This window comes from Shimia sp. (genome assembly GCF_965227725.1).
Lineage (GTDB): Bacteria > Pseudomonadota > Alphaproteobacteria > Rhodobacterales > Rhodobacteraceae > Shimia.
This window is the reverse complement of the sequence record NZ_CBDDGH010000003.1, coordinates 5,001-61,805: the sequence shown is the minus strand read 5'-3', so window position 1 is coordinate 61,805 and position 56,805 is coordinate 5,001. Positions and strand designations below refer to the sequence as shown.

Below are 56,805 nucleotides of genomic sequence, written 5' to 3'. Positions count from 1 at the left end.
TCAAGGACGGTCAGGTCATCGCCCGCGGCGAGAAGCTGTTTGAATGGGATCCATACACCCTCCCGATCCTCGCGGAGAAAGATGGTAAGGCGAAGTTCGTTGACCTCATCACCGGCCTGTCGGTGCGTGACGAAACCGATGACGCAACCGGTATGACCCAGAAGATCGTGTCTGACTGGCGCGCCGCACCGAAGGGCAACGAGCTCAAGCCGGAAGTGATCCTTGTGGACGCGGATGGTGAGCCTGTGCGCAACGATGCTGGCAACCCGGTACACTACCCGATGTCCGTGGACGCCATCCTGTCTGTCGAAGACGGTCAGGACGTTCAGGCCGGTGACGTTGTCGCGCGTATCCCGCGTGAAGGCGCCAAGACCAAGGACATCACCGGTGGTCTGCCTCGTGTGGCCGAACTCTTTGAAGCGCGTCGTCCGAAAGACCACGCAATCATCGCGGAAATCGATGGTTACGTGCGCTTTGGCCGCGACTACAAGAACAAGCGCCGCATCGCGATCGAGCCCTCTGATGAAGGCCAGGAAACCGTGGAATACATGGTGCCCAAGGGCAAACACATCCCGGTGCAGGAAGGCGACTTCGTGCAGAAGGGTGACTACATCATGGACGGTAACCCGGCACCGCACGACATCCTCTCCATCATGGGTGTTGAAGCGCTGGCGGACTACATGATCGACGAAGTGCAGGACGTGTATCGACTGCAGGGTGTGAAGATCAACGACAAGCACATCGAGGTGATTGTGCGCCAGATGCTGCAGAAGTGGGAGATCCAGGACTCTGGTGAAACCACGCTGCTCAAAGGCGAGCACGTTGAGAAGGCCGAGTTTGACGCCGCCAACGAGAAGGCACTGGCCGAAGGCCGTCGTCCTGCTCAGGGTGAGCCGATCCTGCTGGGTATCACCAAAGCGTCGCTGCAGACCCGTTCCTTCATCTCCGCGGCATCGTTCCAGGAGACCACCCGTGTTCTCACCGAGGCCTCTGTCCAAGGTAAGAAAGACAAGCTGGTCGGCCTGAAAGAGAACGTCATCGTTGGTCGTCTGATCCCGGCCGGTACCGGTGGGGCCACTCAGAAGGTGCGCCGCATCGCGTCTGAGCGCGACAATGTGGTGATCGAAGCCCGCCGTGAGGAGGCAGAAGCCGCCGCACGTCTGGCCGCGCCAACCGATGATGTGACCGCCGAGGACGTGTTTGACAGCGGTCTGGTGGAAACACCGGAAAGCCGCGACTTCGACTGAGACCTCTCAGACTGAATGACAATTTAAAAAGGGCCCCCGGCATGAAGCCGGGGGCCCTTTTGCCTTCGGCGAGGATATTTGCGGCAAAAGGAAACCCGGGGTTGGCAAATCCCGCGCTCGGCCCTAACGTCGCGCGGTTGCTAAACGGGGAGGGCGGTCCATGGCAATGTCAGACAACACCAAGGGCGCGCTTCTGATGATGTGCTCCATGGCGGCCTTTACGTTCAACGACACCATGGTGAAGTCGCTGGGGCCGGATGTGCCGCTGTTTCAGATGTTGTTTCTGCGCGGTGTGGTTGCCAGTGCGCTGATCTATCTGCTGGCCAAATCGCTTGGCAAACTGCGCTGGCAGCTGTCGCGCCATGACTGGGGGCTGGTGGCGCTGCGCACGGTCTCTGAAATCGGGGCGGCCTATTTCTTTATCACCGCGCTTTATCACATGCCGATTGCCAATGTGACGGCGGTTCTGCAGATCCTGCCGCTGACCGTGACCCTAGGCGGGGCGCTGTTTTTTGGCGAAGCGGTCGGCTGGCGACGGGCCTCGGCCATCGTGGCTGGCTTTTGCGGGATGCTGCTGATTGTGCGCCCCGGGCCGGATGGGTTTGACCAATACGCACTGTATGCGCTGGTGGCGGTGGGGTTTGTCACGCTGCGCGATCTGGCGACACGCAAGATGTCCTCTGATGTGCCCTCATTGACCGTGACCCTTGTGGCCTCCCTTGGGGTGATGCTCTTTGCCGGGGTGGCGAGCCTTGGCTCTGACTGGGTGGCGATGGATCTGCGCCAGTGGATACTGCTCACCGGGGCGGCGGTATTCATTCTCGGCGGTTATCTGTTCTCGGTGCTGGTGATGCGCGTGGGCGAGATCAGCTTCATTGCGCCTTTCCGATACAGCAGCCTGCTGTGGGCGCTGATGCTCGGCTATGTGGTCTTTGGCGACTGGCCTGATCCGATCACCCTGACCGGGGCCGCGATTGTGGTGGCCGCCGGGGTCTTCACCTTGATCCGCGGGCGGCGTCTGTCTCAGGCAAAAAGCGCGCGCACCTGATCCGCATCCACCGCAAAGCGCAGGCGGTACTCTTCTTCCTGCGCGGCGCTGAGCGGTTCCACCGGCACCGGTTTCACCTTCTTCTGGCGGCTGTCGTTATAACCGTTGTGGGTGCGCAGCCACATAGGCGCGTCGGTGAAAGAGACCGTCGGCATATGCTGGTTCATGATGCCGTGGCGAAAGTTCATGATGGTGTGGGAGACACCGCCGCGCACATACATGCCAAGCGCGGCCACATAGAGGTTGCGCACCGTGTCGGTGGCGGCAATGCCAGCCGCACTCATCTCTGCGATGTAGCCCCGGTTCCAATCAAAGGCCACGGTGGCATTGTCGCGCAACAGCCCCGGCACATCGTCCACCGCCGCGCGCAGCCGTTCAAAGAAATCCACCGAGATGGCGTCATCATCGTCATGGCGGAACTGCAGGCAGGGCGCTTTCATGTCCTTGCGCGCGCGGTTGATGATTTCTTTCATCAGCGGGCGGTGCGGTTTGGGCGGATGGGCCTCAATGCGGACCTGCGGCAGGTCGGCGGTGATGTCATGCAGCCGTTCTTTGTGGTGCTTGGGCAGGCTGTCACCGATCACCACGATCAGCTCAAAATTCTGATCGGTCTGTTCCCGGAGACAGGGCAGGGCGATGGCCTCAAACAGCTTGAAGCGCTCCTCCAGCCGGTGCTCCTGATAGAGAAAGGCAATGCGGTCCTCGATGCTCTCATGTTCCACTTGAAACCCGCCCAAAGCCGGGTATGAAAACCGGCACAGGCCAATCACCTGCATGTCTTTGCTGTGCATCTTACGCGCCTTATTTCCTGCTGGCCGCACCTTGGCAGCAGCGGCGGGCCAGCGCAACAGGGGGCAGCTGTTGACAAGTGCTCCGACTCCCAATATACGCGCGCTCATCCGGCAATGGGAGCAGTGTGCCCAAAGCCGTTTCATACCTGTAGTGGTCAAGTTCCGGTCTACTTTGAAGGCCGCAACCTCTGAGACTCCACCGCGTCGTTCGCCTCGGAATGGGAACGAATGCGGTTTTTGCGCATGTGGCAACATCATGTGCAGAAAAAACGAAAACCGTGTGGGGCTCGCCCCGCGCATAATGGAAGCAATAGGAAAGAGACCCTATGCCAACGATTCAGCAGCTGATCCGCAAACCGCGTCAGCCTAAAATCAAGCGCTCCAAGTCACAGCACCTGGAGCAGTGCCCTCAGAAGCGCGGCGTATGTACACGTGTGTACACCACCACGCCTAAGAAACCGAACTCCGCTATGCGTAAAGTTGCGAAGGTGCGCCTGACCAACGGTTACGAAGTGATCTCTTACATCCCAGGTGAAAGCCACAACCTTCAGGAACACTCCGTGGTTCTGATCCGTGGCGGCCGTGTAAAAGACCTTCCGGGTGTCCGCTATCACATCCTGCGTGGTGTTCTGGATACCCAAGGCGTCAAAGACCGTAAGCAACGTCGTTCGAAGTACGGCGCGAAGCGTCCTAAGTAAGAAGGAGAGGCTGATATGTCACGTCGTCACGCCGCCGAAAAACGCGAGATTCTGCCTGACGCCAAATTTGGCGACAAGGTCCTGAGCAAATTCATGAACAACCTGATGATCGACGGCAAGAAATCTGTTGCCGAAAAGATCGTTTACAACGCGCTGGACCGCGTTGAAAACAAGGTGAAGCGCGCCCCTGTTGAAGTGTTCCACGAAGCACTCGACAACATCAAACCATCGGTTGAGGTTCGCTCCCGCCGTGTGGGTGGTGCCACCTATCAGGTTCCGGTCGAAGTGCGCCCTGAGCGCCGCGAAGCCCTGGCCATCCGTTGGCTGATTGGTGCTGCGCGTGGCCGCAACGAAAACACCATGGAAGAACGCCTGGCCGGTGAACTTCTGGATGCCGTGAACTCCCGCGGTACCGCCGTTAAGAAGCGCGAAGACACTCACAAGATGGCAGAAGCTAACAAAGCCTTCAGCCATTATCGTTGGTAAAGCCCAGAGGACATTAGACCAATGGCACGCGAATATACGCTCGAACATTACCGTAACTTCGGTATCATGGCGCACATCGACGCAGGTAAAACCACCTGTTCCGAGCGCATCCTGTATTACACCGGCAAATCCCACAACATCGGTGAGGTGCACGACGGTGCAGCCACCATGGACTGGATGGAGCAGGAGCAGGAACGTGGTATCACCATCACCTCCGCTGCGACGACCACTTTCTGGGAGCGCACCGAAGATGGCCAAACCGCGGATACTCCAAAGCACCGTCTGAACATCATCGACACCCCAGGCCACGTTGACTTCACCATCGAAGTTGAACGTTCTCTGGCGGTTCTCGACGGTGCTGTCTGTGTTCTGGACGCCAACGCCGGCGTTGAACCCCAGACCGAAACCGTGTGGCGTCAGGCTGACCGCTACAAGGTTCCGCGTATGGTGTTCGTCAACAAGATGGACAAAATCGGCGCTGACTTCTTCAACTGTGTGAACATGATTGAAGACCGCACCGGTGCAACCGCTGTTCCAATCGCTTTCCCAATCGGTGCAGAAACCGAGCTGGAAGGCCTGGTTGACCTGGTCACCATGGAAGAGTGGCTGTGGCAGGGTGAAGATCTGGGCGCGTCCTGGATCAAGGCACCTATTCGCGACGAACTCAAAGATCTGGCCGACGAATGGCGCGGCAAGATGATCGAGAACGCCGTCGAGCAAGACGACGATGCCATGGAAGCCTATCTGGAAGGCGAAGAGCCTGACGTGCCAACCCTGCGCAAACTGCTGCGCAAAGGCACTCTGTCTCTGTCTTTCGTTCCGGTTCTGGGCGGTTCTGCGTTCAAGAACAAAGGTGTTCAGCCTCTGCTTAACGCTGTGATCGACTACCTGCCGTCCCCACTGGACGTTGTGGATTACATGGGCTTTGCACCGGGTGACGAAACCGAAGAGCGTAACATCGCGCGTCGTGCAGACGACGACATGGCGTTCTCCGGCCTGGCGTTCAAAATCATGAACGACCCGTTTGTTGGCTCCCTGACCTTTACCCGGATCTACTCCGGTCAGTTGAACAAGGGCGACACGCTCCTCAACTCCACCAAAGGTAAGAAAGAGCGCATCGGTCGTATGATGATGATGCACTCCAACAACCGCGAAGAAATCACCGAAGCATTCGCAGGTGACATCATCGCTCTGGCGGGTCTGAAAGACACCACAACCGGTGACACGCTCTGCGCGACCAACGATCCGGTGGTTCTGGAAACCATGACCTTCCCGGATCCGGTGATCGAAATCGCTGTTGAGCCAAAGACCAAAGCTGACCAAGAGAAAATGTCTCAGGGTCTGCAGCGTCTGGCAGCCGAAGACCCATCCTTCCGCGTTGAGACCGACATCGAGTCCGGTCAGACCATCATGAAGGGCATGGGCGAACTTCACCTGGACATCCTCGTGGATCGTCTGAAGCGTGAGTTCAAGGTTGAGGCCAACATCGGTGCGCCGCAGGTGGCATACCGTGAAACGATCTCCAAGGCGATCGAGCACACCTACACCCACAAGAAACAGTCCGGTGGTTCCGGTCAGTACGCTGAAGTCAAAATGGAAATCATGCCGACTGAAGCGGGTGAGGGCTACTCTTTCGAAAGCCGCATCGTTGGTGGTGCTGTTCCGAAGGAATACATCCCGGGTGTTGAAAAGGGCATTCAGTCCGTCATGGACTCCGGTCCTCTGGCTGGCTTCCCTGTGATCGACTTCAAGGTTGCTCTGATCGACGGTAAGTTCCACGACGTGGACTCCAGCGTTCTGGCCTTTGAAATCGCAGCTCGTATGGCAATGCGCGAAGGCATGAAACTGGCCGGCGCGAAACTGCTTGAGCCGATCATGAAAGTGGAAGTGATCACACCGGAAGAATACACCGGTGGCATCATTGGTGACCTCACCTCCCGTCGTGGTCAGGTGTCCGGTCAGGAGCCTCGCGGCAACGCCGTGGCGATCGACGCATTTGTGCCTCTGGCCAACATGTTCGGTTACATCAACAACCTGCGTTCGATGTCTTCCGGCCGTGCCCAGTTCACCATGCAGTTCGACCACTACGATCCGGTTCCGCAGAACATCTCCGACGAGATCCAAGCGAAATACGCATAACGAAATTTGGGAAGCGGGCTGCCCGCTTCCCTTCTCAACATCAAGGAGGCCATCATGGCTAAGGAAAAGTTTGAGCGCAGTAAACCGCACTGCAACATCGGCACCATTGGTCACGTTGACCACGGCAAAACCACGCTGACCGCCGCGATCACCAAACAGTTTGGTGACTTCAAAGCGTACGACGAAATCGACGGCGCGCCAGAAGAAAAAGCACGTGGCATCACCATCTCCACCGCGCACGTGGAATATGAAACCGAAGCACGTCACTACGCACACGTTGACTGCCCAGGCCACGCTGACTACGTGAAAAACATGATCACCGGTGCGGCGCAGATGGACGGCGCGATCCTGGTTGTGAACGCAGCAGACGGCCCAATGCCACAGACCCGTGAGCACATCCTGCTGGGCCGCCAGGTTGGCATCCCTGCCATGGTTGTTTTCATGAACAAAGTGGACCAGGTTGACGACGAAGAACTGCTCGAGCTGGTGGAAATGGAAATCCGCGAGCTGCTGTCTGAGTACGAATTCCCAGGCGACGACATCCCTGTGATCGCAGGTTCCGCTCTGGCGGCTCTGGAAGACCGCGACGCCAACATCGGTTCCGAGAAAATCGCAGAGCTGATGGCGGCTGTTGACGAGTACATCCCACAGCCACCACGTGCGGTTGACGAGCCGTTCCTGATGCCAATCGAAGACGTGTTCTCGATCTCTGGCCGTGGTACTGTTGTGACCGGCCGTGTTGAGCGTGGCGTGATCAACGTTGGCGACGAAATCGAAATCGTTGGCATCAAAGACACTCAGAAAACCACCTGTACCGGTGTTGAAATGTTCCGCAAGCTGCTGGACTCCGGTGAAGCGGGCGACAACATCGGCGCGCTGCTGCGTGGTGTTGACCGTGAAGCGGTTGAGCGTGGCCAGGTTCTGTGTAAGCCAGGTTCCGTGAACCCACACACCAAGTTCGAAGCAGAAGCCTACATCCTGACCAAGGATGAAGGTGGCCGTCACACCCCGTTCTTCGCGAACTACCGTCCACAGTTCTACTTCCGTACAACTGACGTGACCGGCACTGTTGAACTGCCAGCGGGCACCGAGATGGTGATGCCTGGCGACAACCTGAAGTTCAACGTTGAGCTGATCGCACCGATCGCAATGGAAGCCGGCCTGCGCTTCGCGATCCGTGAAGGCGGCCGCACCGTTGGTTCCGGTGTTGTGTCCAAAATCGTCGAATAATCAGTCCTTCTGATTGTTGACACGGAAGGGGGTGCCATTTGGCGCCCCCTTTTGCTTTTGCGCGTGCATGACCGGCTCCATTCAGCCCGCTGCCTCCTGTTTGCGCGCCCGCGCGGATTGCGGGTTTTTCTCGATTTAACAAGTTCATAAATTTCGCTGCCCTCTTGCTTTCACACCCGCTCTGGGGTGAGACTTCCAAACAGGCTCGCTGGTGTAAGGCGAGAGGAAAAACAGGGGACTATTATGAAACGCGTCTTTTCAGCGGCTCTGGCTGCGGCGGTCTGCGCTGCGCCTGCTATGGCCGAGACTTTTAAATGGGCGGGCACAACCGACCCGCAAACCATGGACCCGCATGCGGTGAACTCCGCGCCGGTTCTGGGCTTTCTAAACAATGTTTATGAAGGGCTTGTGCGGCGCGACAAGGATATGTCGGTGCAACCGGCGCTGGCCACCAGCTGGGAGCCGATTGGCGAGGGCGCAGGCTGGCGCTTCCATCTGCGCGAAGGGGTGACCTTCCATGACGGCGCGAGCTTTGACGCTGAGGATGTGCTGTTCTCCTATCAGCGCGCTTCCAGCGAAGTGTCTGACACCCGCAGCTGGTTTGCACCTGTGTCTGAGGTCAAAGTGGTGGATGACTACACCGTCGACATCCTGACCAGCGCGCCCAATCCGATCTTCCCGGACAGCATCGCCAACTGGATGATCATGGACAAAGGCTGGGCGGAGGCCAACAGCGCCGCGCTGCCTGACAAGGAAAACGGCAACTACGCCACGCTGAACGCCAATGGCACCGGGGCCTTCAAGGTCACCGCGCGTGAGCCCGGTCTGCGCACCGAGCTGGCACCCCATGATGGCTGGTGGGACGAGGCCACCCACAACATCACCAAAGCGGAATTCACCCCGATCCAGAATGCCGCCACCGCCGTGGCCGCGCTGCTGTCTGGCGAGGTCGACATGATCAACCCTGTGCCCATTCAGGACGCCGCGCGTCTTCAGGGGCAGGACGGTGTGCAGATCATTCAGGGCATCGAAGCCCGCGTGATCATGCTGGGCTTTGCGCAGGATGCGGACGAGCTGAAATACGGCGCGGATGCGGGCAAGCCCAACCCGTTCAAAGATGCGCGCGTGCGCGAAGCCGTGGCCAAAGCGGTGAATGTGGACGCGATTCTGCAAACCATCATGCGCGGCAATGCCGAACCTGCCAGCCAGCTTGTGAGCCCGGCCATGCGCGGCTTCTCCGGCGCCAACTCGGAACGTCCGGCCTTTGACGTGGACGGTGCCAAGGCGCTGCTCGCAGAAGCGGGCTATGCGGACGGCTTTGAGTTTGGTCTGAAATGCCCCAACAACCGCTATCTGAACGATGAGGCGGTTTGTCAGGCGGTGACCTCGATGCTGGCCAAAGTGGGTGTGACGGCGCAACTTGACGCCATGCCGGTGCAGAACTACTGGCCGGAGCTGCGCGCCGATAACTTTGACATGTATCTCTTGGGCTGGTCCCCGGGCACCTTTGATGCAGAGCATCCGATTCGCTTCCTGGCCTCCACGCCAAATGCGGAGAAGAAGCTCGGCAGCTGGAACTTCGGCGGCTACTCCAACGCCCGCATTGATGAGCTTCTGCCGATGATCCAATCGGAGATTGATGACGGCAAACGCCAGATGATGCTCGATGAATCAGCCAAGATTCTGCAGGACGAAACCGCCTATGTGCCGATGTATGTGCAACCTCTGGTTTGGGGCGCGCGCGACAACGTCACGCTGACCCAACGGCCGGATAACTTCTTTATTCTGCGCTGGGTAAACGTGCAATAAAACTGCTGAAAAATGAGGCGTCGGGCAACACTCCGACGCCTCATTTGCTTTGCTTGACCCCATCTGAAGAAGGGCGCAAGGAACCCCCATAAAAACAAAGGGACGCAGTGATGCTGACGTATGTCATTAAACGAGTGTTACAGTCCGCGCTTGTGCTTCTGATCGTGGGGCTTGTTGCTTTCAGCATGTTCCGTTTTGTCGGTGATCCCATCGACAACATGCTGGGTCAGGAACGCACGGACGCCGACATCTCCCGCCTGCGGGCGGAACTGGGGTTGGATGAGCCATTCCCCGTGCAATATTACAAATTCCTCGAAGGGGCCGTGCAGGGCGATTTTGGCGTGAGCTATCGTCAGGGCCGCCCCGTGGGGGAGATCCTTCTGGAGCGCGCGCCTGCCACGCTGGAGCTGGCGGCTGTGAGCGGCTTTCTGGCGATCTCCATCGGCATTGGATTGGGCGTGTTCACCGCCATTCGGCGCGACGGGTTCATGGCCAATGCGATCATGTCGGTCTCGCTGATCGGGGTTTCGCTGCCCACCTTCCTGATCGGTATTCTGCTGATCTATCTCTTCTCGGTGGAGCTTGGCTGGCTGCCGTCCTTCGGGCGTGGGGATGTCGTGAAAATAGGGTGGTGGAGCACCGGCCTTTTGACCGCCACAGGCCTGAAAGCCATCATTCTGCCCGCGATCACGCTGGGGCTTTATCAGATGACGCTGATCATGCGTCTGGTGCGCTCTGAGATGCTGGAAGTGCTGCGACAGGACTATGTGCGCTTTGCTCGCGCCCGCGGCCTGAAGGCGCGCACGGTGAACTTCCGCCATGCGCTGAAAAACACGCTGGTGCCGGTGATCACCGTCACAGGTCTGCAGCTTGGCTCGATCATCGCCTTTGCGATCATCACCGAAACGGTCTTCCAGTGGCCCGGTGTTGGCCTGCTGTTCATCAACGCGATCCAGTTTGTCGACATCCCGGTGATGGCGGCCTACCTCATGCTGATCTCGGTGATGTTTGTGGCCATCAACCTGATCGTTGACCTTCTTTATTTTGCAATTGATCCGCGCCTGCGCACGGATGGTAAGGGGGCGCACTGATGTCTGACCAAACCTCAACCGCGCCGCAGTCCCGACTGGCCAAAGCCTGGGACAGCGACTTCGCTTACAACTTCCGCCGCTCGCCGGTGGCTGTGGTGTCTTTCCTTGTGGTGATGCTCTTGGTGCTGAGCGCCATCTTCGCCCCGCTGATTGCGCCTTATGACCCGTTTGATCCCGCCTCGCTGGATCTGATGAACGGTTTCACCGCGCCGATGGCGCCCAATGATTTCACCGGAGACACCTTCTGGCTGGGCACCGATGATCAGGGGCGCGATGTGTTCTCCACCATCCTCTATGGCATGCGGATTTCGCTGTTTGTGGGCTTCTCTGCTGTGCTCTTTGCCATGGTGCTGGGCATCACGCTGGGCCTGATTGCCGGCTATGTGGGCGGCTGGGTCGAAACCATAATCATGCGCGCCGCAGATGTGCAGCTGACCTTCCCCGCCATTCTGGTGGCGATGCTGATCTTTGGTATCGCCAAGGGCATCACGCCGATTGAGCATCAGGACACGATGGCGATCTGGGTGCTGATCCTCGCGATTGGCCTGTCTGACTGGGTGCAGTTCGCGCGCGTGGTGCGTGGCGCAACGCTGGTGGAGAAAGACAAGGAATATGTGCAGGCCGCACGTATGATTGGCCGCGGCCGTGGCATCATCATGCTGCGTCACATTCTGCCTAATGTGTTGTCTCCAGTGCTGGTGATCGCAACGATCTCTCTCGCACTGGCCATCATCGCAGAGGCGACGCTGTCCTTCCTGGGTGTGGGCGCGCCGCCAACCCAACCGTCGCTGGGCACGCTGATCCGCATCGGGCAACAGTTCCTGTTCTCCGGCGAGTGGTGGATCATCCTCTTCCCCTCCGCCACGCTTCTGGCGCTGGCGCTGTCTGTGAACCTGCTGGGCGACTGGCTGCGTGATGCATTGAACCCGAGGCTGCAGTGATGAGCGATACACTTCTTGATATCGAGGGCCTCTCGGTCCACTTCCCGACCCGTCGCAAGCTCTTTGTGGCGGTGAACAAAGCCAACCTCGCGGTGGAGCCCGGCGAAATCCACGGGCTCGTCGGCGAATCCGGTGCCGGTAAATCCACCATCGGTGCAGCGGTGATGGGCTTGCTGGAACGTCCCGGCCACATCGCGGGCGGCACGGTCAGCTTCAAAGGCGAGGCGATCAGTGGGCGGGATGCCGAGGGCATGCGCGCCCTGCGCGGAGCCAAGATCTCCATGATCTTTCAGGATCCGCTGACCTCGCTGAACCCGCTTCTGACCGTTGGCCAGCAATTGGTGGAAACCATCCAGTTCCACCTCAAGCTTTCCGATGCAGACAGCAAGGCGCGCGCGATTGAGCTCCTCGATCGGGTGGGCATCCCCAACCCGAGCGAGCGCATCAATCAATATCCGCACCAGTTCTCCGGCGGCATGCGCCAGCGGGTGGTGATTGCGCTTGCGCTGTGTTCAGAGCCGGATGTGATCATCGCGGATGAGCCCACCACGGCGCTCGACGTTTCCATTCAGGCGCAGATCCTTGAGCTGATCAAGGAGCTCGCGCGGGAGCGTCAGACCGGCGTGATCCTGATCACCCACGACATGGGTGTGATCGCGGACACCACCGACAAGGTGACCGTGATGTATCAGGGTGAGGTAGTGGAAAGCGGCACCACCGAGCAGGTGCTGGGCGCGCCCCAGCATGAGTACACCAAGTCGCTCATCGCCGCAGTGCCACGCCCCACGCTGAAGGTGCACCGCTTCCCGCAGCTCTCCTACGGGGGGCGTCAGATCACCTTTGAGATCGAAGATCTGGCGCGCAACTGGAAGCGCCCGGAGCCGACCAAATCCGGCACATTGCTGAAGGTCGAAGGGCTGACCAAAACCTTCCTGCAAAGCGGGTCGATCATTCCATCCCGTCGCAAATACTTCACCGCCGTGGACAAGGTCAGCTTTGACATCCGCGAAGGGGAGGTCTTTGGCATCGTGGGCGAAAGCGGCTCGGGCAAATCCACCGTCGCGCGGATGATTGCCACGCTTTATCAGACCAATGGCGGCAAGATCTTCTTTGACGATCAGGATGTCACCAGCCTCAAGACCGCCAAGGATCTGGAAAGCTATCGCCGTCAGATCCAGATGATCTTTCAGGATCCTTTCTCAAGCCTCAACCCGCGCATGCGGGTGGATGAGATCATCGCGGAGCCGGTGCGCCACCACAAACTGCTGGAAGGCGATGCCATTCAGCACCGCGTGGATGAGCTTCTGGAGCGCGTGGGGCTTGGCTTTGAAGCGGGGCGCAAATACCCGCATGAGTTCTCCGGCGGTCAGCGCCAGCGGATCTCGATTGCCCGTGCGCTGGCCACCCAGCCGCGCTTCCTGATCTGTGACGAGCCAACCTCGGCGCTGGACGTGTCCATTCAGGCGCAGATCCTGAACATTCTGAAGGATCTTCAGGAGCATCTGGGCCTGACCATGCTCTTCATCAGCCACGACCTGCCGGTGGTGCGCCAGATGTGTGACCGTGTGGGCGTGATGCGTCAGGGGCAGATGGTGGAGGTGGCAGACACCGAAACCCTCTTTGCCAGCCCGCAGCAGGCCTACACGCAGGAACTTCTGAGCCTCATGCCAAGGCTTGAGGGGCTCTCCACCGAAGGGCTTGAAGGCGAGATCGTCTAAACGCCAGAAACACACTTTGAAAGCGCCGCCATCGAGCGGCGCTTTTTTATGGCGCCTCTCTGAGGTCTTGGGCAGGATGAGCGCCAAGATCCAAGGAGAGCACCATGTCTGAAACCCTGCCTGAGAGCCTGCCTGAACTGCGTGACGGTGAAAGCCAGCTGGGATTTGATCCGCTGGAGCGTGTGGATGCCGAGCTGCGCTTCATTGGGCGCATCCACACCCCGTGGCAGCGCGGCGATTGCCCCAAGAATGTCACCCGCGCCCGGGAAAGCGGGCAGGGGGCGTCAATCACGCTGGAGCCGGGATTCGCGGAAGGTCTGACCGGGCTGTCTGTGGGGGATGGGATTTTGCTGTTTTACTGGATGCATCAGGCGCGGCGCGATCTGATCACCCAGCGGCCGCGTCACAAACCGGAGGCACAGGGCACATTTGCGCTGCGCTCTCCCAACCGCCCCAATCCGATTTCACTGGCGGCGGTGCGGATCACATCACTGGATCTCACGGCGGGCAGGATTGGCATTGATGCCATCGACTGTTTTGACGGCACACCGCTTTTGGACATCAAACCCAGCGCCCCAGCGGTGGATGTGCCGCCTGCGCTGCCCTAGGGCGCACAGAAGCGTAGGGGAGGCGCACGGGGGCGCAGAGAGAGCGGCTGAGGCCTTCTAGGGCGCTGTCAGGCGCGGATCTTCAGGGTTGGGCCGTTGGGCGACGTATGCGGCCAGATACGGCGGTTCAGATTGCCGGACGGCGGCGGAATCAGCGCGAGGTCCGCATCTTTGCAGGAGGCGAGGATGAAGGCCCCGGCACGCGCCTTGATACGCTCGGACCGCGAGGTGGCCGGGCGTGCGCTTCTGGGAAGCACCCAAACTGACAGATGTGTCTTACTCATTTTACCCCCACATGTGGTTTTCGGAGACGAGCCATGGCAGCGGCGAATCCGATTCCGTTAAAAGACCTTCGTTGAGACCCAGATTTAGCGGGGATTGGTTAACGAAGAGTCTGCGCTCGAAAGATGTGGGGATGAATAGTTCACATCTTAAGCGTGCATTGGGTGCGCAGAAAGACGCACAGGCAAAGCGGCTTGCGGTATGGGGTTTCTGTGATTAGGAAGTGGCAGCCCGTAGGGGAATCGAACCCCTCTTTCCAGGTTGAAAACCTGGCGTCCTAACCGATAGACGAACGGGCCACTGTGGCGACTTTCAGGAAGAGGTTTCTTCTCAAAAATCTCGCTTCGACTGGCAGCCCGTAGGGGAATCGAACCCCTCTTTCCAGGTTGAAAACCTGGCGTCCTAACCGATAGACGAACGGGCCGTGCCGAAGCGTGAGGCGTATCTAGTGAATGGCGCGGGTGGGCGCAAGCGGAAATTTGAGCCTTTGTGACGATTTTTTTCAGAAAGCTGTTTTGGCGGGTTTGGGGCGTGATGCGGGGGCTTTGCCCCCATCGCGTCAGAGCCGCGATTCCCCCAGGATATTGAGGGAATGAGAAGGCTCTGGTGCGGCTCAGGCGGCTTTGGCCGCATCCTCCAGACGCAGCTGCACAGATTGGCGGCCGCCCCATGTGTTGATCTCCAGACGGCCCGCCAGATGGAATCGCGCACCGCCATGTGAGTCCAAGGCCGCCCCCAGCGCGGTGTCATAGGCGCCAAAGGCAATCGCATCGATGCGCGCGCCGAATCCATCGCCAAAGGTGAGCTTGAGGTGGCTTTCACCCACCCGTTTGGTGAAGCGAATCTCCACATCCGGAAAGGCAAAGCGCGGGGCAGGGGCACCCGCCCCAAAGGGGCCAGCCTTTTCGATGTCGGTGATCAGCTCCACCGTGGCCGCGGTGGGCATCAGCAGGCTGTCGAGTTTCAGATCCGCCGGCCCCATGTCGCCCGCGCCCTGTTTGGCCATCAGCTCGGTGAGCCGCGCCATCGCAGGCTCCAGCTGGTCTCGGGCCACGGTCAGGCCCGCCGCCATCTTGTGCCCGCCGCCTTTGATCAGCAGTTCTTCTGCAGCGAGTTTCTGGATTGAGGCCCCCAGATCCACGCCGGAGACAGAGCGGCCGGAGCCTTTGCCCTCGTCTCCGTCAAGACCAATCACAATGGCGGGGCGGTTGGTGGCCTCTTTCAGGCGGGAGGCGACAATGCCGACCACACCGGGGTGCCAGCCTTCGCCGGCGGCCCAGACCAGCGGCGCATCCAGCCCGCGCTCTTCGGCCTGTGCCATGGCAGCGGCGCGCACCGCCGCCTCAATGTCGCGCCGCTCGGTGTTGAGCTCATCCAGTCGCTCCGCGAGCGCCTTAGCTTCTTGTTCGTTGTCTGTGGAGAGCAGGCGCGCGCCGAGGTCCGCCTGCCCGATGCGCCCGCCTGCGTTCACACGTGGCCCCAGCAGAAAGCCAAGGTGATAGCTGTTGGGCGCGCTGTCCATACGGCTCACATCAGAGAGCGCGACAATCCCGGTGCGGTCCCGCCGCGCCATGACCTTGAGACCCTGACGCACCAGCGCGCGGTTCACCCCTACCAAGGGGGCCACATCCGCCACCGTGCCAAGCGCCACCAGATCAAGCATCGCCATCAGATCGGGGCCGCGCGTGCCATCGGCCTCGCGCATCTGGCGGTTGGCCTCCACCAGCATGAGAAACACCACTGCCGCCGCGCAGAGATGGGCCAGATCGCCGCTTTCATCCTGTCGGTTGGGGTTCACCACGGCCACGCAGTCGGGCAGGGTTTCGCCGCCCAGATGGTGGTCGAGCACAATCACATCTGCTGCCTTTGCGGCGGCAATTGGGCCATGGCTGAGGGTGCCGCAATCCACACAGATGATCAGATCATGATTGGCGGCCAGCTGCGCCATGGCGGCCTCATTGGGGCCATAGCCCTCATCAATGCGATCGGGCACATAAAGCGTCGCCTTCAGCCCCATATGGCGCAGCCATGTGATCAAGAGCGCCGCAGAGGTGCCGCCATCCACGTCATAATCGGCAAACACCGCGATGCGCTCACGTTTGCGCACTGCCTGCAGGAAGCGGGCGGCGGCGGTCTGCATGTCTTTGACGGTGCGGGGATCGGGCAGCAGCTCTGCCAGCCGTGGCTCCAGAAAGCTCTCAGCCTCCGCCGCTGTCACCCCGCGCCGCGCCAGCACCGCACAGAGTGCGGGGGGCAGGGTGGTCTCCTGCGCCAGCAGTTCGGCAGCGCGGGTGGCCTCCACATCCGGCCCCAGCCAGCGTCGTCCGGTCAGGCTTTCGGATACACCAAGGAAGTCGGTCATGGGCAGGGCTTTCATCTTATCAAAAGGCCCGCCAAAGAGGCGGGCCGTAAGGGGCGCTTTGGCCCAGTCAATCAGTGCAGCGTGCTGTGATCAAGAGGTCTGATCGACGGGCGCGCGGTAGGTCATGCGACGCACGGAACCGGACTTGGAGCGCATCAGCAGGGTCTCGGTTTCGATCCAGCCCGGGGTGCGCTTGATGCGCGGCAGCAGAGAGCCGCCGGTCACGCCGGTTGCGGCAAAGATCACATCCTGTGTGACCATCTCGTCGCGGGAGTAGATGCGGTCCAGATCGGTGATGCCGGTTTTGGCGGCACGGGCGCGCTCGTCATCGTTGCGGAACACCAGACGGCCCCACATCTGACCGCCCATGCATTTCAGCGCCGCTGCCGCGAGCACACCTTCAGGTGCGCCGCCACGGCCCATATACATGTCGATGCCGGTTTCTTCGGCTTCGGCGCAGTGCATCACACCAGCCACGTCACCATCGGTGATCAGGCGGATGGAGGCGCCGGTGGCGCGCACTTCGGCGATCATGTCTTCGTGGCGCGGACGCTCCAGAATGCAGACGGTGATGTCAGAGGTGTCACAGCCTTTGGCTTTCGCCAGCGCTTCCACGCGCTCTTTCGGGCTCATTTCCAGCGAGACGACGTTTTCCGCGTAGCCCGGGCCGATGGCCAGCTTGTCCATATAGGTGTCCGGCGCGTGCAGCATGGAGCCGCGCGGGCCCATGGCGATCACGGTCAGCGCGTTTGGCATGTCTTTGGCGGTCAGCGTGGTGCCTTCCAGCGGGTCCAGCGCAATGTCCACGCCGGGGCCGTTTCCGGTGCCCACTTCTTCGCCGATGAACAGCATGGGCGCCTCGTCGCGCTCACCTTCACCAATCACCACAACACCGGCGATGTCCAGAAGGTTGAGCTGTTCGCGCATGGCGTTCACAGCGGCTTGGTCTGCGGCTTTCTCATCGCCGTTGCCAATCAGCGCTGCGGAGGCAATCGCTGCCTGTTCGGCCACACGGGCCAAACCGAGAGACAGCATACGGTCGTGAAATTCCGGCTTTTGGGACATGGGGTGATCCTTATGTGCTTGCTTAAATATCGGTTATCGCAGCGGCGGCGCGCTCACAAGAGGGGCGCGCCATTGAAATCTCAAACCTGCTCTATGCGCAACGCTACAGGGGCGCTTGCGACCACACCGGTGCTCTGCATGGCGGCAATGGCTTCATCCAGAGCGGCGCGCTGGGTTTTGTGGGTCACGATCAGCACAGGGGCGAGCTCATCATTGTGTCGGGTCTGGCGCATGCGGTCGATGCTGATCCCGTTGTCGCCAAGCGCGGTGGCAATCTTGGCCATGGCGCCCGGGCGGTCTTCCAGCGTCAGGCGCAGATAGTAGGGCGCCGGAGAGTTGGAGCGCGCCGCCTTGGCGGCGGTCAGCTGCTCTGCGGGCATGCCGAAGGTGGAAAGGCGGAAGCCGCGCGCAATGTCACAGACATCGCCCATCACCGCGCTGGCGGTCGGGCCTTCACCAGCCCCAGGGCCGCGCAGCACAACCTGCTCCACCGCGTCGCCTTCGATCACCACCATATTGGTGCCGCCCTTGAGCTGGCCCAGCGGGCTGTCTGCGGGCACAAGGCAGGGCGACATGCGCTGCTCCAGCCCACGGCCGGTCATCTGGGTCACGCCCAGCAGCTTGATCTTGAAGCCAAGCTCGGCGGCCTGATGAATGTCTTCAATGGAGATGCGCTGAATGCCTTCCAGCTCCACCCCCGCGAAATCCACCTTGGTGCCAAAGGCGATGGAGGAGAGCAGCGACAGCTTGTGGCCCGCGTCAATCCCGCCCACGTCCAGATTTGGGTCCGCTTCCAGATAGCCAAGCGCGTCGGCTTCGGCAAAAACCTCCTCATAGGGAAGGCCCGCGTCCTGCATCCGGGTGAGGATGTAGTTACAGGTGCCGTTCATCACGCCCATGATGCGGGTGATCTCATTGCCCGCCAGCCCCTCGGTGAGGGATTTGATCACCGGAATGCCGCCTGCCACAGCCGCTTCAAAGCGGATCACCGCGCCTTTGGCCTCTGCGGTCTCGGCCAGCGCCTGACCGTGATGGGCCAGCAGCGCCTTGTTGGCGGTGACCACATCTTTGCCAAGCGCCAATGCGGCCTCGATTGCGTCTTTCGCGGGGCCGTCTTCGCCGCCCATCAGCTCGACAAACACATCCACGTCGTCGCGCTTGGCCAGAGCCACCGGATCGTCTTCCCAGGCGTAATTCGCCAGCGACACGCCGCGGTCCTTATCCTTGGAGCGCGCGCTCACGGCGGTGATCACCACCGGACGCCCGGTGCGGGCCGCCAGCAGGTTGGCCTTCTGGCGCACGATCTTCACCACACCCACGCCCACGGTGCCCAAGCCGGCAATCCCAAGACGGAGCGGTGTTGTGTTGGGGTTGCTCATCTGCGCATCGGTCATGAAGCACTACCTCGAATATGTGTTGGTATGGTCTGCTGTGTTGCTTTGCCGTGTAGCGGCTCTTGCAGGGGGGTGCAACGCGTCTGCATGGTGCAGGGCTTACTGCAGCTCACGCGCGCGGCGGCTGAGACGGGCGCCACGGGCGGCAAGCTCTTCCTCGCTGCTCTCCGTCAGGCGCTGCTCCGGCGCGGCAGGCAAGGCGCGCGCAGGCAGAAGCTCGGGGTAGGGCGCAGCCTCCACCTCTTTGGAAACAGCGGCATCCAGTCCCGGCACATCGCCACAGCTGGCCAGCACGCCCGTGCATAAGATCATCAAGAGGCTTGCTTTGGTCTGTCGTGTCACGCGAATGGCCCTTTTGTTGCCCGGCTTTCTTATGGCCCAGTCGGGGCTGGCGACACAAGCCAACTTGCACGCGTCAGCCCTGCTTATGCGGGGTTTTAAAGGAACGTACGTTCAGTTAAATTGCGCCTATGGCACGAACTCAAGGCTCACATTCCGGCATCACCGGCCCGCGCGTGCGCGCCGCCGCGCTCTCGCTCTTTGCCCAGCACGGCTATGCCGCTGTTTCCATGCGCCAAATTGCGCGTGAGGTCGGCGTGCAGGCAGGAGCGCTTTATAACTACACGCCGGACAAGCAGTCGCTGCTGTTTGATCTGATGAAAACCCATATGGATGAGCTTCTGGCCACCCGCGCCTCGCTTGAGGCCCCGGCCTCGCCGGTGGCGGCACTGGAGACCTTCACCCGTCTGCACCTGCGCTTTCACTCAGAGCGCCCTGATGAGGTGTTCATCGCCTATATGGAGCTGCGCAATCTCAGCCCGGAAAATTTCTCCGAAGTCGAAGCCCTGCGCCGCGCTTATGAAGACCAGCTCGAAGCGATCCTGCGCGCCGGTGTGGAAAGCGGCGATTTCACCGTGGCGGACCCCAAAATCACCACCATGGCCGTAATTGCCATGCTGACCGGCGTGAACACATGGTTCCGCGAAGGCGGACGTCTGTCGCTTTCCGAAGTGGAGCAGATCTACTGGGATATGGTGCGTCAGGCCGTGGGTATCGCCGCCTGACAGGCCAGTCTCGCCCCCCCCCTAAGCGCTTCTCATTCAAAAAGTATCCCGGGGTAGGCACATCGCAGATGTGCCAGGGGCAGCGCCCCTAAAAACGGAGGGGTCTCCCCCTCCGCTTACTTGTTTAGGCGTCATGATCAATGCGCCGGTTTGATGAATGTGCCGTTGCGAAGCTCTGCAAAGGCCTGCTGCAGCTCCGCCTGCGTGTTCATCACAATCGGGCCGTGCCAGGCCACCGGTTCTTCGATCGGCTGACCTGAGATCAGCAGAAAGCGCACGCCCTGTTCGCCGGCCTGCACCGTGACCTCATCGCCATTGCCAAAGCGCACCAGCGTGCGGTCCCCGCTCATGTCGCGGATATTGACCTCTTCTCCGGCCACCTCTTTCTCCAGCAGAATGCCGGTGGGCTGGCTGGCATCGGCAAAGGCCGCATCCCCTTCAAACACATAGGCAAAAGCGCGCCGCCGTGTGTCAATCGGGAAGGTCTTCTTCACCCCCGCAGGCACGGTCACATCCAGAAACATCGGATCAGCGGCAATGCCATCCACCGGGCCGGTCTGCCCCCAGAAGCTGCCGATGATCACGCGCACCTTGGTGCCGTCATCCTCAAAGATCTCCGGGATTTCTTTGGCAGTCACATCCTGATAGCGCGGATCGGTCATTTTTAGGTCGCGGGGCAGATTGGCCCAGAGCTGAAAGCCGTGGTTCACCCCATTGGCGCCGGGGGTGGGCATTTCCTGATGCAGGATTCCACGCCCCGCCGTCATCCACTGCACATCCCCCGCACCCAGATTGCCGGTGTTGCCAAGGCTGTCCTGATGTTCCACCGCGCCGTCAATCACATAGGTGATGGTCTCGATGCCGCGATGCGGATGCCACGGAAAGCCCGCCTCATAGAGTCTTGGGTCATCGTTGCGGAAGTGATCCATCATCAGGAAGGGATCAAGTTCCTCAGGATCCTGAAACCCAAAGGCGCGATGCAGGTGCACGCCAGCCCCTTCCCGGGCAGGAATGGCTTTGCGCGTTTCCAAAACAGGTCTGATCGACATGATGTCTCTCCTTTCCTCCCCAAGGTAGGGCAGGCGGTGTGTCCTGAAAATCGCCAGCACCGCGCGCTCATTGTGCGGATCTGCACAGAAAAAACTTAACAAGTGCAACATCTTAGGTTGAGCGACGTAGCGGCATCTTTCAACCGCCCTTTCCTATACCTTGGCCTTGCGCGTATGGTCACGCGCGACAATACATTCACAGGCAGGGAGGCCTAAATGCTAGGGTCTATGATGATGCGTCCGCTCAACATCGCGGATATTCTCAAATTTGCAGCCGAAATCCACCCAACCGGAGAAGTCGTCTCTGTGCGCACCGAGGGGGATATCCACCGCCAGACATATGCCGAGATGGCCCCACGCGTCGCGCGTCTTGCCAATGCGCTGACAACACAAGGCCTGAAGGTCGGTGACCGCATCGCAACGCTGGCGTGGAACGGCTACCGCCACCTTGAGCTCTACTACGCGATCTCCGGTGCCGGCGGCGTTTGCCACACCATCAACCCGCGTCTTTCCGCGGAGCAGATGACCTACATCGTGAACCACGCCAAGGACACGATGCTGTTTGTCGACACCACCTTTGTGCCGCTGGTCAACGCCCTGCGTGCGCAATGGCCTGAAGGCCTCAAAGTGGTGGTCATGACCGACCGCGCCCATATGCCAGAGGGCGATTTCCTCTGCTATGAAGAGCTGCTTGAGGCGGAATCCGAGGAATTTGACTGGCCAGAGCTGCCGGAAGATACCGCCGCAGGTCTCTGCTACACCTCCGGCACCACCGGCAACCCCAAAGGCACGCTCTACACCCACCGCTCCACGGTGCTGCATGCCATGACCGTGGGCCTGTCGTTGCCCAAAGTCTGCCAGCCGGGCCGTCGCATCCTGCCGGTTGTGCCGCTCTTCCACGTCAACGCCTGGGGCCTGCCCTATATCGCGCTGCTCACCGGCGCCTCGCTGGTCTTCCCGGGCGGCGCGCTTGACGGGGAAAGCCTGTTCAAGCTGATGGAAGGCGAAAACGTCTACTCCGCATGGGGCGTGCCCACCGTATGGCTCGGCCTGCAGGGCGAGATGGAGAAACAGGGCCGCATGCCCAAAGGTCTCGAAGATCTGGTGATCGGCGGCTCGGCCGCACCGGCCAGCATGATCACCTATTTTGAGGAAAACAACGTCAACGTCTGCCACGCCTGGGGCATGACCGAGATGAGCCCGGTCGGCACCATGGGCAACCTGCCTGTGCATCTGGAAGACCACATCCTCGAAGAGCGCGTGGCGATCAAATCCAAACAGGGCCGCCGCATCTTTGGCGTGGATCTGAAAATCGTGGATGAAGACGGCAAGCGTCTGCCCCATGACGGCGAAGCCGCAGGCGAGCTGTTTGTGCGCGGCAACAACATCACCGCAGGCTATTTTGAAAACGAAGAGGCCAACGCAGGCGCCTTTGACGCGGATGGCTGGTTTGGCACCGGCGATGTGGCCACGATTGACGGCCACGGCTACCTCACCATCACCGACCGCGCCAAAGACCTGATCAAATCCGGCGGCGAATGGATCAGCTCGCTCGATCTGGAAAACACCGTGATGGCGCACCCAAATGTGGCCAACTGCGCAGTGATCGCCGTGGCGCACCCCAAATGGGACGAACGCCCGCTGATGGTTGTGGTGCCCTCTGCCGAAGGCAAGCCGGAGATCAGCGAGCTGATGGCCCTGTTAGAGGAGCACTTCGCCAAGTGGCAGCTGCCTGATGATGTGGTCTTTGTGGACGAGCTGCCGATGACCGCCACCGGCAAAGTCTCCAAGCTCACCCTGCGCAAGCAGTTTGCCGATTACAAACTGCCCGACATGGTGTGATTTGGCGCAAAGCCAGTTCATAACACTCAACGGTCACGCGTATCATGTGCGCGTGGCCGGCGACCCGCAGGCCCCCGTGCTCCTGTGCCTGCACGGCTTTCCCGAATACTCCGGCGCCTTTGATGATCTGATCCCCCATCTGGAGGAGCATTTCTTCCTCGTCGCCCCGGATCAGCGCGGCTACGGCCAAAGCTGGCGACCGGCAGAGGTGGAACACTACGCGCCTGCCGCGCTTGTCGCCGATGCCGCCGCCATCCTGAAGCACTACTGCTCTGACCGGCCCGCCGCGGCAGTGCTCGGCCATGACTGGGGCGCGGCCATCGCCTATGGTCTGGCCTTCCGCCATGCCGATCTGTTTGAGCGCCTGATCATCGCAAACGGGGTGCATCCAATCCCGTTTCAACGCGCTTTGGCTGCGGGCGGCGCACAATCTGCGGCCAGCCAATACATCAACTGGCTGCGCGCCGAAGGCTCCGAGGACCGGCTCGCAGAAAACGATCACGCCCGCATGATGGGCATCTTTTCCAAACATATGGACATGTCCTGGATGGACGGGGCCAAACTGGCCGCCTACCGCGCCGCCTGGGGCACAGCCGAAGAGGTGCGCGGCATGGTCAACTGGTACCGCGCCTCAACCCTTCAGGTCGCAGACCCCGGCACGCCGCTGCCAGCCGAGACGCTGCCCAAACTGCCGCCCCAAGCCCTGCGCGTGCCCATGCCGCATCTGCTCTTGTGGGGGGAAGAGGACACCGCGCTCCTACCGGAGTGCCATGCGGGCCTAGAGGATCTCTGCGACGATCTCACCCGCATCACCCTGCCGGGCGCAGATCATTGGCTCCTGCATCAAAAGCCTGCCGAGGTGGCCCGCCACATCCTGCAGTTTCTGCGTTAAGCCCCGGCTTCTCATTCCCAAAATATCCCCGCCGGAGGCATCCGGACATGGCCGCGCATCCCCGCCTTCCGCGAAGGCAAGCCCGTTGTGACGTCATGTTACTTTGCCATCCTCTTGTTTGAGCCGCCCGCACGCGGCTTTATCCTGCCACCAAGGCGTCGTGCGGTTTTGCGCGGCATCCGGAGGAGAGGGAGTGGCACGCAGCCCGCATAGGCTGCCTTGCCTCGCGTCGTGCTCCGGTGTCCGCAGAGATTGGCAAGACGCTGAGAAAACAGGAGTTTTTTATGTCTGGTGACCGCCACCTTCCCAAAGCGCTTCAGGGCCTGCGCATCCCCGCAGTGGCCTCTCCGCTTTTCATCATTTCCGTACCCGCACTGGTCATTGCCCAGTGTAAGGCAGGCATCATAGGCAGTTTCCCCGCACTCAACGCCCGTGAGGCGGCGGGAGACCACCCCCTTCTGGACACCTGGCTCACGCAGATCCGCGAAGAGCTGGACCGTCACAACCAGGAAAATCCCGATCAACCGGCCGCGCCTTTTGCGGTCAATCAGATCGTGCACCGCTCCAACGAACGTCTGGAGCGCGACATTGCGCTTTGCCACAAACATGAGGTGCCGGTCTGGATCACCTCGCTAGGCGCGCGCAAAGAGGTCAATGACGCTGCCCATGATTGCGGCGGCATCGCGCTGCATGACATCATCAACAACAAATTTGCCAAGAAGGCGATCGAGAAAGGCGCAGACGGCCTGATCGCAGTGGCCGCCGGTGCGGGTGGCCATGCGGGCTCCCAATCCCCGCTCGCGCTGATCAGCGAAATCCGCGAGTGGTTTGACGGCCCGGTGCTGCTCTCAGGTGCCATCGCCACCGGTTCTTCGCTGCTGGCCGCACAGGCCATGGGCGCAGACCTTGGCTATATCGGCTCGCCTTTCATCGCCACCAAAGAGGCCAATGCCGAGCAGGGATACAAAGACATGATTGTCGAGAGCGGCGCGGATGACATTGTCTATTCCTCGCTCTTCACCGGTGTCTGGGGCAACTACCTCAAAGGCTCCGTTGAGGCGGCGGGCATGGATCCGGATCGCCTGCCGGTGGGCGATGTCTCCACCATGGATTTTGGCACCGACCGCGACAAACCCAAGGCATGGAAAACCATCTGGGGCTCCGGTCAGGGCATTGGCGCGGTGAAAGAGGTCGGCACTGTGGCCAGCCTCGTGGACCGGCTGGAGCGCGAATATAAAACCGCCTACCAGCGTTTGCAGGACCGCATGGCATGAGCCAGATGTTCCACCTGATCCGCCACGCCCAGGCCAGCTTTGGCGCGGCGGATTACGACAATCTCTCAGAGCTGGGCCACCGCCAGTCCGCCGCCCTTGGCGCGGCTCTCAAGCGTCAGGGTGTGGTGCCGGATGCGGTGTTCATCGGCGGGCAGAAACGCCATCGCCAGACCTGGGAGGGCATCGAAAGCGCGCTGGGCACGGGGCTGACCCCGATTGTTGTGCCGGGCTGGAACGAGTTTGATTTCGCAGGGCTTCTGGAGGCGCGCTTTGCCGGGCGCGCCGACAAGCCGGCGGATCTGCACACCGACCGCAAAACCCACTTCCGCATCCTGCGCGACACGGTGCTGGAGTGGCAGCGCGACGAGATCGCAAACCCGCCCGAAAGTTTTGCCGCTTTCACCAGCCGCGTGCGCGAAGCCCGTGCCATTGTGGCCGCCTCCGGGGCCAAGACCCCGCTGGCGGTCAGCTCCGGCGGTGCCATCGGGCGCACGGTGGCCGATGTGCTTGATGCGCCTGCCGAACAGATGATCTTGCTGCAACTGCAGGTCAAAAACTGCGCCGTGGCGCGCATCGTGATGGCCAAGGGGCAGGAATGGCTCAACGGATTTAACGAAACCCCGCATATTGACGGGGCCAACGAGAAAGAGATGCTGACTTACAGCTGAGAGAGAACACGGGGGCGGGCATAGGGCACTTTCCAACAGAAGGCCGTGCCCGACCTCGGGAGGACGCGAAAGCGCCCTCCCAAGGGGGAGGTCGGGCGCGGCCGGTTTGCTGCGCACCCCGGCCATTCTGAAGCGCCGCCGCGCGTTTCGAGATCGGGCACAACGCCGTGTCTGATGCAAAGGGAGGAAACTATGGACGCAACCCAACTGGACACTGCCGCCGTTGCGCGCTGGCTGTCTGACAATCTGGATGGCTTTGCGGGGCCCATTGAGGCCACCAAATTCAACATCGGCCAGTCCAATCCGACCTTCCGGCTGGATGCGCCATCAGGCCAATATGTGCTGCGCCGCAAACCCCCCGGGGTGCTTTTGAAATCCGCCCATGCGGTAGACCGCGAATTTCGCGTGCAAAAGGCCTTGGCCGACACCGATGTGCCGGTCGCCAAAATGCATCTGCTCTGCGAAGACGATGATGTGATCGGCTCCGCCTTTTACGTGATGGACTATGTGGAGGGGCGCAATTTTGACGATCCCCGCCTCAAAGACCTCTCCAACGCAGACCGCGCCGCCGTGATCGATGAAATGGGTCGCGTGCTGGCCGCCATCCACTCGGTTGATATCACCGCCGTGGGCCTGTCGGACTATGGCCCAGAAGGCAATTATTTTGAGCGTCAGGTGGGCCGCTGGACCAAGCAATATCGCGCCTCAGAAACAGAAACCCTGCCGCAGATGGATGAGCTGATCGACTGGCTTGCGGCCAATATCCCAGCCGATGACGGCAAGCGCACGTTGGTGCATGGCGACTACCGGATCGACAATATGCTCTTTGCCAAAGACCGCGCCGAGGTGGTGGCGGTGCTGGATTGGGAGCTCTCCACCATTGGCCATCCTTACGCCGATCTGGCGGCGGTGATCATGCAGTGGCAGATGCCGCCGGGCCATGAGGGCCGCGGGCTGGCCGGTGTGGACCGCGCCGCCCTTGGCCTGCCCAGCGATGAAGACTTCATCGCGCAGTATTGCGCCCGCATGGGCCTACCGGGGATTGAAAAATTCGGCTTCTATCTGGCGTTTTGTTTCTTCCGCATGGGCGCGATCATCCAGGGCGTGAAAAAACGCGCGCTGGACGGCAACGCCTCTGATCCCGAACGCGCCGCCAAGCTCGGAAGCTTTGTGCCGATGTTCGCCATGGCAGGGCTGGAGGCCGCAAAACGTGGATAAGATGTTTCAGGATAAAGTGGTGATGATCACCGGCGCAGCCAGCGGCTTTGGGGCCATGGCGGCAGAACGTTTTGCCGCTCAGGGCGCCAAACTCGGCCTGTCTGACATCAACGGTGATCAGCTGGCCAATGTTGCGAAAACCCTGCGTGCCCAAGGGGTTGAAGTGGTCTCTGCCGCGGTGGATGTGTCCGATGAGGCGCAGGTGGCCGCCCATGTCAGCCACATTGCAGAGACCTTTGGCACCATCGACGTGGGGCTCAACAACGCGGGCATCGGCCATGATGTGCGCCCGCTTCAATTCCTCACCACCGAGGATTTTGATCTGATGATGAATGTGAATGCCAAAGGGGTGTTCCTTTGCATGAAGTATCAGATCCCGCTGATGCAGAAGGCCGGCAGCGGCGCGATCCTGAATGTGGCCTCAGCGGCGGGTCTGGTCGGTTCAGGCCATCTGTCGCTTTATGCGGCGGCCAAACATGCGGTGGTGGGCCTGACCAAGGCAGCGGCGGATGAGAACGCCACCCGCGGCATTCGCGTGAATGCGCTTTGCCCCTCGTTTTCAGCGACGCCGATGGTGGATGAAATGGCCGACATCGTGGGGGAACGGGCGGGCCTGTCCCGTGAGGACGCCATGACCCATATTGCCAGCCGCGTGCCAATGCGGCGCGTCTCCAAGCCTGAGGAGGTGGTGCAGGCCATGCTCTGGATCAACGCGCCCGAAAACAGCTTCATGACCGGACAGGCGATTGCCATTGACGGCGGTCTGACGGCGGTCTGACACATGTAACAACATAGGGCGAAGCCTGCCTGGGCTGGCGCGAATGCGCCTGCCGAGGGGCAGGCAGGCGCAGCCCCGGCGGTGCCGGGCAAAACCAACCTTGCGAAAGTAATGCCAAATGACCCACAAGCCCCTCGATCCCGCTCTGGAAGAAACCCCTTATGAGCTGCAAAAGCACCTCGGGTTTCGCATCACCCATTGGGATGTGGATTACGCCCGTCTGGAGCTGCCCATTGCACCGCATCTGATGAACCGCGCGGGTATTCCGCACGGCGGGATCTACGCCACGCTGCTCGACACGGTGATGGGCTTTGCGGGCTGCTACACCGGTGATCCGGCGCACAAACGACTGGCGCTCACGCTGTCGATGACCACCAATTTCCTCAGCCGTCCCAAGGGTCAGGGGTTGATTGCCGAAGGCTGGCGCACAGGCGGCGGCGCCAAAACCTTCTTTGCCGAAAGCACGATTTCCGATGAAACCGGAGAGATCATTGCGCGCGGCTCAGGTGCCTTCAAATACCGCGCCACCACGCTGTGACTTAAGAGATCAACCTGCCAGAGCCTGCGGGCTTTCCGCACGCCAACCCTGCGCCAGCTCCGCGACCGACTGAAGGATGAAATCCACGGTTTCATCAGACATCAGCACGCTCAGGTTCAGGCGCACAAACCCCGGCTTGCTCGCACCCGGACCTTGCAGAATATCGTCGCGGATATGCGCGGATTGCCCGTCGTCAATATCCAGCAGCGCATGCACATAAGGCCCCGCACAAGAGCAACCGCCCCGCGCCTGAATGCCATAGCGTTCTGACAGGGCGCGGGTGAAGGCGTTGTGGTCAATGCGCGTGCCTGTGCTGTCCAGCGGCACAAAGGAGAGAATGGGCAACCTTTCGGTTCGATCCGCCGCCAACAGGTGCAAATTGGGATTTGCCCTCCAGGCCGCGAAGGCTTTGGCTGTCAGCGCCGCATTGCGGCTCTGCATCTCTGCGCCAATCACCTCTTTCACGATCAGCGCCAGCGCCACGCGGATGTCACCCACCACATTGGGCGTGCCGCCTTCTTCGCGCTGGGCCAGCCCCGCCACATAGTCATGCTGATGCGCGTTCACAAAAGCCACGGTGCCGCCGCCGGGCCGATAGGGCACCGCTGCGCGCACTGCATCTTCGCGCACCACCAGCACGCCACTCGCGCCGGGCCCACCAATGCATTTGTGTGCTGAGAACACCAGTGCATCGACCTCAGCGCCCTCCGCTGGTGTCATCTGCATTGGCAGATAGGGCCCGCCGCCCGCATAGTCCCAGACCATCAGCGCGTCATAAGTTTTCACCAGCCGCGTTACCGCCGCCACATCCGTGCACACGCCGGTGACATTGGCCGCCGCGCTCATCGCCACGATGACACGCCCGTTCAGGCTGTGCTCCGCCAGAGCTTGCGTCAGCGCCGCGCGATCCGGGCCGGGCAGGGCGCCTTCTGGGATTTCAATGACCTGCGCGCCGCTCTCGCGCCAGGGCAACAGGTTGGAGTGATGCTCATAAGGCCCCACCAGCACCGTGTCGCCCGCGCCCACCTGCAGCATATGCACCAGTTGATTGAGGCCGGTGGTCGCGCCCGATCCGGCAAAGATCACCGCATGTTCGCCTTCGCGCGCCCCACAGTGCCGCGCCACCACAGCCCGCGCCCCTTCGCGCAGCTGCCCCATGCGCGCCCCGCAGAAAGAGGCATCGGTGTGGGTGTTGGCGTAGTAAGGCAGTACGTTTTCCAGAACGAAGCTTTCCACCTGCCGCAGCGCCCGACCAGAGGCGACATAATCCGCATAGATCAGCTTGCGCGGACCATAAGGCGTGTCGATCTGCAGATCCGCCCCAATCAGCCCGTCGCGCAAGCTGTCCATCGGCGCTGCGGCGGAGGAGAGCTGTGCAGCAAAGTGATCAAAGGGGGCGGTGAGCTTGGACATTGTGAGCCTCTTATCTATGTGTTTGATGTGTTTTACCTCGTTGGTTCGATGAAATTTGCCCCTAATTTTTCGAAATGGGTCGTATTTTGTTGTCATATGATCTAATCATTAGGTCAGATGGACCAGATTGATCGAAATATCCTTGATGTTCTGCAACGCGATGCCTCTTTGTCTCAGCGTGAGGTGGCTGAGCGTGTGGGCCTCTCTCAAAACGCGCTCTGGCGCCGTCTCAAGCGGTTGGAAGAGGAGGGCGTGCTGCAGGGCGCGCGCATGCGCATTGATCCGGCCGCGCTGGGCCTTGATCTGACGGTCTTTGTGATGGTCCGCACCCGCAACCATTCCGTGGAGTGGGCAGAGAGCTTCAAGCGCCATGTGTCCCTGATCCCGCAGGTGCTGGAAATGCACCGCATCGGCGGAGATTGGGACTATATGCTCAAGATCGTGACCTCGGGCATGGCGGGCTATGATCAGGTCTACCGCCGCCTCACCACCGGCTTTGAGCTGGATACGGTCACCGGCTATTTCTCCATGGAAACCATGCTCGAAGACCGCCCGCTCGACGTGCGTAGCTGATCCGGCACCCATCTGTCATCAAAGTTTCACGCACTGCAGGCAGAGACTCACTTGCATCTCGCTCTATATTTCCATAATTCGCGATATATGGATAAGTTATCAGCCCTCACGGCCTTTGCCGCCTTGTCTCAATCCACGCGCCTGGATGCGTTCCGCCTGTTGATCAAGGCGGGCGAGGCCGGCCTGACCGCCGGAGAAATCGCCGATGCGCTGGATGTGCGCCAGAACACCCTCTCGGCAAACCTCTCCGTGCTTTTGCAGGCCAACCTGCTGCGCAACCAGCGTGAAGGGCGCAGCATTCGCTATTTCGCCAACACCGACGGCGTGCGGGGGCTTTTGGGCTTCCTGCTGGAGGACTGCTGCGGCGGGCAGCCCGAATTGTGCCAGCCGCTGATCGAAGACCTCACCTGTGGATGCTAAAGGAGCCGATCCCATGTCGGACAAACGCTACAACGTCCTCTTCCTCTGCACGGGCAATTCCGCCCGCTCCCTTCTTGCCGAAGCGATTTTGCAGCGCGAGGCCATGGGCCGCTTTCGGGGCTTCAGCGCGGGCTCCCACCCCAAAGGCGCGCCGCACCCATACGCCATAGACCTGCTGCAGGGCCTCAACCACGACACAGGGTTTGTCCGTTCCAAAAGCTGGGACGAATTTGCAGGCGAGGATGCACCGGAGATGGACTTTGTGTTCACCGTCTGTGACCGCGCCGCCAAAGAAGACTGCCCGGTCTGGCCCGGACAGCCCGTGACCGCCCATTGGGGCATCCCGGATCCCAGCAATTTTGAAGGCTCTGAAGCCGAAAAACGTGTCGCTTTCGCCGAAGCCTACCGGATGCTCTACAACCGCATTTCGATCTTTGTGAACCTGCCGATGGGGCGTCTTGATACCGTGTCCCTCAGGCAGCAACTGGACGATCTGGGCGCATCGGAGCCGGTCGATATTCTCAGCGCGATGCGCCGCTACAGGGAGCAGAAGGATGTCTGATCACACCGCAGAACTGGACGCAGGCCTAGGCACTTTTGAGCGGCTCCTGTCGCTCTGGGTCGCCCTCGCCATTGCCGCAGGTCTTGCCCTGGGCCTCCTCATGCCCGGTCTCTTTGGTGCTCTTGCCAGCCTTGAGGTCGCCTCGGTCAACCTGCCTGTGGCGGTGCTGATCTGGGCCATGGTTTACCCGATGATGGTGGGCATTGATTTTGGCGCGCTCGCTGATGTGGGGCGCAAACCCAAAGGGCTGGTGATCACCCTTGTGGTCAACTGGTTGATCAAACCCTTCTCCATGGCGGCGCTGGGCGTTTTGTTCTTTGAATATATCTTCGCCGCCTGGATCGACCCGCAAACCGCCAGCGAATACCTCGCAGGCGTGATCCTTCTCGGCGCGGCACCCTGTACGGCGATGGTCTTTGTCTGGTCCAATCTGGTGCGGGGTGATGCCAACTACACGCTGGTACAGGTCAGCGTGAACGATGTGATCATGGTCTTTGCCTTCGCGCCCATCGTGGCCTTCCTGCTTGGGGTGACCAACATCACCGTGCCTTGGGAAACCCTGATCCTGTCTGCCGTGCTCTACATCCTGTTGCCGCTGGTGGCCGGTTACATCACCCGCAAGCGCCTCATGGGGCAGGGCGGTGAGGCAGCCGTTGAGGCTTTCCGCAACCACCTGCGCCCCACCTCTGTGGGTGGCCTCTTGCTGACGGTAGTGCTTCTCTTTGGTTTTCAGGCGCAGACCATCCTGAGCCAGCCTTTCAACATCCTGCTGATCGCCATCCCGCTGCTGATCCAGACCTACGGCATCTTCTTCATCGCATACGGTGCAGCCCGGCTCTGGAAAGTGCCGTTTGAGGTCGCCGCCCCCTGCGCGCTGATCGGCACGTCTAACTTCTTCGAGCTGGCGGTGGCCGTGGCCATCTCGCTCTTCGGCCTTGGCTCCGGCGCGGCGCTTGCCACCGTTGTCGGTGTGCTCGTGGAGGTGCCCGTGATGCTCAGCCTTGTCGCTTTCGCCAACCGCACCCGCGGCTGGTTTCCTAATTCACCGTAACCTTGGTTCGGGCTGCAAGCCCGGACCGCGCCCGACCCTCCCCACGGGAGGGCGCCTTTGGCACCCACCCAGGGTCTGGCGCGCTCCTCTGTTAAAGGAATGATCCGAATGACCAAAATCGCAATCAATGGCCTTGGCCGCATGGGCAAGCTGGTGATCCGCAGCTTCTTTGACCTCGGTCTGGATGCTGAAATCGTCCTGCTCAACGATCCCTCCGGCGACGCCGAACTGCACGCGCATCTTTTGGAGTTTGACACGGTGCACGGCCGCTGGCGCGCCGACTTCGCCTATGATGCAGACAGCATCACCATCGACGGCCACCAGATGCGCAAGACCGAAGCCTGGTCCATCGAAGAGCTCCCACTCAAAGAGCTGGGCGTTGATCTGGTGGTGGATTGCACCGGTGTGTTCAAAACCAACGCCAAACTCCAGCCCTACTTTGATGCGGGCGTGAAAAAGGTCGTGGTCTCCGCCCCTGTGAAAGAAGACGATGTGGCCAATATCGTCTACGGCGTGAACGATGCCACCTATGATGCGGCCGCTCACAAGGTCATCACCGCCGCTTCCTGCACCACCAATTGCATCGCGCCGGTGGTCAAGGTGATCCGCGAGAAACTGGGCATCGAGCAGGCCAGCTTCACCACCATTCACGACGTAACCAACACGCAGACCATCGTGGACCGCGCCCACAAAGACCCGCGCCGCGCCCGCTCTGCCCTCAACTCCCTGATCCCGACCACCACCGGCTCAGCCAAGGCGATCATCCAGATCTTCCCCGACATGGACGGCAAGATCGACGGCCACGCCGTGCGCGTGCCGCTCCTGAATGCCTCGCTGACAGACATTGTCTTTGACGTGAGCCGCGACACCACCGCCGAGGAGGTCAACGCCTTCTTCGCCGAGGCCGCCGCAGGGGAGCTGGACGGTATTCTGGGCTATGAAACCCGCCCGCTGGTGAGCTGTGATTTCACCAATGATGACCGCTCCACCATTGTCGACGCGCTCTCCACCCGCGTGGTCAACAACCGCCATGTGAAAGTCTACGCGTGGTATGACAACGAGTGGGGCTATGCCTTCCGTCTGGCCGATGTCACCCGCATGGTGCTCGCTAGCCTCTAAGGGCCATTATTGGTCCGGCGCCGCCGGACCGCGCCAGCCCCTCCCCGTCGCGCCAAAGGCGCGCCACAACAAAACTGTAGGGCGCTTCGCTTCCTCCCGAGGTCGGATGCGCCCCTGAGTGATCTTGATGACCAACGCCCAAACCCAAAAACCAGACGGCCTCGCCGCCTATATCACCGTCACCGCCGCCTATTGGGCCTTTATGCTCACCGACGGCGCGCTGCGGATGCTGGTGCTGTTGCATTTCAACGGGCTGGGCTTCTCCCCGATTCAGCTGGCCTATCTCTTCCTGCTTTATGAGGTCATGGGCATTGTCACCAACCTTTCCGCCGGCTGGATTGCCGCGCGCTTTGGTCTGACCTCCACGCTTTATGCGGGCCTCACCATCCAGATCGCGGCCCTGATCGCTCTGGCACAGCTTGATCCCGCATGGGGTGTCACCGCCTCCGTGATCTTTGTGATGTGCGTGCAGGGCGCGTCCGGCGTGGCCAAAGACCTCTCCAAGATGTCTTCCAAATCAGCGGTCAAACTGCTCGCCCCCAAAGAGGGCGGCGGGCTTTTTCGCTGGGTGGCGCTGCTCACCGGCTCCAAAAACGCGGTCAAAGGCTGCGGCTTCTTTCTGGGGGCCGCACTGCTGGCGCTCTGGGGTTTTCAGGCCTCGGTCTGGGGCATGGCCATCATCCTTGCGGTGATCCTCGCAGGGGTCGTGACCTTCATGCCCTCAGGCCTGCCGCAGGGCTCCAAAAAAGCCAAATTCTCGCAGGTCTTCTCCAAAGACCCCAATGTGAACCGCCTCTCCTTGGCGCGCATGTTCCTGTTCGGGGCGCGCGACGTGTGGTTTGTGGTCGGCATCCCGGTCTATTTCAACGCGGTGCTCTCTGATGGCTCTGCGGAGGGTCGCCGCGAAGCCTTCTTCATCATCGGCATCTTCATGGCGGTCTGGATCATCCTTTACGGGGCAGTGCAGGGCAACGCCCCGCGCATCCTGAAAGCCGCCAGTGCCAGCACCGATGAGGTCGTCGGCAAAGCGATCAACTGGGTGGGCTACCTCACCCTGATCCCGCTTGCGCTCACCGCCGCCGTGTTGCTCTTTGAGACCTCCGCCATGCTCACCGCCATCCTGATTGCGGGGCTTCTGGTGTTTGGCTTTGTCTTTGCGGTGAACTCCTCGGTCCACAGCTACCTGATCCTTGCCTTCACCTCAGACGAACGCGTCACCATGGATGTGGGGTTCTACTACATGTCCAACGCCGCCGGGCGGCTGCTCGGCACCTTGCTGTCAGGTCTCAGCTATCAGATCGGCGGCTTGTGGCTCTGTCTGTTCACCGCCGCAGTGATGTCGGCACTCAGCTGGTGGGCAGCAAGGCGGCTGCGGAGCGTGCCCTAGATCATCGTCCAACAAATTTGCAACGACTGCAGCGGGTCACATAGACCGGCCCCCGAACCTGGGTGGGGGTGAAGCCCCCTCCCTTGGGGAGGGCCCGTAAAGATGAGCTGGGGCTGGTCGGCTTCGCCTCCTGCGCGTTGGCGCAGGCCGTGCGTTTCAGATTTTGAGGCACGCTGCCTAGCCTTCCTCTTGCCCAAAATATCCCCGCCGGAGGCATCCGACGTGTGCCACACCACGCTGCGTTTAAGCGGGGTCAGCCTGCGGATGCAGCGCATCGTTGATCCAGCCCATCTCCTCAGGCAGGGTCAGCTGGTTGATCGCGATGGAGGGTTTCTTCGGCAGATTGGCCGCCGCCGTGCGCGCCTCTTCCAGCCCGCGGGTGTCTCCGGCCTTCTGGCAGGCCAGCGCCTTGAGCAGCTGCAAGCCGCGATCCATTGGCCGCAGATCCGCCGCTTCGCGCGCGGTCACGCGCGCCATCGCAAAATCTCCAGCCGCCAGATAGACCCGCGCGGTGAACGCCATCCGCGTCACGCGGAAGGGATCATGGCTGGTCATCTGCACAAAGCTTGAAAGCGCCTCGATGGCTTTTTCCGGTTTGCCTTCCAGCAGCGCAAGCTGGGTGATCAGGTCGACAAAGCCAAGGAATGTCGGGTTGATCCGGCGCGAATGCTCAATATCCGCCGCCGCGCCTTTCAGATCGCGCAGCACCCGCAGCCGATAGGCGCCGCGCGCCCAGAACACAAAATCGCTGTTGGGGGATTCCGCAATCGCCACATCCAGATCACGCCCAAGCGAGGCCAGCTCCGCGTCGCTCAGGGTTTCATATTTGATATTGCTGAGGTTGAGGCGGCTTTGCGCGCGCATCGCCAGCGACATGCCGTCCGTCGGGCTCAGCAGCACCGCACGGTCGAGCGCGGCATAGCCTTCTTCCCAGGATTCCAGCGTCTGTTTGAAGAACAACCCCGCCGCCCGCGCGCGCAGCTCAGACACGCTCAGCTGTGTGTTTTTCAGATGCGCCAGGCGGTTGCCGTCGTATTGAATGGTCTGCATGCGCAGATCCGAGCTCACCACCGGCAGGATCTCATCGACAAAGGCAAAGGGATCGGTCAGATCGCCGTCATAGCTCTGGGTCCAGAGAGTGGTCATATCCCGCCGCAGGATCAGCGACACGGTGAAGCGCGCGCGTGTGCCAGACACCCGCAGCCGCCCATGGGTCAGAAACAGTGTTGGCGTGGTCTCCACGCTGCCCGCATCCACCGTGGTGATGCCGGTGCGCTTCATCGACATCTGCACCATGCCGTCATGCAGATCCTGCGCCAGCGCCATGCTGTCCGGTGTCTCCGGCGCGGCCACAAAATTCTCAAACCCGATGGAGGGCAGGGAGCCTTTGTTGGGTGCGGTGGTCAGGTTGGCCGGACGCCACTGGTAAAGACGGATTGGTGTTGCGATGTTTTTGAGGTTGAACATCCCCACATCGCTCAGCTCTTTCTGGCGTGCCTCAGACAGCTGGCGGAACAGATCTTCAGAGAACATCGCCCCACCGGGAGGCGCTTCGGTCTCGATCCGCTGGGCAATGTTCACACCATTGCCGTAAAAATCCGCCTCATCCTCGACAATCTCCCCCACGTGACAGCCGATGCGCAGCTTGATGACCTCATGCTCCACCAGATTGCTCTGCACCTCTTCGGCGCAATCCAGCGCCGCTTCCACACCGGGGAAGGACAGGATCCAGCCGTCGCCCATGCGTTTGAGCACCTCGCCGCCATAGGTCTTGGCCACAGGCTCCAAATGCTCGTTGCGCAGCTCCTGAACAGAGGCCACGGCAAGCGCTTCGTCTTCGCCCATGAGGGTGGAATAGCCCACCAAATCTGCACACATCAATGTGGTCAAGCGACGGCGCATCTGCGAGTTCCCTGAAGTATACCTGCCCGTACACGCGTGTATTGGGGGGTATGAATTTCGTCTTTAGATTGGTCCTGAATCTTGGGTCTGCAGGCAGCAGGTTCAAGAGCAAGAGGTTGTATTTTCTTTTGCCCCAAAAAACAAGGGTGCCTGTGCCTTCTCTCTTGCGAGATCACCGCGATTTGAGGCTATCTGGCATTTGAAACGGTTTCGCTGCGTCGGGCACTGGCATTTGTCCCATCTGAAATGTAGATCGCCTGTGCGCCTTGTGCTTTATATCATTGGGGCCGCTTTGGGCTTGGGTAATAGGGGAACATGACTGTGACGGCTTTCACCGCTCAAAACCTCGGGCGCGCGCTGATGTGCATCTTTGTCGCAGCCTCAGCCATTCAGGCCCATGCTGCGCAGCGCTCTGTAGAAGGGCTTCCGGCCACGCCGGTGCTGTCTCCGCTGCCGGTGGCGGGCGGGGATGCGGTCAAACTCAGCAAACAGCGCGCCCAGAAGGGTGATTTTGATGCGGAAATCCTCATTCCCTGCGCGCAGGAGCTTGGCCAGAACCTCGGCAGCTGCAACGCCGCTGTGGCGCGGGCGGGGCAGGGCGCGGCCACGGTTGTGGTGACCTTTCCCAACGGCTTTGCCCGCAAGCTTTACTTCACCGAAGGCGCCTTCACCTCAGCCAGCGCCACCATGTCGGGCGCCGGGCGGGACACCGACTGGTCACTTCAGGGCGATCTGTTCCAGATCCGGGTCGACGATCAGCGCTATGAAATCCCCGAGAGCTTTGTTCTGGGCAATTGAGCCTGAAAAAGACTGCGCCGCAGAGCGCCGCGCAGTCTCAAGTGTTTTACCTAAAGCCTTGGTGCAGGCTTACGGCGTGATCTTATAGATCATGCCCTCATCAACCGCCGCATAAAGGCTGCCATCCGGCCCTGACACCAGCGAGCGGAACCGCCCCGGCTCCATCGGCAGGGTCATCTCCGTGACATCCATCACCTCGGTGCCATCCTCGGTGAGCTGGATCACGTCAATCCGCTGCCCCAGAGGGGTGCCGCCAAAGCCGATGCCCATCAGCCCCACAACCATCGCCCCTTCCCAGTCGCCCCAGGCGCTGCCTTCCAGAAAGGCCGCAGACGAGGTGCCCTGTGACCAGCCGTTGTTGGTCCAGATCGGGGGCATGGCGTTTGGATAGGTGGCGAAATCCGTCATCGGCATCCACGAGGCCCGCGCAAAGCGGTTGTCGCCCACCATCTGGTTCGGGCTGTAGCCGCAATAGTCATCCGGACAGGCCTCCCGGCCCGCCATATTGGGGCGCGGATCCCATCCGGCGTTGCCGCCATTGCGCAGCACGGTGATTTCATCAGAGTGCCATGGCCCGTGCTCTGCGGTGATCGCCGCCCCGGTGGTGGGGTGGAAGGCGATGCCCTGCACATTGCGGTGCCCATAGGTATAGGTGCGCTTGTCAAAGCCCACAGGCGGGGTGTTTCCCGCCGCAGGGGTGCCGTCTGTGTCGATCCGGATCACCTTGCTGCCCATCAGCGACGGGCTTTGCGGCACCGCGCTGTTGTGGGTGTCTCCGGTGGTCAGATAAAGATAGCCATCCGCCGGATTGAACCGCACGCGCCCGCCGTTATGCGCGCCCGGCCCGCCAAAGGGGTGATCCGTGGCGGTCATTTTATAAGGCACATCCTCCACAATATCGATGCGCTCTGACACGGTTGAGAAATCCTCACTCACCACCATCCGCATCAGCCGATTGGTGTGCGGCGTCACCATATTGGAGGTGGAATAGACATAGATCCGCCGGTTGTTGGCAAAATCCGGATCCACGGCCACGCCCATCATCCCCGCCTGACCTTCACAGAACAGATCCTCTGCGGTGGCGGCATAGCCGTCCACGCCGCCCATCCCTAAAAGTGCGGTGATGTCACCTGAGGGCATCAGCACCGACAGGCCTTTGCACTTCTCGGTGTAAAACATGGTGCCATCGTCCAGAAACGCCATGTCCCAGGGGTTTTCCAGATCCTCCAGCACCACGGTGTGGCTCAGGCTGGTGGTGTTCTGCGCCCAAGCAGGCGCAGCCATCGTCACAGCGCCCACCGCCAAAGCCGCGGCGCTCATCTGATATCGCAATTTCATTACGTCCTCCCAACGTGATTGCAGTCATCGCTGCGCGAGAGGCTCAAATCTGCGGTGTCACCTGCCAAAGAGATGCCGGGCCTATCAATAATCCGTCCGTGCCCGGCTTGCGTCGTTCAAAAAAGTCCGTGCCAAAACCCGTTTTCCTGCGCCGGAGACGCCAAGTCACTCCAGCGAGGTGATGAAGTGGCTGATATTGGTGATGTCTTCGTCAGAGAGTTTCTTGGCATTGGGGGCCATCAAAGGCGTGTTGGGCCCGAATTTCTCCCCCGCGCGGTAGCGTGTGAGCCTGTCTGCCAGATATTCCACAGACTGATCGCGCAGCGATGGATAGCTCGACAGACCTTTGGCCGTCGGTCCATGACAGCTGCGGCAGGTCTTTTTGTAGAGCTTTTCTCCGGCGGTGATATCGGCCTCCGCCGCCCAGCCCGCCCCGCTCAGCGCCGGGGCCAAAATCATCGCAACAATGATGGGTACATATCTCACGTCAGCATCCTCACTGATGGCATTCAGGCTTCAGTCAAAGTGCAATTGAGGCAGCTAACACTGATTTTGAAGATCGGGCAAGGGGAACCGCGCGCAGCGGTGATGGGATGGTGAGGGGGGGAGGGGGCGGCGGTATGGCCTTGGGTGGTGTTGCTGTTGGGGGTGTTTTGGGGTGTTCGGGACCGCAACCCTAACCCTTACCCGGATCACATGTGATCCGGATCGCACCTCGCTGACGGCAGGGCTTTGCATCGCAAAGACCCGAAAGGGCCCCTCCCGTCAAACCGGAGGTTTGCCTCCGGCAAAGTGTGAGGGCGCATTCGCTTCCTCCCAGGGTCAGGCGGCTCCAATACTTAAAGGACGCCAAACACACGCAGGCCGATTTCGACAAGCTTATAAAGAAATCCGACGGCACCTGCGCCAAGACCGATTGTAACCCCAGCCAATTGAATGGTTTTGACAAGATCGCTGTCAAAGGCTTCCGCGCCCTTCTTGAGCCCTGCCTTAGTCTTTTCAGAAAGCAAAGCCATCTTGGAAACTCTGCTGAATATCCGTGTGCTGGCGTCTGCGCCCGGCAGTCTTGGCGCGCCAGATGGGAGGGGTAGCACAGCGTCGTTGATCAGCTCAGGAATGTCTTCGGCAAAATCCTCTGCCATAGCGCCCTCGCTGATGGCTGATAGAACCGGCGCAGCCGTTTCAAGAGTTTCGCGATCTTCAGCGCTCAGTTCCTGAATGGCGAGCTGCGCCAGCTGTTCGCGATTTGCCGCGACTTCAGGGTGGTTCGCCCGAATGCCGCGAACCCCTTCCTCAACCGAGTTGAGGAGGGCGAGATTATCCTCGCTGTCCGGCAGTTCGCCCGTTTCGTACAGTTGTCGGCGAAGACCCTTCGCCACAGATGTCAGCGTTAGCTCTGCTTGCTGAGGATCATTGCCATATCGCGTGACAACCCGCCGAATTTTCCGTGCTTCACTGGATTTTTCCGTGACGCCGTTGTGCCCAGCCATGGCGTCTTCCAAATCGTCAGAAATTTGCGTCAGTAAGGCTGACATCAAAGGCGCATTTTCGACTGGAGTAGGGATGGCGCGAAATTTGCCTGTGTCAGGGTTTAGGTCGATGGTTTCTGCAAGAGGAAGTTGATCTGCGAGATAGCGGACTTGGATGCGTTCGATTTCATCAGCAACCGCCTCAGGGCCAGCTTCCCAGATGTCATCTGCGATCAAAGCAACGCGGCGTTGGAGCTCCCAGTTGAGTGGTTTGCCGTCGAGGAAACCTTGATACCACCGGCGCCAGAAAGAGAAAGCCGCAGACTTATTGTAGGCTCCATATGCTCGCAGGTTTTCTGAACTCTCAAATGGTCTCCCGAGGTCGTGCCAAAGTCTGGCTTCCAATGCATTTGTGTTACTTTGATTGCAATCTCGTAGCGCAACTTTGGCAATATGTTGAGCAGCCATGTCGTATTCGTCATTGGCACGATCTGCCAATGTTAAGGCCCTTTGAAGTTCTTGCTCACGCGCGAAGCTCGCGAAACCAACGCCCACATCGTGAATTGCTTCCAGCTCTTCGGTTAAGTTTGGAAACAGCACTAGGCGTGCAACCTTAATGGGCGTGGCGTGTTCGAAAGGCATCATATCGTCGGAGAGAAGTATGTTTTCGCACGTGAGTTTCAAAAGCTGTTTGAAGCCGCGAGGCGCTGCCTGGCGCAAGCAAAGACTCTGAATAAGAACGCGACATTGTGGCAGTAGATAGCGGGCGCTGATGTCTAGGCTTGGACTAAAGCTAGGGTTGAAAAGATCTCGAAGCGCACAACGTAGCAGAACGGCTTCGCGCGTTTTTTGGTCTAGCGTGGCATATTGGGCATCAAATTCCCTGAAAATTTCATCAATGACGTCGATTGCAGCGTTGTCGTCCACGCAAACACCTCTTTCACGTAAATATCCCGCCCCGCACCCTACAGCGCTGCTTGACCAACACAAGATTCCGCATCATATCCCGCATCATGAGCACCGATCTGTCCAAAATCCGCAATTTCTCCATCGTGGCCCACATTGACCACGGTAAATCCACCCTTGCTGACCGCCTCATTCAGGAGACGGGCACGGTGGAAGACCGCGATATGAAAGAACAGCTGCTGGACAGCATGGACATCGAGCGCGAGCGCGGCATCACCATCAAAGCCAACACCGTGCGCATCGACTACAAGGCGGATGACGGCGAGACCTATGTTCTCAACCTCATCGACACCCCCGGCCACGTCGACTTCGCCTATGAGGTCTCCCGCTCCATGAAAGCGGTCGAAGGCTCGCTTCTGGTGGTGGACAGCACCCAGGGCGTGGAAGCGCAGACGCTCGCCAACGTCTACCAGGCGATTGAGGCCGATCACGAGCTGGTGCCTGTGCTCAACAAGATCGACCTGCCAGCCTCTGATTGTGACCGTGTGGCCGAACAGATCGAAGACGTCATCGGCATCGACGCCACCGGCGCCATTCAGGTCTCCGCCAAAACCGGCGTCGGCATCCACGAGACGCTCGAAGCCATCGTCAAAGACCTGCCCGCGCCAACCGGCAATCTGGACGCCCCGCTCAAAGCCATGCTGGTGGACAGCTGGTATGACGCCTACCTCGGCGTGATCGTTCTGGTGCGCATCATGGACGGCACCCTGAAAAAGGGCCAGCGCGTCAAATTCATGTCCAACGGCACCCTGCATTCGGTGGACCGCGTCGGCGTCTTCCGCCCGGAGATGCAGATGGTGGACAGCCTTGGCCCCGGCGAGATCGGCTTCCTGACTGCCTCGATCAAACAGGTGCGCGACACCCGCGTGGGCGACACCATCACCAATGACCGCCACGGCACCGAGCAGGCCCTGCCGGGCTTTAAACCTGCGCAGCCGGTGGTGTTCTGTGGTCTCTTCCCGGTGGACTCCGCTGAGTTCGAAGACCTGCGCGACGCCATCGACAAGCTGGCGCTCAACGACGCATCTTTCTCCTTTGAAATGGAAACCTCCGCCGCGCTGGGCTTCGGCTTCCGCTGCGGCTTCCTCGGCCTCTTGCACCTCGAAGTGATCCGCGACCGGATCGAGCGCGAGTATAACATCGAGCTCATCACCACCGCGCCGTCCGTGATCTATCACGTCTATATGAAAGACGGCGAGAAGATCGAGCTGCACAACCCCGCCGACATGCCCGACATGTCCAAGGTCGACCACCTTGAGGAGCCGCGCATCAAGGCCACCATCCTTGTGCCTGATGAATACCTTGGCGACGTGCTCAAGCTCTGCCAGGACCGCCGCGGCATCCAGCTCGATCTCACCTACGCCGGCTCGCGCGCCATGTGCGTCTATGACCTGCCGCTCAACGAGGTGGTGTTTGACTTCTATGACCGTCTGAAATCGGTGACCAAAGGCTATGCGTCTTTTGACTACCAGATGGAGGACTACCGCGAAGACAACCTTGTGAAGATGTCCGTGCTGGTGAACGACGAGCCGGTGGACGCGCTCTCCATGATGGTGCACCGCGACCGTGCCGAAATGCGCGGCCGGGCGATGTGTGAAAAGCTCAAAACCCTGATCCCGCGCCACATGTTCAAGATCCCGATCCAAGCGGCCATCGGCGGCAAAGTCATCGCCCGTGAGACATTGAGCGCGCTGCGCAAAGACGTGACGGCGAAATGTTACGGCGGCGACGCCACCCGGAAGCGCAAGCTTCTGGACAAGCAGAAAGCCGGTAAGAAAAAGATGCGTCAGTTCGGCAAGGTGGATATTCCTCAGGAAGCCTTCATCTCAGCGCTCAAGATGGATGATTGAGCGCCGGTCCGGAGCTCTGCTCCGGCAAACGCTCCAGTGGAGCGTTTGAGGCGCGAAAGGGCGGAGCCCGTCGGCCATTTTCGAGCAGTGCGCGAAAGTGAACGGCGCAGCCTTCGCAGGCGCACCCCGGAATTTAAGGCACGCAATGCCAACCAAGAACACCAAGGCCGCTCCAATCGAGCGGCCTTTCTACTTCCCAACCTGAGCCGCATAGCCATCTCCCCCAAGCATCGCGCCCGACCCCGAGGGCGGCTCCTACATTCTTACGTGTGCAGAAGCTGACGTTGGAAATTCATCGTAGGTTCGTCCGTGAAGTGTGCGACCGGTCTTTTTCTTTTGAGGCCCACCCCATTGCTTGAAGTGAAATGCCGCTCCAGCGTTGCGTGCGGCCAGGTATAGGCTCTCGACCCATGCTTCTTTCATCTGTCGTGCATTCGGGCCACTTTCGCCGCCGACAATACACCAGTCAATTCCCCGGAGGTCTGGAAGGCCCAGTCCTTCGAGCAGAGGTTCGAACGAAATAAACCTGATCGCTCCGGAGGCTTTTCGTAAGTGATCCACTCTGGGCAATTCTGAGCGCTTTTCAACACTTACGCCAAGCCAAACATTTGGAAGCATCGGTAGCTTTTTGCTGAGTTCTTCGAGCCTCTGCGCTCTTTTGGTCAAAATCTGAAAGGTATGTTGAGGGGTGTCAGCCATCACTTTCCAAACTCTAGAAATATCTGTTTCGCTGAGTCCCTCGTGGAACAAATCAGACATAGAGTTTACAAAAACTGTTCTGGGCTTTTTCCATCTATAGGGGATTTCAAGAGAGGCTTCGTCCACTCGAATTTCTCCGGTCCACTTTGCTCGCCCTCCTGACTTTCGTGTCAGCCCTTTGTACTTTTCAACTCCCATTGCCTCTAATCGGGCAGCCATCCGCATGGCGTAGCAGTTGCGACAACCGTCTGTGATGATTGTACATCCAGCCGTTGGGTTCCAAGTTTCTTGTGTCCACTCGATGGTCGTGCTCATTTCATTTTCCCCATCGTTTTATGTTCTGCTTGGCGATTTTTAGAGCCAGTTCCTGTGCTCTTTGGCTCTTGCTTGATACAGCAAAACAAAGTGAGAACAAATGGCCGTTTCGACTGTTCCTTAATTGCAAACACTCATCGTGCACTGCTGGAAAAATGGTTTTGAGTCTTTTGATAAAGAAATTTTCTACTGCGGTAGGCCCTGCATTTCGAGGCCGTGGCAGTGGATCTCCGAAAAGATCGGTTACTGGCTCATCGTTTCCATAAAAAGCCGTTTTCCATTCGTCGGTACCCAATACGCGGGTTAGTGTCTGTTCTTTGTATGGCGGAATATCGTCTATGTTGGCATCAAGCTGTCGGTTGATACCCATGGTCGGAAAAAGATACCAAACATCCGTAACGCCAGTGGACGCAATCCTTTCCAGTGTACTCCATGAAACTTGACAGCCGTAAGGGTCAATAAAAGCCAAGGCTCGTTCATTCTTTGATAGCGTTCTGGCAATTTGGGTAAGTCCCTCGTTAGCGTCCATCTCGTGGACAAAAACTCGCTCGCCTATTTGGTTTCGTGCCAATTCGCGAAGCTTGGCAGCATGACTGCCATCAAGTTCAATTAAGTCGATCCTATCAAAGGGCGGATCAACGTTCATTGCGATTTTTGCGGAACCATCTTTCAGGTTAACATCCGGGTCGTTGTTGCCTTCTAATTCACCAAACAATGAAAGATTTTCTAGTTGTTTCGTGGCAGATGGCTGATACGTACCTGTGCCGGAAAACGCATCAATGTACCTTGTTCTCCAACCAAATTTGTTTTTGTTGCTGAGCATAATTTTGCTCCAGGCTTTTGAATAATCCTCGACGCAACGCAACTTTTGCTGTGTCCATGTTTCTCCGCCAAATGTGTGCTTCTTGGTCATAACAGTCTCTTTTTGAACAATTTTAGATAACCACAACACAACTATAGGTAAAACTTTGGGCAATGGTAGCTATCAATGGTCGCGCCCGGAACGGGCAGCGCCCGACCCTCCCCACGGGAGGGCGCTTTCAGCACCCACCCAGGGTCAGGCGCTCCCCTCCGTTGTGCTCCGCAACAGCCGCGCCCCCAGCCATCGCGATATCCGCAACGCTCCCAGCCATCCACACCCCAATTCAGCCCCTACGGCACGTAGAAATAATTCCATCCTCCCCCAAAACCCCCGCATCGCTCACCTTTCCCAATCCATCCCCAATCTATCCACAGGAAACCCACAGGCTTGCCCCGCGCCTTACCCCCAGCGCGCGCCTCTCAAACACCCGTTTTTCCTTGCCAAACGGCCCCCTCAGCGCGCAGCATCCTCCTCAACGCAAGGGGTCGCAAAGACCCGGCGCGGGACGCTGAGGTCTTCCGGGACCCGGTAGGGGAAGGGGCCGAGACATCGGCGTTTCAACTGCCACCACTCGGCCCGGATCGCCTGCCAAACTGGCTGAGACTCTTTGCGCGCGTCTCCTCTCATAACCCCACGGGGTTCACAGGGGGGAGCATTGTGACGAGGGACACAGGCAGGACGGCGGCAAACGCCTGAGCGTAGGCTGGCAGTGGGGTGCTTTTCACCAGAAAAGCACGGCCTCTGTTGGTAGGGGGGAGCGGACCTCTGCTTTGGGCCTCGGCCCGCTTGGCGATATCCGTATCCCGCAGCACCGATCATGTGCCATGGGGCTCAGTGTCTTGAGCCGTTTCGGCGAACCCCTTCTGGGGCCATGGCTTGATTGGCGCGCACCGAATGGCGGTGCTGGGATCTGGGATGCTCTTTTTCGGGCGGCCTGTGGTCTCATCAGCGCGCGTTCAAGGAAGGCGTCAGAGACGCGAGGGGCGGGGCGTTGTGTCCATTTCCCTCCTGTGTCTGGCGCCTTTTTCTGCGCTGCTCTTTGCTTTGCCGCCCCACCAAAGCGCGGCGGCATATTCTCTCCGCAATGCCTCTCCCATAGGCACCTGAGACCTTCGCGATACAGACAGCGGATTTGCGCCCTTATGCGGCGATCTTCGGCTGGATGTTTTGCGTCAGGCCACCTAAAGTCTCGCTCAAGGCCCTGCGGTTTGCGGGGGGAATTGACCAAAAGACTTTACGACTGGAAGGACGCCGATGAGCACCGATCGCGAGACGCTGACGCGGGAACTACTGGAGATGGTGGCTGAAGAGGGCATGGTGGATGCCTCCGAAATCACACCGGAGCGCCCGCTGGAAGAGCTGGACATCCAGTCTGCGGATTTTGTGATGATACTCATGGCGATCGAAGAGAAATACGGCGCTTATGTCTCGGTCGACAACGAGCTCACCGATGTTGTGACCGTGCAGGACCTGCTGGATCTGGCGATCTCCAAAATCGAAGCGCACCAAGCTGAGGAGGCGTGAGCCACCCATGGCGCGACCTGCTTCTACCCGAGTTGTCGTCACCGGCCTCGGCGCCGTTTCCGCATGTGGCATCGGTGCAGATGCACTGATTGAGGCCACCCAATCCGGCACCTCCGGTGTCAAACCGGTCAGCTTTGAGGCGCTCGACATTCAGCGCGTCAAAACGGCGGGCAAGATTGCCGACAGTGATCTGGTGGAGATCCTCGGCGAAAAGCCCCACCGCATGCGCGAGCCTGTCGCCGAATATGCGCTGGCCGCCGCGCGAGAGGCGGTGGCGCAGGCCGGCCTCACCGAGGCGCATTTCGGGGAGAATTGCGGTGTTTCCATCGGCTCAGGCTTTGGCGGTGCGCAAACCTTGGACCGCAACTATCTGAAGTTTGGCGCAGAAGGCTCCATGCGGCTTGATCCCATGGCCGTGCCCAAGATCATGAACAACGCCGCCGCCAGCTGGGTCTCCATGGAGTTTGGCGCCACCGGCCCGGCGCTCTGTCTGGCCACCGCCTGTTCTTCGGCCAGCCAGTCGATTGGCATGGGCATGCAGATGATTGCCTCCGGCCAAGTGGAGCGCTGTCTTGTGGGCGGCTCTGAGGCCTGCCTTGAGGCCGGTGTCTTCCGCGTCTGGGAGCTTCTGCGGGTGATGACCGCAGATCTCAACCGCCCCTTCAGCAAAGACCGCAATGGCATGATCCTGGGCGAAGGCGCGGGTGTGCTGGTGCTGGAAAGCCTTGAGGCGGCAGAGGCGCGCGGCGCGACCATTCTCTGCGAACTCAGCGGTTTTGGCACCAACTCAGACGCCGGTGATCTGCTGCGCCCCAATCCTGAGCGCGCCTCGGCCTGCATGCGCATGGCGCTGCGACAGGCGGGGCTGGATGCGCGCGACATCGGCTATGTCAACGCCCATGGCACCGGCACGGTGGCCAATGACGTGAACGAGGTCTCCGCCCTGCGCGCGGTGTTTGGCGAGACGCTTGAAGGTGTTGAGATCTCCTCGACCAAACCGGTGCATGGCCACGCGCTTGGCGCGGCCGGTGCGCTGGAGCTGATCGTCGCCATCGGCGCGCTTTTGCGCCAATCGGCCCCGCCGACGCTGAATTTCACCGAGGTCGATCCCAAAATCGGGCTGGAGCCTGTGCCCAACGCGGCTAAGGCGACACCGCTGAAGGCGGTCATGTCCAACTCGCTGGCCTTTGGCGGTATCAACGCAACGCTGATTGCCGAGGCCTTTGCCGCCGATGTCTAAGGACACAGCGGTGACAACCCTGACGCTGGAGCGCGGTGTGGATGCGACGCAGGAGGCGGCGCTGGCCGCGCTTCTGGCGGAACTCGCAGGCGCGTCTCAGCCGCTGCCCGCCCCGATCACCGGCAAGGTGCTGCTTCTCGGCGATCCGGCGCTTTGTGAGGTGAAATCTGCCCTGCGCGCGCCCACCGGCACCTATGCGGTGCAGGAAAGCCAGAGCTTTCTGGGCTGTCAGACCGCCCGCGTTGAGGCCGGTCACAAGATTGTCGTGCATCAGGAGCGCAGCGAGGCCGCCGCAAGCTTTCGCTTTGGCCTCAATGACAGTGGCGCGCAGATGGACACCCGGGTGAAGTTTCTCACCGCACCCCAGATCCGCGAGATGCGCCCGCCAAGCTTTGCTGAACGCATGGCCCCGCCTCATGCAGAGACAACATCACTGGCCCCTTTGAGCCCGCAGGCGGTGTCGCGCTATCTGGCGCTGGCCCATGACGAAAACCCGATCCACACCGATGATGTGATGGCCAAAGTGGCCGGATTTGACGGGGCCATTGTGCCGGGCATGTTGTTCTGCGCCATGGCCGAAGCGCTCTGTCTGCGCGCGGCAACTGGCCTGAGCGCGTCAGATGTACGCGCGCGTTTCCTTTCAGCCGCCCGTGTGGGCGCATCGGTGCGCTGCATCCTGTCGCCCTTTGCCGGGGCCGCGACACAAAAGGCGCGGGTGTTTGTGGTGGGAGAGGCCGATCAGATGCACGCCATCATCGACGTGTTTGCCGCCAAAGCCTGATCCTTACGCGCGTTTTGGCGCTCTGCGCATTCGAACAGCAATTTCTGAAAAAAAGCGCGTCGCGCTTAGGTGGTCCGAGACGGGCGCTCCGACTCACGGGGCAGTCTTAGGTGCAGTCTCAGCTGCTTAAACTCAGGCGGTCAGGCAGGCGAAATAGGCCCAGGTCATCACCAGATAGGTCAGCTGGTGCAGCGCCTGATCAAACCCCATGGCATACCAATACATCGGTTGCTCAGGCGTCAGCCCGCGATCCACAGAGAATCGCGCCTTGCCCCAATCAATGTGAAAATGGACGATGAACTCGGCCAGAACCATCCAGAAAATCACCATCGGGCTGGAGCCAAACAGAGCCAGCACCACAACCGAGAAAACAGCGTGAATGCCCGCGTGCTGCGCCCGGCCCATATGCCAGTAACGCTCGCGCCCCATGATCATCTTGGCGTTCTGCAAAAAGAAGTCCGCCACCAGATGTTTGATCTGAAACGCAGCGACCAGCAAAAGTATGGTCGTGATTTGGTCCATAGACCTAAGCCCCATGATGTATTTGACTTTCTGAGACTAGACTCAGAATTCAGCTACCGCAAACCCATGTTTTGTGCCTATATCATTTCCCGACCAAAGTGGTCCGCCAAAAACGTGGATCTCAGCCTTTGGCGGCGCATGGCGTGACCTGTTGAGGTTTCGTGCGCGCTGCCTTGTCTGATGCTTCAAGTTAAAGGCAGATGCATTAAGAAACCGTTTGAACACAGGGTGGATGCATTGATAGCATCTGCTGAAAGTCCGGGTTTCGGCCCGTTGCCTAAGACCGGGAGTTGAGGTCATAGAACGCTCGCTATTTTCGTTCATCTGGAAATTCTCAAAGCGCGACCAGATGGTGCTTCTGGCGCTGACGGCCTGTTTGTTTCCTCTGCAGTTCCTGACGCTGGAGCTGCCCAAGCGGATCATCAACGACGCGATTGACGCGGATCAGGATTTCATCGACGTGCTCGATTTTGAGATGACACAGGAAAACTTCCTGATCATGCTCAGCCTCCTGTTCCTGCTCTCGGTGCTGTTTCACGGCCTGATGAAAATGCGCATCAACACCATGAAAGGTGTGCTCTCTGAGCGCATGCTGCGCCGCTACCGCTTCACGCTGATCTCGCGCATCACGCGCTTTCCGCAGCCCTACCTGCGGCGCACCTCACAGGGCGAGCTGGTGTCGATGATCACCGCAGAATCCGAGCCGCTGGGCGGCATGATGGGCGATGCCATCAGCCTGCCGGTGATGCAGGCGGGGCAGATGATCACCATTCTGACCTTCCTGTTCTTGCAAAATATCTGGTTCGGCTTTGCCGCGATTGCGCTCATCCCCGTACAGGCCTGGCTCATTCCCAAGCTGCAGCGCCAGATCAACCTGCTGAACAAGGACCGCATCCAACAGGTGCGCAAGCTGGCGGCAGAGATCGGCGAAACGGCGGCGGGTGCGCCGGAGCTGCGCGTGAATGGTGGCTGGCGCTTCCGCATGGCGCAGACCACACGCCGCCTGGGCACGCTCTTCCTGATCCGCCTGTCGATCTACAAGAAGAAATTCTTCATGAAGTTCCTCAACAACTTCATCACCCAGCTGACGCCGTTTTTCTTCTACCTCGTTGGTGGTCTTCTGGTGATCCGGGGGCAGGTGACCCTTGGCGCGCTTGTGGCTGCCTTGGCCGCCTACAAAGACCTGTCCTCCCCTTGGAAAGAGCTGCTGAACTACTACAACCGCGTGGCGGATCTGTCCCTTCGCTGGCATCTGATCGGTGACCGTTTTGACCCAAGCGGCATGGTCGATGAAGCGCTGATTGAGGGCGAGCCTGAAGAGATCCCACGCCTGACCGGTGCGATTGCGCTGGATAAGGTCTATGTGCGCGACCACGATGGCGACACCGTGCTGGAAAACATCACCGCCACCGTGCCGCAGGGCACGGTGATGGGCATTCGGTCTCAGGACGCCGAAGAACGCCGCGCGCTGGCGGAGCTTTTCACTCGGGAAATCCTGCCGATGAGCGGCAGCCTTTCTATTGGCGGGCAAAAGCTCAGCGATCTGCACCAGCGTGTGATCGCCTCCCGCATCGGCTATGCCGATCCGTCGCCCTATGTGTTTGAAGGCACCTTTGGCGACAACGTGATGATGCCGCTCAAACGCGCCCCGCTTTCAGAGCGTCCCGATCCGCAGGGCGAGGGCGAAGACCGCAAGCGCGCCTATGAAAGCCGCCGCACCGGCAACAGCACGGACCGCCTCTTTGCCGATTGGGTGGACCCAAATCTGGCCGATCTCGCGGATGAGGATGCGGTGCACGGCTTCTGGGTTCAGCTGATGGATGCAACAGGCGCGGGCAACGCGCTCTTCCGGCGCGGTCTGGATCAGATCTTCAACGAAGAGGATCACGCGGAACTGGCGCAAACACTGGTCAGCCTGCGTCCCAAAATTCAGGAGGCGCTGGCCAAGGCCGGGCTTGAGAAAGCCTACTACCGTTTTGATCCGGATGCCTATAACCCTGCCATGCCTGTGGCGGCGAACCTGTTCTTTGCCACACCGCTGCGCGAAATTCAGGAGCCCGACCCCGAAGAGGTCATGGGCTTCCTTGACCTGCTGCATGAGCTGGGGATTGAGGAGGGCATCCTGCGCATGTCGCAGGAAGTGATCGAGATGCTGAACCAGACCTTTGGTGTGGACGGCACGGATCACCCGCTGTTCCAGCAGCTTGGCCTGAACGCCGAAGTCTTCACCCGCAATGTGGAGCTGGTCGGCAAAAGCCGCGAGGTGGGGCTTTCTGAAATGGCACGTGAGGAGTTGGGCCAGATGCTCAACCTGCCGTTCTCCGTGTCAGCAGAGCGCATCGGCCCGGGCTTTGGCGACGAGCTGAAGCAGACCATTCTGGAACTGCGCCACAATGAGGCGGAAAAGCTCGCGGAATGGATGACCGCCTTCCTCGCGCCCCTGGATGAAACCCGCTACGCGCCGGGCCTGACGGTTCTGGAGAATGCGATCTACGGCAAACTGTCGGCCTCCGCCGGTGGCCGCGGCGAGCAGCTGCGCGATATCGTGTCCCAGATCCTCAGCGATGCGGGCGTGAAAGACGAGGTGGCGGAGCTGCTCTTTGCGGTGCCAACCGGCATCGGCGGCACCAATCTGCCCGGCGCCTTTGCCGAGCCGCTGGCGATCAGCCGCGCCGCGATCAAAAAGCCCGACCTGCTGATCCTCAACCGCTGTCTGGCGTCTTATGAGGAAGGGCAGGCGGCCAAGATCATCGAAAGCCTGCGCAGTCTTCTGCCCACCACAACCATGGTGTTTCTGGAGGAAGAGTTTGAGGATCAGGACAGCTTTGACATGCTGCTGGAGCTGGAGCACGGCCGCCTGAAAGACGGCGAGGCGGTGGACATTGAAGACACCGAAAACGCCGCCAGCGCCGACCTGCGCCGCAAGATGCGCGCGCTCACCTCTGCCGACATGTTTGCCGGCCTGTCCCGCCGCCAGATGCGCCTTCTGGCCTTTGGTGCGCAGTGGCATCAGGAAAAGGCGGGCGATTATGTCTTCCATCAGGGTGATGATCCGGCCGACGGCGCCTATCTGATCCTTGAAGGCACCGCCGGGCTTGGTTTCCACACACCGGACGGGGAGGCCCATGAGGTCGCCGAGGCCGGTGCGGGCACGCTGGTGGGCGAATTGGCGCTGCTGCGCAAAGAAAAGCGCGCGCTGGATATGTATGCCAAGACCGATATGGAAATGCTGCGCCTTGGGGAAACCGAGTTTATGGCCGTGGTCGAAAACGACGCCTCAACCGCCTTCCGCATCCTGCAGACCGTGTCCGGCTATGTCGGCGCGCTGAGCCGCCGTCAGGAACAGTCTGAGACGCAGGATCAGGACGAGAGCTAAACAGCGGCGGTCGCAGGCCCGCGCCTGTGACCGGCCCCGCACTCAGGCGCGGGCATGGGACACCACCCGGACCTCCTTTGCCTCGCTGTCCCACCAAAGCCGCCAGCTGCCCTGCGCGCCGGATTTGTTTTTGACCAGATCCCATTGGTGCATCACCGCGATATGGGGATCAAACACCGGCCTGCACCGCCACCGGGTCTCCGCCGCATTGCTGCCCATCCCCTCAGAGATCAGCGCCAGCCCCGTGCATTTGCCCTCCCGCGCGGCCAGTTGCAGCCGCCGCCCCTGCGTCAGGGTCACCTCCTTGCTCAGTTCCACCACCACCAGCGCAACCGCGCCAGAGCGCAGCGCATCCTCCGCCACCCCAAGGGCCTGCGCATGATCCTTGGTCTTGCAGAGGTAGAGCTCCGCCGGATCAATAAACGCCTTAAACCCGTTGGGATCGAGCCGGTCCCGCCGCCAGCGGTCCCGCACCCAGATGATGGTCCCGCGACAGTGGTGGCCGAGCACAAAGGCAAACACCGGCCCGCCGGGGCCGAAGGCTTCATGCACTCGGCCTTTGGCCAGAGGGGGAGGGGGCGGCAAAGAATCTGTCATGCCGCCAATATAAGAGAATGAGAACAAAAGTAGAACATCTGGGAGGGCGAGAAATGTAATGGCCTGCCCGAAACCCGCCCCGCAGTCCGCTCCAGATCCAGATCGGAAGCCCTTAGCCCGACAACACAGCCACAATCTCCGCCGTTTCCGCCCGCCGCCGCGCCGGATGCGGTTGCGCGATCAACAGCGACTGACCTGTGGGGCAGGGCGTTTCCTCAACCGCCACCAACGCGCCGGACGCCAAAGCCTCCTCGATCAGACAGAGATGCCCCATCAGCACGCCGGCCCCCGCCTTAGCCTCTTCCATCGCCAGACTGTAGAGGGAAAACCGCGGCCCGCCTTTGCTTTGGGAGGCCTCGGCTCCGCTATGCGCAGCCCAAAGCGCCCAATCCCCCTCCCATGTCTGGTCGTGCAGATGGGTCACCGCAGTCAGATCCTCTTTGGCCTCAGGCAAAAGCGTCGGCGCACAGACCGGTAGGATCGCATCGGCGCAAACCGCAATCTGATCTGCGGCCCCATCCGGCACCCCGAAAAAGATCGACAGATCAAACATCTCCCGCGCTAGGCTTGGCGGGGTCTCCATGGCTGTGACCGAAAAGGTGATTTCCGGAAACTGCGCCCGCACTTGGCGCAACCGCTTGGGCAGCCAGAGCTGCGCGACCGCTGGCAATGCGGCGATGTGAAAATCGGGATTGGGCGTGAGATTGCGCAAAGCCCGCGCCGCATCGGCAAGCTGGTCAAAGGCGGCGGTGAAATCCGCCACCAGCGCTTGCCCCTCTGCTGTCAGCGCCACACCTTGGGCATTGCGCTGAAACAGCGGCGTGCCCGCCCAGCCTTCCAATGTCTTGATGTGCTGCGAAATCGCCCCGGGCGTCACATTCAGCTCTTCTGCTGCAGCGACAAAACTCACATGCCGCGCCGCCGCCTCAAAGGCGCGCATGGCATTTAACGGAGGGCCCTTGGGCCGTTTGGGCGCAACACTCATCTTCTAGCCTTAGTTTTTCTACGCCAAGAAATATCAATTCTGTTTTGCGAAGTCACCTGCGCGCGGCCAGACTGCCCAAAACAGGAGAACGATCGATGACCCTCGCACAAAGAGATTGGGTGCCCACCACCAGCGAAACCTTGGTGCAGCGTATTGCGCAGCAGACCACGGCAGCCACGTCTGACGCGCTTCTGGCGCGCATCGAACAACTGGCCGAGCAAAACCGCCAGATCCACGAGCAGGAGTGTTTCAACCTCAACCCGGCCACCAATGTCATGAACCCCAAGGCCGAGGCGCTTCTGTCCTCCGGCATCGGCTCGCGCCCCTCCCTTGGCTATCCGGGGGACAAATATGAAATGGGGCTGGAGGCGATTGAGGAAATCGAGGTCATTGCCGCCACCCTCTGCGCCGAAGTCTTTGACGCCCGCTTTGCTGAGGTGCGGGTGGCGTCAGGGGCCATGGCCAACCTCTATGGCTTCATGGCGATCTGCCAACCCGGCGACACCATCATTGCGCCGCCTGCTTCCATCGGCGGGCATGTGACCCACCATATGGCTGGTTGTGCCGGGCTGTTTGGCTTGCGCATCATAGAGGCCCCGGTCAATGCCGATGGCTATACCGTCGATCTGGACGGGCTGCGCGCGCTGGCCCTGGCCGAGCGGCCCCGGCTGATCACCCTCGGGGGCAGCCTCAATCTTTTTGAGCACCCCGTGGCCGAAGTGCGCAGCATCGCAGATGAGGTGGGGGCCAAGCTGCTGTTTGACGCGGCCCATCAATGCGGCATCATCGCAGGGCGGGCGTGGTCCAATCCGCTGAAGGCCGGCGCACATCTCATGACCATGAGCACCTATAAAAGCCTTGGCGGCCCGGCCGGTGGTCTGATCGTGAGCGATGATGCCGAGATCGCCCAACGTCTGGACGCCATCGCCTTTCCCGGCATGACCGCCAATTTTGACGCCGCCAAAACCGCTGCGCTGGCGGTGACCATGCTGGATTGGAAAGACTGCGGTGCCGCCTATGCCGCAGAGATGATCGCCATGGCACAGGCATTGGCGAGCGAGCTGGCAGGGCAGGGGCTGGCTGTGTTCTCAGGTGCAGCTGTCGATGGACCGGCAAAGTTCACCCACTCTCACCAATTCGCTATAGAGGCCGCAGCCTTTGGCGGAGGTCAGGCCGCCTCCAAACAGCTGCGCAAGGCCGGGTTCCTCGCCTGCGGCATCGGCCTGCCGATTGCCGAGGTTGCCGGAGACATGAACGGCCTGCGCATCGGCACCCCCGAGCTTGTCCGCTGGGGCATGACCTCGGCCGACGCCCCCCGCCTCGCATTCCTGATTGCGCAAGGCCTTCAGGGAGCACCGGTAGCTGCCGAAGTCGCAGACTGGCGCCGCAGCTTTGACACCGTGCATTTTGTGACGGGCGGGTAGGGGAGGCTCAGGGGGGCTATCCTCTCTATAGGCGAGCTGCCCATCAAGGTTGCTGTAAGGAGATATTGGCTTGCGCTTATGATCAAATCTCAGCGCAAGCGGTATCGCGTGGCTTGACGTCACTAGTTGGTCAAGTCGTGACTTCCTCGAAGTAGCCTTCATCAATCTGTTTGATGTGCAAAACTTCTTTTTCACGGCACCCAACATTGTACTTGATCATCAACTTGGCCAGCTGCGCGCCGTTGATCAACACAATCCGTGTTCCCAAATCCTTCGCGGTTTGCTGAGCCGCGTTGCTGAATTGCGAGGTTGTCACAAAGATGCCCTTTGACGCTTTCTTCAGACTGAGTGCCCCGAAGAAATCGCGTATCTCTGCTGGGCCAACACTGTTCGCCACGCCATAGCGTTTGGCCTGTAAATAGATCTGATCAACACCTAGAGGGTCCTGATCGATGACACCGTCTACACCGTTGTCACCGGATTGGCCTAAGGCGCGCCCTGCGTCCTCTGACGTGCCGCCGTAGCCCATGGCAATGAACAGATCTACAATCAGCTGCTCAAAGAACGCGGGTGAGGATGAACGCATGGCATCCAATAAGGTAGCCGCAAGAGCGTTGTCGAGTTTCCGATGAGCTGCTTGCAGGTCTTCGTCTGGTGTCAGGGAGGCTACTGCGGTCTCGGTTTGCGCTATGCCTTCCGTTTCTCTGGTGCGCGACCTGAAGTCTTGAAACTCGGCGAACTGTTCCAGAAATTTTGCGTCCAAAGAAATCGAAGGATCTTCCAGGACCAACGTTCCGCGTTCAGTCAGCTCGTACCAGCCGCGGCGGATGTTCTTAACCAATCCGGCTTGTTTCAGGTAAGAGCGCGCCCAATGGACTCGGTTGGCAATCGTTGTCTGTTTGCCACTCGGCAAGAGTTGCTGCCGCTCGTCCGCGCTCAGCTCAAAGCGGTCTGAGATATCGTCGACGACGTCCGAGATCTTTCTTGGCTCTTTGCGGGCACACTCTAGCACGGGGCGCATCAGGGTTTGGTAGTCAGGTATCATTTAGTTTCACCGGTTCGCATCGTTCCAAGGATCTGAAATTTACACTGGAAACTTTTAGCGGGAGTCCCGGAGAAGGAAACATCTTTTGCGGCAGTGGGCGCGGTGCCAGCCACGCCGTTGCGGATTCCGCCTTTCAGCGCCCGTTAGTGTGATCAGTCCGATTATTCCACCTCTGCGATACGTACGGGAAACCGACGCGATACCGACGTTAGGGTTTGGCGTTGCGTGGTGTGTTTCGGAACGCTGTCCTCATTTTGAGGCGAGTCTTTCGTCGAGTCTGTGGGTTACTCTGTGGATAACGTTGGTTTGCGGGGATTTGGGTATGGTTTTTGGGATTTTTGGTGAGGTTGCGTGT

Annotated in this window: 50 protein-coding genes and 2 tRNA genes (1 of these 52 cut by a window edge); 32 read left to right on the top strand and 20 right to left on the bottom strand. The window is 60.2% G+C overall.

The genetic code is table 11. The features are described from left to right. Both rpoC and ACO07T_RS05970 read left to right on the top strand, forming a co-directional pair. On the top strand, window positions 1–1,247 hold the end of the coding sequence (gene rpoC, locus ACO07T_RS05975) for a DNA-directed RNA polymerase subunit beta' (protein ID WP_422048662.1). Its footprint begins 3,001 nt before the window's first position; only the last 1,247 of its 4,248 coding nucleotides appear in the window; the start codon falls outside the window, past its left edge; the stop codon is at window positions 1,245–1,247. 166 nt (window positions 1,248–1,413) lie between these two features. Next, a complete protein-coding gene (locus ACO07T_RS05970; protein ID WP_422048940.1) occupies window positions 1,414–2,295 on the top strand; it encodes a DMT family transporter in 882 nt (293 codons plus the stop codon). Here the strand turns inward: ACO07T_RS05970 and ACO07T_RS05965 are convergent. Next, the gene (locus ACO07T_RS05965) at window positions 2,271–3,071 is read right to left on the bottom strand and encodes a putative rhamnosyl transferase (RefSeq protein WP_422048939.1); all 801 of its coding nucleotides are present in this window, start codon (window positions 3,069–3,071) and stop codon (window positions 2,271–2,273) included. The two genes, ACO07T_RS05970 and ACO07T_RS05965, sit on opposite strands and share 25 nt — an antisense overlap. 341 nt (window positions 3,072–3,412) lie before the next feature. Here ACO07T_RS05965 and rpsL point away from each other — a divergent pair, with 341 nt between their 5' ends. From rpsL to ACO07T_RS05920, 9 genes are all read left to right on the top strand, one after another. Then, complete coding sequence (gene rpsL / locus ACO07T_RS05960) at window positions 3,413–3,784, top strand: 30S ribosomal protein S12 (RefSeq protein ID WP_054000841.1); 372 nt, start codon at window positions 3,413–3,415, stop codon at window positions 3,782–3,784. A 15-nt stretch (window positions 3,785–3,799) separates the two neighbouring features. Continuing rightward, window positions 3,800–4,270: a 30S ribosomal protein S7 gene (rpsG, locus tag ACO07T_RS05955; protein WP_132861092.1), complete on the top strand. Its 471-nt coding sequence runs from the start codon at window positions 3,800–3,802 to the stop codon at window positions 4,268–4,270. 21 nt (window positions 4,271–4,291) lie between these two features. Continuing rightward, entirely contained in the window at window positions 4,292–6,409 is a 2,118-nt protein-coding gene (gene fusA / locus ACO07T_RS05950) for an elongation factor G (protein ID WP_422048661.1), read from the top strand. Between the two features lie 54 nt (window positions 6,410–6,463). Continuing rightward, on the top strand, window positions 6,464–7,639 hold the full coding sequence (tuf, locus tag ACO07T_RS05945; protein ID WP_271310292.1) for an elongation factor Tu: 1,176 nt from the start codon (window positions 6,464–6,466) through the stop codon (window positions 7,637–7,639). A gap of 243 nt (window positions 7,640–7,882) precedes the next feature. Further along, window positions 7,883–9,448 carry an ABC transporter substrate-binding protein gene (locus tag ACO07T_RS05940; RefSeq protein ID WP_422048660.1) on the top strand — a complete coding sequence of 522 codons (1,566 nt, stop codon included), beginning with the start codon at window positions 7,883–7,885 and terminating at the stop codon, window positions 9,446–9,448. Window positions 9,449–9,558: 110 nt separating this feature from the next. Then, complete coding sequence (locus ACO07T_RS05935) at window positions 9,559–10,539, top strand: ABC transporter permease (protein WP_209081502.1); 981 nt, start codon at window positions 9,559–9,561, stop codon at window positions 10,537–10,539. Then, on the top strand, window positions 10,539–11,480 hold the full coding sequence (locus tag ACO07T_RS05930; RefSeq protein ID WP_209081500.1) for an ABC transporter permease: 942 nt from the start codon (window positions 10,539–10,541) through the stop codon (window positions 11,478–11,480). Before ACO07T_RS05935 ends, ACO07T_RS05930 begins: the two co-directional genes overlap by 1 nt. After that, the gene (locus ACO07T_RS05925) at window positions 11,480–13,198 is read left to right on the top strand and encodes an ABC transporter ATP-binding protein (protein ID WP_422048659.1); all 1,719 of its coding nucleotides are present in this window, start codon (window positions 11,480–11,482) and stop codon (window positions 13,196–13,198) included. Before ACO07T_RS05930 ends, ACO07T_RS05925 begins: the two co-directional genes overlap by 1 nt. A 104-nt stretch (window positions 13,199–13,302) precedes the next feature. Next, window positions 13,303–13,806 (top strand): SAM-dependent methyltransferase, encoded by a 504-nt coding sequence (locus ACO07T_RS05920; RefSeq protein ID WP_422048658.1) that lies wholly within the window; start codon window positions 13,303–13,305, stop codon window positions 13,804–13,806. Window positions 13,807–13,874: 68 nt separating this feature from the next. Here the strand turns inward: ACO07T_RS05920 and ACO07T_RS05915 are convergent, their stop codons facing one another. The 7 genes from ACO07T_RS05915 to ACO07T_RS05885 form a co-directional block, all read right to left on the bottom strand. Further along, window positions 13,875–14,090, bottom strand: coding sequence for a hypothetical protein (locus ACO07T_RS05915; RefSeq protein WP_209065947.1), 216 nt, complete (start codon window positions 14,088–14,090; stop codon window positions 13,875–13,877). A 222-nt stretch (window positions 14,091–14,312) separates the two neighbouring features. Further along, window positions 14,313–14,387, bottom strand: a tRNA-Glu gene (locus ACO07T_RS05910). A gap of 50 nt (window positions 14,388–14,437) precedes the next feature. Further along, window positions 14,438–14,512, bottom strand: a tRNA-Glu gene (locus ACO07T_RS05905). Window positions 14,513–14,701: 189 nt separating this feature from the next. Then, complete coding sequence (recJ, locus tag ACO07T_RS05900; protein ID WP_422048657.1) at window positions 14,702–16,450, bottom strand: single-stranded-DNA-specific exonuclease RecJ; 1,749 nt, start codon at window positions 16,448–16,450, stop codon at window positions 14,702–14,704. Between the two features lie 90 nt (window positions 16,451–16,540). Continuing rightward, window positions 16,541–17,515 (bottom strand): class II fructose-bisphosphatase, encoded by a 975-nt coding sequence (gene glpX / locus ACO07T_RS05895; RefSeq protein WP_422048656.1) that lies wholly within the window; start codon window positions 17,513–17,515, stop codon window positions 16,541–16,543. Between the two features lie 80 nt (window positions 17,516–17,595). Then, window positions 17,596–18,909 carry a homoserine dehydrogenase gene (locus ACO07T_RS05890; RefSeq protein WP_422048655.1) on the bottom strand — a complete coding sequence of 438 codons (1,314 nt, stop codon included), beginning with the start codon at window positions 18,907–18,909 and terminating at the stop codon, window positions 17,596–17,598. A gap of 99 nt (window positions 18,910–19,008) precedes the next feature. Beyond that, window positions 19,009–19,221 (bottom strand): hypothetical protein, encoded by a 213-nt coding sequence (locus ACO07T_RS05885; RefSeq protein ID WP_209081488.1) that lies wholly within the window; start codon window positions 19,219–19,221, stop codon window positions 19,009–19,011. Between the two features lie 158 nt (window positions 19,222–19,379). On the opposite strand from ACO07T_RS05885, the gene ACO07T_RS05880 reads away from it, so the two are divergent. Next, window positions 19,380–19,973, top strand: coding sequence for a TetR family transcriptional regulator (locus ACO07T_RS05880; protein ID WP_209089364.1), 594 nt, complete (start codon window positions 19,380–19,382; stop codon window positions 19,971–19,973). A gap of 137 nt (window positions 19,974–20,110) precedes the next feature. Here the strand turns inward: ACO07T_RS05880 and ACO07T_RS05875 are convergent, their stop codons facing one another. After that, entirely contained in the window at window positions 20,111–21,022 is a 912-nt protein-coding gene (locus ACO07T_RS05875; RefSeq protein WP_422048654.1) for a pirin family protein, read from the bottom strand. Window positions 21,023–21,238: 216 nt separating this feature from the next. On the opposite strand from ACO07T_RS05875, the gene ACO07T_RS05870 reads away from it, so the two are divergent. The 7 genes from ACO07T_RS05870 (at window position 21,239) to ACO07T_RS05840 (ending at window position 28,232) form a co-directional block, all read left to right on the top strand. After that, entirely contained in the window at window positions 21,239–22,864 is a 1,626-nt protein-coding gene (locus tag ACO07T_RS05870) for a long-chain-fatty-acid--CoA ligase (RefSeq protein ID WP_209081482.1), read from the top strand. A 52-nt stretch (window positions 22,865–22,916) separates the two neighbouring features. Next, window positions 22,917–23,756: an alpha/beta fold hydrolase gene (locus ACO07T_RS05865; protein ID WP_422048653.1), complete on the top strand. Its 840-nt coding sequence runs from the start codon at window positions 22,917–22,919 to the stop codon at window positions 23,754–23,756. A gap of 284 nt (window positions 23,757–24,040) precedes the next feature. Further along, window positions 24,041–25,030, top strand: coding sequence for an NAD(P)H-dependent flavin oxidoreductase (locus ACO07T_RS05860; protein WP_209065940.1), 990 nt, complete (start codon window positions 24,041–24,043; stop codon window positions 25,028–25,030). Next, window positions 25,027–25,698 carry a histidine phosphatase family protein gene (locus tag ACO07T_RS05855; protein ID WP_422048652.1) on the top strand — a complete coding sequence of 224 codons (672 nt, stop codon included), beginning with the start codon at window positions 25,027–25,029 and terminating at the stop codon, window positions 25,696–25,698. Before ACO07T_RS05860 ends, ACO07T_RS05855 begins: the two co-directional genes overlap by 4 nt. A gap of 192 nt (window positions 25,699–25,890) precedes the next feature. Further along, window positions 25,891–26,916, top strand: coding sequence for a phosphotransferase family protein (locus ACO07T_RS05850; RefSeq protein WP_422048651.1), 1,026 nt, complete (start codon window positions 25,891–25,893; stop codon window positions 26,914–26,916). A gap of 1 nt (window position 26,917) precedes the next feature. After that, window positions 26,918–27,694: an SDR family NAD(P)-dependent oxidoreductase gene (locus ACO07T_RS05845; protein WP_422048938.1), complete on the top strand. Its 777-nt coding sequence runs from the start codon at window positions 26,918–26,920 to the stop codon at window positions 27,692–27,694. A 118-nt stretch (window positions 27,695–27,812) separates the two neighbouring features. Then, window positions 27,813–28,232 carry a PaaI family thioesterase gene (locus ACO07T_RS05840; protein ID WP_209089351.1) on the top strand — a complete coding sequence of 140 codons (420 nt, stop codon included), beginning with the start codon at window positions 27,813–27,815 and terminating at the stop codon, window positions 28,230–28,232. A 9-nt stretch (window positions 28,233–28,241) separates the two neighbouring features. On the opposite strand, the gene ACO07T_RS05835 is transcribed toward ACO07T_RS05840, so the two are convergent. Next, entirely contained in the window at window positions 28,242–29,645 is a 1,404-nt protein-coding gene (locus ACO07T_RS05835) for an aminotransferase class V-fold PLP-dependent enzyme (RefSeq protein ID WP_422048649.1), read from the bottom strand. A 117-nt stretch (window positions 29,646–29,762) separates the two neighbouring features. On the opposite strand from ACO07T_RS05835, the gene ACO07T_RS05830 reads away from it, so the two are divergent. The 6 genes from ACO07T_RS05830 to arsJ all read left to right on the top strand — a co-directional run bounded on the left by ACO07T_RS05830 (window position 29,763) and on the right by arsJ (window position 34,757). Continuing rightward, window positions 29,763–30,218: an Lrp/AsnC family transcriptional regulator gene (locus ACO07T_RS05830; protein ID WP_209065933.1), complete on the top strand. Its 456-nt coding sequence runs from the start codon at window positions 29,763–29,765 to the stop codon at window positions 30,216–30,218. An 87-nt stretch (window positions 30,219–30,305) separates the two neighbouring features. Beyond that, a complete protein-coding gene (locus tag ACO07T_RS05825; RefSeq protein ID WP_209065932.1) occupies window positions 30,306–30,638 on the top strand; it encodes an ArsR/SmtB family transcription factor in 333 nt (110 codons plus the stop codon). 13 nt (window positions 30,639–30,651) lie between these two features. After that, window positions 30,652–31,200: an arsenate reductase ArsC gene (locus tag ACO07T_RS05820; RefSeq protein WP_422048648.1), complete on the top strand. Its 549-nt coding sequence runs from the start codon at window positions 30,652–30,654 to the stop codon at window positions 31,198–31,200. Next, window positions 31,193–32,251 (top strand): ACR3 family arsenite efflux transporter, encoded by a 1,059-nt coding sequence (gene arsB / locus ACO07T_RS05815; protein WP_422048646.1) that lies wholly within the window; start codon window positions 31,193–31,195, stop codon window positions 32,249–32,251. The genes ACO07T_RS05820 and arsB overlap by 8 nt, the downstream gene beginning before the upstream one ends. A 108-nt stretch (window positions 32,252–32,359) precedes the next feature. Continuing rightward, window positions 32,360–33,370, top strand: coding sequence for an ArsJ-associated glyceraldehyde-3-phosphate dehydrogenase (locus tag ACO07T_RS05810; RefSeq protein WP_422048645.1), 1,011 nt, complete (start codon window positions 32,360–32,362; stop codon window positions 33,368–33,370). Window positions 33,371–33,497: 127 nt separating this feature from the next. Continuing rightward, window positions 33,498–34,757, top strand: a complete 1,260-nt coding sequence (gene arsJ / locus ACO07T_RS05805; RefSeq protein ID WP_422048644.1) for an organoarsenical effux MFS transporter ArsJ — start codon at window positions 33,498–33,500, stop codon at window positions 34,755–34,757. 243 nt (window positions 34,758–35,000) lie between these two features. On the opposite strand, the gene ACO07T_RS05800 is transcribed toward arsJ, so the two are convergent. Further along, complete coding sequence (locus ACO07T_RS05800) at window positions 35,001–36,659, bottom strand: adenylate/guanylate cyclase domain-containing protein (protein ID WP_422048643.1); 1,659 nt, start codon at window positions 36,657–36,659, stop codon at window positions 35,001–35,003. A 315-nt stretch (window positions 36,660–36,974) separates the two neighbouring features. Here ACO07T_RS05800 and ACO07T_RS05795 point away from each other — a divergent pair, with 315 nt between their 5' ends. Then, entirely contained in the window at window positions 36,975–37,457 is a 483-nt protein-coding gene (locus tag ACO07T_RS05795; RefSeq protein ID WP_422048642.1) for a hypothetical protein, read from the top strand. A 69-nt stretch (window positions 37,458–37,526) separates the two neighbouring features. Here ACO07T_RS05795 and ACO07T_RS05790 read toward each other — a convergent pair whose 3' ends face one another. The 3 genes from ACO07T_RS05790 to ACO07T_RS05780 form a co-directional block, all read right to left on the bottom strand. Beyond that, window positions 37,527–38,795 (bottom strand): PQQ-dependent sugar dehydrogenase, encoded by a 1,269-nt coding sequence (locus ACO07T_RS05790; RefSeq protein ID WP_422048641.1) that lies wholly within the window; start codon window positions 38,793–38,795, stop codon window positions 37,527–37,529. A 165-nt stretch (window positions 38,796–38,960) separates the two neighbouring features. Further along, window positions 38,961–39,281 (bottom strand): c-type cytochrome, encoded by a 321-nt coding sequence (locus ACO07T_RS05785; protein WP_422048640.1) that lies wholly within the window; start codon window positions 39,279–39,281, stop codon window positions 38,961–38,963. A gap of 353 nt (window positions 39,282–39,634) precedes the next feature. Further along, window positions 39,635–41,191: a hypothetical protein gene (locus ACO07T_RS05780; protein WP_422048639.1), complete on the bottom strand. Its 1,557-nt coding sequence runs from the start codon at window positions 41,189–41,191 to the stop codon at window positions 39,635–39,637. Window positions 41,192–41,277: 86 nt separating this feature from the next. Between ACO07T_RS05780 and lepA the strand changes: the two genes are divergently transcribed. Next, complete coding sequence (gene lepA / locus ACO07T_RS05775; protein WP_422048937.1) at window positions 41,278–43,080, top strand: translation elongation factor 4; 1,803 nt, start codon at window positions 41,278–41,280, stop codon at window positions 43,078–43,080. A gap of 255 nt (window positions 43,081–43,335) precedes the next feature. Here lepA and ACO07T_RS05770 read toward each other — a convergent pair whose 3' ends face one another. Then, window positions 43,336–44,094: a DUF5131 family protein gene (locus ACO07T_RS05770; protein WP_422048638.1), complete on the bottom strand. Its 759-nt coding sequence runs from the start codon at window positions 44,092–44,094 to the stop codon at window positions 43,336–43,338. Window position 44,095: 1 nt separating this feature from the next. Continuing rightward, a complete protein-coding gene (tcmP, locus tag ACO07T_RS05765; RefSeq protein ID WP_422048637.1) occupies window positions 44,096–45,007 on the bottom strand; it encodes a three-Cys-motif partner protein TcmP in 912 nt (303 codons plus the stop codon). Between the two features lie 1,203 nt (window positions 45,008–46,210). Here tcmP and ACO07T_RS05760 point away from each other — a divergent pair. From ACO07T_RS05760 to ACO07T_RS05750, 3 genes are read left to right on the top strand one after another with little or no spacing between them, the layout of a single operon-like run. After that, window positions 46,211–46,480, top strand: a complete 270-nt coding sequence (locus tag ACO07T_RS05760) for an acyl carrier protein (RefSeq protein ID WP_209065922.1) — start codon at window positions 46,211–46,213, stop codon at window positions 46,478–46,480. 7 nt (window positions 46,481–46,487) lie between these two features. Then, window positions 46,488–47,720 (top strand): beta-ketoacyl-[acyl-carrier-protein] synthase family protein, encoded by a 1,233-nt coding sequence (locus ACO07T_RS05755; protein ID WP_422048636.1) that lies wholly within the window; start codon window positions 46,488–46,490, stop codon window positions 47,718–47,720. Continuing rightward, a complete protein-coding gene (locus ACO07T_RS05750) occupies window positions 47,713–48,501 on the top strand; it encodes a MaoC family dehydratase (protein WP_422048634.1) in 789 nt (262 codons plus the stop codon). Before ACO07T_RS05755 ends, ACO07T_RS05750 begins: the two co-directional genes overlap by 8 nt. A gap of 132 nt (window positions 48,502–48,633) precedes the next feature. Here the strand turns inward: ACO07T_RS05750 and ACO07T_RS05745 are convergent, their stop codons facing one another. Continuing rightward, complete coding sequence (locus ACO07T_RS05745) at window positions 48,634–49,023, bottom strand: DUF3307 domain-containing protein (RefSeq protein WP_209089307.1); 390 nt, start codon at window positions 49,021–49,023, stop codon at window positions 48,634–48,636. Window positions 49,024–49,372: 349 nt separating this feature from the next. Between ACO07T_RS05745 and ACO07T_RS05740 the strand changes: the two genes are divergently transcribed. Continuing rightward, window positions 49,373–52,399: a cyclic nucleotide-binding domain-containing protein gene (locus ACO07T_RS05740; protein ID WP_422048633.1), complete on the top strand. Its 3,027-nt coding sequence runs from the start codon at window positions 49,373–49,375 to the stop codon at window positions 52,397–52,399. A gap of 42 nt (window positions 52,400–52,441) precedes the next feature. On the opposite strand, the gene ACO07T_RS05735 is transcribed toward ACO07T_RS05740, so the two are convergent. Together ACO07T_RS05735 and ACO07T_RS05730 are read right to left on the bottom strand one after the other, a co-directional pair. Then, window positions 52,442–52,996: an ImuA family protein gene (locus tag ACO07T_RS05735; protein WP_422048632.1), complete on the bottom strand. Its 555-nt coding sequence runs from the start codon at window positions 52,994–52,996 to the stop codon at window positions 52,442–52,444. 112 nt (window positions 52,997–53,108) lie between these two features. Continuing rightward, window positions 53,109–53,981, bottom strand: a complete 873-nt coding sequence (locus tag ACO07T_RS05730; protein ID WP_422048631.1) for a LysR family transcriptional regulator — start codon at window positions 53,979–53,981, stop codon at window positions 53,109–53,111. A gap of 95 nt (window positions 53,982–54,076) precedes the next feature. On the opposite strand from ACO07T_RS05730, the gene glyA reads away from it, so the two are divergent. Then, on the top strand, window positions 54,077–55,405 hold the full coding sequence (gene glyA / locus ACO07T_RS05725) for a serine hydroxymethyltransferase (protein ID WP_422048630.1): 1,329 nt from the start codon (window positions 54,077–54,079) through the stop codon (window positions 55,403–55,405). Between the two features lie 130 nt (window positions 55,406–55,535). Here the strand turns inward: glyA and ACO07T_RS05720 are convergent, their stop codons facing one another. Beyond that, complete coding sequence (locus tag ACO07T_RS05720; RefSeq protein ID WP_422048629.1) at window positions 55,536–56,450, bottom strand: restriction endonuclease; 915 nt, start codon at window positions 56,448–56,450, stop codon at window positions 55,536–55,538. Between the last annotated feature and the right edge of the window lie 355 nt (window positions 56,451–56,805).

What these genes read in the sequence shown, in the direction of transcription:
- ACO07T_RS05970 (WP_422048940.1), top strand. Translation starts at nt 1,414, where the DNA reads ATGTCAGACAACACCAAGGGCGCGCTTCTGATGATGTGCTCCATGGCG.
- ACO07T_RS05965 (WP_422048939.1), bottom strand. Translation starts at nt 3,071, where the DNA reads ATGCAGGTGATTGGCCTGTGCCGGTTTTCATACCCGGCTTTGGGCGGG.
- rpsL (WP_054000841.1), top strand. Translation starts at nt 3,413, where the DNA reads ATGCCAACGATTCAGCAGCTGATCCGCAAACCGCGTCAGCCTAAAATC.
- rpsG (WP_132861092.1), top strand. Translation starts at nt 3,800, where the DNA reads ATGTCACGTCGTCACGCCGCCGAAAAACGCGAGATTCTGCCTGACGCC.
- fusA (WP_422048661.1), top strand. Translation starts at nt 4,292, where the DNA reads ATGGCACGCGAATATACGCTCGAACATTACCGTAACTTCGGTATCATG.
- tuf (WP_271310292.1), top strand. Translation starts at nt 6,464, where the DNA reads ATGGCTAAGGAAAAGTTTGAGCGCAGTAAACCGCACTGCAACATCGGC.
- ACO07T_RS05940 (WP_422048660.1), top strand. Translation starts at nt 7,883, where the DNA reads ATGAAACGCGTCTTTTCAGCGGCTCTGGCTGCGGCGGTCTGCGCTGCG.
- ACO07T_RS05935 (WP_209081502.1), top strand. Translation starts at nt 9,559, where the DNA reads ATGCTGACGTATGTCATTAAACGAGTGTTACAGTCCGCGCTTGTGCTT.
- ACO07T_RS05930 (WP_209081500.1), top strand. Translation starts at nt 10,539, where the DNA reads ATGTCTGACCAAACCTCAACCGCGCCGCAGTCCCGACTGGCCAAAGCC.
- ACO07T_RS05925 (WP_422048659.1), top strand. Translation starts at nt 11,480, where the DNA reads ATGAGCGATACACTTCTTGATATCGAGGGCCTCTCGGTCCACTTCCCG.
- ACO07T_RS05920 (WP_422048658.1), top strand. Translation starts at nt 13,303, where the DNA reads ATGTCTGAAACCCTGCCTGAGAGCCTGCCTGAACTGCGTGACGGTGAA.
- ACO07T_RS05915 (WP_209065947.1), bottom strand. Translation starts at nt 14,090, where the DNA reads ATGAGTAAGACACATCTGTCAGTTTGGGTGCTTCCCAGAAGCGCACGC.
- recJ (WP_422048657.1), bottom strand. Translation starts at nt 16,450, where the DNA reads ATGACCGACTTCCTTGGTGTATCCGAAAGCCTGACCGGACGACGCTGG.
- glpX (WP_422048656.1), bottom strand. Translation starts at nt 17,515, where the DNA reads ATGTCCCAAAAGCCGGAATTTCACGACCGTATGCTGTCTCTCGGTTTG.
- ACO07T_RS05890 (WP_422048655.1), bottom strand. Translation starts at nt 18,909, where the DNA reads ATGACCGATGCGCAGATGAGCAACCCCAACACAACACCGCTCCGTCTT.
- ACO07T_RS05885 (WP_209081488.1), bottom strand. Translation starts at nt 19,221, where the DNA reads ATGATCTTATGCACGGGCGTGCTGGCCAGCTGTGGCGATGTGCCGGGA.
- ACO07T_RS05880 (WP_209089364.1), top strand. Translation starts at nt 19,380, where the DNA reads ATGGCACGAACTCAAGGCTCACATTCCGGCATCACCGGCCCGCGCGTG.
- ACO07T_RS05875 (WP_422048654.1), bottom strand. Translation starts at nt 21,022, where the DNA reads ATGTCGATCAGACCTGTTTTGGAAACGCGCAAAGCCATTCCTGCCCGG.
- ACO07T_RS05870 (WP_209081482.1), top strand. Translation starts at nt 21,239, where the DNA reads ATGCTAGGGTCTATGATGATGCGTCCGCTCAACATCGCGGATATTCTC.
- ACO07T_RS05860 (WP_209065940.1), top strand. Translation starts at nt 24,041, where the DNA reads ATGTCTGGTGACCGCCACCTTCCCAAAGCGCTTCAGGGCCTGCGCATC.
- ACO07T_RS05855 (WP_422048652.1), top strand. Translation starts at nt 25,027, where the DNA reads ATGAGCCAGATGTTCCACCTGATCCGCCACGCCCAGGCCAGCTTTGGC.
- ACO07T_RS05850 (WP_422048651.1), top strand. Translation starts at nt 25,891, where the DNA reads ATGGACGCAACCCAACTGGACACTGCCGCCGTTGCGCGCTGGCTGTCT.
- ACO07T_RS05845 (WP_422048938.1), top strand. Translation starts at nt 26,918, where the DNA reads ATGTTTCAGGATAAAGTGGTGATGATCACCGGCGCAGCCAGCGGCTTT.
- ACO07T_RS05840 (WP_209089351.1), top strand. Translation starts at nt 27,813, where the DNA reads ATGACCCACAAGCCCCTCGATCCCGCTCTGGAAGAAACCCCTTATGAG.
- ACO07T_RS05835 (WP_422048649.1), bottom strand. Translation starts at nt 29,645, where the DNA reads ATGTCCAAGCTCACCGCCCCCTTTGATCACTTTGCTGCACAGCTCTCC.
- ACO07T_RS05830 (WP_209065933.1), top strand. Translation starts at nt 29,763, where the DNA reads ATGGACCAGATTGATCGAAATATCCTTGATGTTCTGCAACGCGATGCC.
- ACO07T_RS05825 (WP_209065932.1), top strand. Translation starts at nt 30,306, where the DNA reads ATGGATAAGTTATCAGCCCTCACGGCCTTTGCCGCCTTGTCTCAATCC.
- ACO07T_RS05820 (WP_422048648.1), top strand. Translation starts at nt 30,652, where the DNA reads ATGTCGGACAAACGCTACAACGTCCTCTTCCTCTGCACGGGCAATTCC.
- arsB (WP_422048646.1), top strand. Translation starts at nt 31,193, where the DNA reads ATGTCTGATCACACCGCAGAACTGGACGCAGGCCTAGGCACTTTTGAG.
- ACO07T_RS05810 (WP_422048645.1), top strand. Translation starts at nt 32,360, where the DNA reads ATGACCAAAATCGCAATCAATGGCCTTGGCCGCATGGGCAAGCTGGTG.
- arsJ (WP_422048644.1), top strand. Translation starts at nt 33,498, where the DNA reads ATGACCAACGCCCAAACCCAAAAACCAGACGGCCTCGCCGCCTATATC.
- ACO07T_RS05800 (WP_422048643.1), bottom strand. Translation starts at nt 36,659, where the DNA reads ATGCGCCGTCGCTTGACCACATTGATGTGTGCAGATTTGGTGGGCTAT.
- ACO07T_RS05795 (WP_422048642.1), top strand. Translation starts at nt 36,975, where the DNA reads ATGACTGTGACGGCTTTCACCGCTCAAAACCTCGGGCGCGCGCTGATG.
- ACO07T_RS05790 (WP_422048641.1), bottom strand. Translation starts at nt 38,795, where the DNA reads ATGAAATTGCGATATCAGATGAGCGCCGCGGCTTTGGCGGTGGGCGCT.
- lepA (WP_422048937.1), top strand. Translation starts at nt 41,278, where the DNA reads ATGAGCACCGATCTGTCCAAAATCCGCAATTTCTCCATCGTGGCCCAC.
- ACO07T_RS05770 (WP_422048638.1), bottom strand. Translation starts at nt 44,094, where the DNA reads ATGAGCACGACCATCGAGTGGACACAAGAAACTTGGAACCCAACGGCT.
- tcmP (WP_422048637.1), bottom strand. Translation starts at nt 45,007, where the DNA reads ATGACCAAGAAGCACACATTTGGCGGAGAAACATGGACACAGCAAAAG.
- ACO07T_RS05760 (WP_209065922.1), top strand. Translation starts at nt 46,211, where the DNA reads ATGAGCACCGATCGCGAGACGCTGACGCGGGAACTACTGGAGATGGTG.
- ACO07T_RS05755 (WP_422048636.1), top strand. Translation starts at nt 46,488, where the DNA reads ATGGCGCGACCTGCTTCTACCCGAGTTGTCGTCACCGGCCTCGGCGCC.
- ACO07T_RS05750 (WP_422048634.1), top strand. Translation starts at nt 47,713, where the DNA reads ATGTCTAAGGACACAGCGGTGACAACCCTGACGCTGGAGCGCGGTGTG.
- ACO07T_RS05745 (WP_209089307.1), bottom strand. Translation starts at nt 49,023, where the DNA reads ATGGACCAAATCACGACCATACTTTTGCTGGTCGCTGCGTTTCAGATC.
- ACO07T_RS05740 (WP_422048633.1), top strand. Translation starts at nt 49,373, where the DNA reads ATGGTGCTTCTGGCGCTGACGGCCTGTTTGTTTCCTCTGCAGTTCCTG.
- ACO07T_RS05735 (WP_422048632.1), bottom strand. Translation starts at nt 52,996, where the DNA reads ATGACAGATTCTTTGCCGCCCCCTCCCCCTCTGGCCAAAGGCCGAGTG.
- ACO07T_RS05730 (WP_422048631.1), bottom strand. Translation starts at nt 53,981, where the DNA reads ATGAGTGTTGCGCCCAAACGGCCCAAGGGCCCTCCGTTAAATGCCATG.
- glyA (WP_422048630.1), top strand. Translation starts at nt 54,077, where the DNA reads ATGACCCTCGCACAAAGAGATTGGGTGCCCACCACCAGCGAAACCTTG.
- ACO07T_RS05720 (WP_422048629.1), bottom strand. Translation starts at nt 56,450, where the DNA reads ATGATACCTGACTACCAAACCCTGATGCGCCCCGTGCTAGAGTGTGCC.